Here is a 57671-nt window from a genome sequence, read left to right on the forward strand (position 1 = left end):
CGTTGTTCCGCGGCATCAACGTGCTCAACACGCGTGCCGAGGCGGGGAGGTAACCCGTGATCGGTGCACAACAGGTCATCGACACCGCGCTGGCCGAGGCGGCTCGGCTGGCGAAGGCCGACGAGACGATCGTGTTGGTCACCGACCGGCTCGATGCGTCGCTGCGCTGGGCAGGCAATTCGATGACCACCAACGGTGAGTCGACCAGCCGCAGCACCACGGTGATATCGATTGTGCGCCAAGGTAAAGAGGCGCGGGTGGGATCGGTACGGTCCAGCGAGGTGGATCCTGGCGTCATCGCCGGCCTGGTAGCCGCATCGCAGGAGGCGGCCGCGTCGGCGCCCGAAGCGCGCGACAGCGCCGAGCCGTTGGAGGCGACCGAGGCGCCGCAGGACTGGGACTCTCCAGTACCCGGCACCGGCACCGAAGTGTTCCTGCCGCTGGCGGACACCCTCGCCAGGCGGGGTTTTCGCGGCCGGGACCAGCTGTACGGCTACGCCAGGCACGTCATGGAGACGACTTTCGTGGCGACGTCGAACGGGTTGCGACGGCGCTACACCCAGCCGACGGGTTCGGTGGAGATCAACGCGAAACGCGACGGTGCGAGCGCATGGGTGGGGGTGAGCACACCCGACTTCATCGATGTGCCAACGGAATCGATGCTCGACGAGCTGTCGGTGCGACTGGACTGGGCGCAGCGGACGGTGGAGCTGCCCGCCGGACGGTACGAGACGATCCTGCCGCCGTCGACGGTGGCCGACCTGATGATCTACCTGACCTGGACGATGGACGGGCGCGGCGCCCAAGAGGGCCGCACCGCGCTGTCGGCGCCCGGCGGGGGAACGCGGGTGGGGGAGAAGCTCACCGACCTGCCGCTGACCCTGTACTCCGATCCGTACGCGAGCGGGCTGGAGTGCACCCCGTTCGTGGCGACCACGACGTCCTCGGAGCGGATCTCGGTGTTCGACAACGGTATGGACATCGGCCGGGTGGACTGGATCCGCGACGGCGTGATCAACGCGTTGGCGTACCCCCGCGCGGCCGCTGCGGAGTTCGGCGCCCCGGTGGCGGTGCCTGCCGACAACCTGCTGATGACCGGTGGCACGGCGAGCCTGGCCGACATGATCGCCAACACCGAGCGCGGGCTGCTGCTGACCACGTTGTGGTACATCCGTGAGGTCGACCCGGCGGTGCTGCTGCTCACCGGGCTCACCCGCGACGGTGTCTACCTCGTCGAGGACGGTGAGGTGACCGCGGCCGTCAACAACTTCCGGTTCAACGAGAGCCCGCTGGATCTGCTGCGCCGCGCGTCGGAGGCCGGGACGACCGAGGTCACGTTGCCGCGGGAATGGGGCGACTGGGCGACCCGCGCGGCGATGCCGACGCTGCGGATCCCGGACTTTCACATGTCGTCGGTGAGCCAGGCGCAATAATCCTCAGATGGACACAGTGGAACTGGCCGACAGGCTGGCGGGGCTGGTGGCGATGTCATCGGCCGACCGCGGCCTGGACACGCTGATCCGGTTGACGTGCGCCGAGGCATCGGGGTTACCGCCGCTGCCGGTGGAGGCTGACCCTGGGGACGGGCCCGCCGAGCGTGACCCGGTGGTGGCGGCGTTCGCCGAGCAGTTCGTGGTCGATGTGTCGCAGATCAGTGACACGCAGCGTGCGCAACTTTGGTCAGCGTTGGGCGACAACGCGTTTCGCGCGGTGGTGGCGATCTTCATCGCCGACTTCGTCCCGCGGGTGTGGGCGGGATGTGAAGCGTTGCGGCTGGGCCGGCCCGGTGCACGCGAGGTCGTGGACTGGGATCACGACGGCGATCCGATCGATGCGCTGCTGAACGGGTTCGTGCCCGCGGTGGCCCGGGTACGGGGTCTTGACCCGGTGACTACGGAGGTCGTGCGGTTGCGCGGGGCCACGCAGCACAACTGCCGGCTGTGCAAGTCGCTGCGGGAGAGCACGGCGCTGGACGCGGGCGGGTCGGAGGAGATGTACCGCCAGATCGAGCGGTATGAATCGGCCGAGTGGCTCACGGAGGCGCAGAAGGCGGCGCTGCGATACGTCGACGCGCTGATCTGGTCGCCGGCGCGGATATCGGCGGAGGTGGCCGACGGTGTGCGGAAACATTTCTCCGAGGAGCAGGCGTTTGAACTGACGTTGGACGTCATGCGCAACGCCGCCAACAAGATCGCGGTGTCGCTGGGCGCCGATGCGCCGCGGGTGGCCGAGGGCACCGAGCGGTACCTGCTCGACGCCGACGGGCAGACGGTGTACGCCAGCTAGGGGCCGGGGGTCTTGGGGGTGCTACCGGCGATTGCCAACCTCTGAGCGAAAAATTCGCTCAATCGAGCCGCGGCGGTAGGTCGCGGGGTTCAAGCCCCGCCCGCCCCGTGGTCGTGGGCGGTGCGGACGTCGGAGAGGAGCTGTGTACGCACCGAGGTGTCGACATGATCGGATTCACCGGTTCGACGGCGACCGGTCGACGCATCCGGGAACTGTCGGCGGCAACGATGAAACGCGCACAGCTGGAACTAGGCGGCAAGAGTGCGCACATCGTTCTCGACGATGTCACGGAAAGTGGCGTTGCCGGAATAGGATTCGGACAAGTGCTGATGCATGCCGGGCAGGCATGCACCGTCACATCGCGACTTCTGTTGCCCGAGCACCTGCTCGACGCGTATGTCGATGGCGTCAAAGCCATGGCGCCAATGATCACGGTCGGGGACCCGCGTGATCCCAGCGCTGTCGTCGGCCCGCTTATCAGGGATCAGCAGCGTCAACGAGTTGAGTCCTTCGTTCTGGCCGGGGTGCAGGAAGGCGCGCGGCTGGTGGCCGGCGGCAAACGTCCCGAACATCTCGCACGCGGCTTCTACTATGAACCGACGGCATTTGTTGGCTGCCGCAGCGACATGCGCTTATGCCAGGAAGAGGTGTTCGGTCCTGTGCTGGCGGTGATGACCTACCGCTCCGAAGAGGAAGCCATCCGCATCGCGAACGATTCCATTTACGGTCTGGCAGGTCTGGTGATGACGCGCAACGCCGCAAGGGGTTTCAACGTCGCGAGGCAGGTCAGGACAGGCACCATCATGGTGCAGCCTCTCGCGCCCGGTGCCGATCTTGGCGCCAATCCCGGTGGCGGTCAGGGCCCCGGCTGGTCTCTACCGACGCGCGGCATGTTCAACGGCGGGGGACCCTTCGGCGGCTTCAAGCAAAGCGGCCTCGGCCGCGAGCAGGGGCGCTGGGGCTTCGAGGAATACACCGAGTTGAAGTCAATCACCATGATGTAGCCGCACCGTACGTTCGAGGACGTGCCGCGTCGTGGTGCGTCCGCACTCCGGTCCGGAAAGGTCGCGTTATGGAACTTCTCAAGGATGTCCGAGTTCTCGAGGTGTGACTGTTCTCCGCGGATGCGCTGGGTGGTCATCTGGCTGACCTCGGCGCAGAGGTGATCAAGGTAGAGCCGCCCGGCGGCGGTGGTTTCCGCGGTCCGGCGGTACAGGGCGGCGAGCTGCAGGACGCCCCAGTGGAACCGCGGTAAGAAGAGCGTGGCGATAAACCTCAAGACTACTGAGGGGCAAGAGGCATTCCGCCGGCTGGCCGCGACATCGGCAGTGGTGATCGACGGGCTTCGGTACGGAACTGCACACCGTCTTGGTTTCGGCTACGACGAGGTCGTCGCCGTCAACCCGTCGGTTGTCTACTGCGTTCTCAATGGCATGGGCAGTTATGGGCCGTATACCCGGTTGGCCACCCACGGGCTGTCCTTCGACTGTTTCGCGGGGTTGAGTCCGCCGATCATCGAGGCGGACGGAACTCCACGTCTTTCGGGAGCGGCGACAGGCACAACAGGTGTTTTGGCGGGGCCGCTGTACGCAGCGATGGGTGTACTCGCCGGGCTGCACGCTGCGGGGCGAGACGGCACGGCGCAGTACATCGAAGTAGCCCAAGTCGATGCCGCGATCAACCGGAACTTTCAACACCTCTCGGCGCTGGCCAATGGTCAACCGGACTACGGCGAGGGAATCCGCGCTTCGCTTAGATACCAGTACTACGAAACGCGCGATGGCAACTATGTGGTGTTCATCGCCCTCGAGGACAAGTTCTGGCGGAGGTTCTGCGAGTCACTCGACAGGATGGATCTGTATGAACCGGGGCGCCAGAAGCCGGGAGAGGATGTTGAGGCAGAGGCCTGGCTGCGCAACGAGTTGACCGCGATCTTCAAGGCCCGCACTCGCAGGGAATGGACCGATTTCTTTATCGCGACCGATATCGCTGGTGCGCCAGCGTTTTTGGGCGCCGATCTGTTGGACGACGACCACACGAAGGCTCGCCGACTTGTCTATGAGCAAGCACAGCCTGACGGGACCTCGAAGAGGATGGTGGGCACGTGCATAAAGACCAATCCCGATGACGGATTCGCACCGCCAGCAGCGCCACACGTCGGGCAGCATACGGAAGAGGTGCTCACCCGCCTGGCAGGCTACGACGCGGCCGGAATTTGAGCAGCTACGTGCGACGGGCACGATCTGAACATCTTCGCGCCCATCCGAAGTCAAGACTGCCGGGGTTTCTCCTAGTCGCGGTGACGCCGGCTAGGGACTCATGATCCCGTGGTGCTCGTGATTGCACTCCTCAATCGCTGAATTCGACTCCCCCGGGAGGGTGATTCACCGCCGTCACCTTGACCCACGTCCCAGCCGGGTAATAGACGACCTTCGCGGTTTCGGCTTCGCGGACTCCAAGGACACCGGCCACGATGGCGAACGAGTCGTTGTCGGTGAATGCCAGCTCATGCGTGCCTCCGCGAGTGGGCACTTCCACTGTGAATGACATAGACGGAGTGTTGCATCGATAGCCCGACCAAGCAGCGGTTGACGCATTCCGTTGCCGGGGCGACGGTGCACGACTGTTCGCCAGGTTCGCCAGCTGAGGCCGCCGCGGCAGTCAAGAGCGCGCGAATCTGCTCCCTCCGCCTCCCGCCCCAATGACCCGGGAAGGTGTCTGCGAACCAACGGCACCCGACCTGACTTTGCTAGCGCCCAACGTCACTGTCTCAGAGGCTCAAGGACCCTTGATGGCGGACATGAAGATCCTCATCTGCCGCTACACGGTCCCCGCGCGGGCCCTGGCGTGGCTCGGCGTGGTGCAGTGCAGTACATCTCGTGGGGTCAAATGTCGCTCGGTTTTTGGGCCAAAGGACCCTGGCCGGGTTGGTCGAGGCAATTGAGTATCGAGCTATCAGGAGTCGGACCATCCGGGTTCCGGTCGATTCGAGGAGGACATCATGACCACCGTCCGCGAGATCATGCACACCGGGGCTACCTGTGTGGACGAGCATGAGACGTTGACCGCCGCCGCCCAGAAGATGCGTGATCAGGGTATCGGTGCGTTGCCGATCTGCGGAGACGACGAGCGCCTGAAGGGCATGCTCACCGACCGCGACATCGTCGTCAGGGGCATCGCCGCCGGGCGCGATCCCAACACGACCACCGTCGGCGAGCTGGCCCAGGGCTATATCTACCGCGTCGACGCCGACGCCAGTGTCGAGGAGATGCTCAACGTCATGGAAGAGCACCAGGTCCGACGGCTGGCCGTGATGGACGATGACCGCTTGGTCGGCATCGTCAGCGAGGCCGACGTGGCGCGGCACCTGCCCGAACACATGGTCGCGCAGTACGCCAAGTCGATCTGTGCCCCGTTGGCCATCGCCAGCCAGTGACCCTTTGACACGTGACCAGCACCATGAGCGCTTCGTATGAGGACGATCCGGCGGCGGGCGAGAACGGCGTGGACGCAGAGAACCAGTTGCAGCCGCTGGACACGCTGATCGATCAGGACGTCGACGACATCCTCGATGTGGGGTATTCGCCCCCGGAGCGGATGTCGGGGTATGACCCACTTCGTCCCCCGGCGGGTATGAATCAGCTGCTCGCGCAGGAGGAACCGGATCCGGCATCACGGATCAACGTCCCGCTCGACGAAGCCGAGCGACGACGGGCCGAGGCCGCCGTGCTCGAAGTGGAGTTTCCGCGGCGAGGCGAAGTCGGAACCCAGCGCGCAGGCCGACTTGTAGCGCCGGACCTGGGGGTTGGCGAAGACACCGAGCCAGAACTGGTGGCCGAGGACGTCGGCATCAGTGGCGGCGCGGCCACCGCGGAAGAAGCCGCCGTGCACATCATCGAAGAGGAAACCGAGGACGGCGGACACGGTTGACAACCTCGCAATCGCGTCGGTGGCCGGGCTCGTGATGGCAGCCCCTGCACATTAGGGACGCATGACCCTGGGGGTCGCCAATCTTCGGTGATGATCACCATGTCGAGTCACGACCGCGAAGGACTCAAAGGAGTCCTGATGGAACCTTTGCGGATGCGCTGGCCGCGGGGGCCAATACGGTGGCTATTCAGCCGTAACCCGTTGGTGCGTTGGGTGGACCGCCTCGAGGCAGTCATTGTGCTGATCACCGCCTCGGCGGCTTTGATGGCCGTTCCGGTCGCGGGCGCGGTGGGCACCGCGGTCCACTCACCGCGCCTGCTGTGAGCAAAAAACTTCTCGTCATGCCAGCCGACATTAGAAGCCGGTCATAGCAGTCAGCAGAGCCTTAGGTCCCGAGTATTCACGGCAGCCTCCAAGGCGTTTCCTCGGCATTCCAAGGAGTTACGAGTTATGACCGCTGATGGCCCGGATCGGGACCTCCGACCCTATTAAGGCTCCGACATGTCGTGGTCTGATCGGCGACTACGCCCGCGGATCTCAGGTGGAAAGGAGGCGCACGATGGGTGCCACACGGACCCGGCGCAGGTCAGAGACGTTACTCAAAGATGCGACGGCCTCGCTGCCGATGGATAGCGGTGAGGCGATGCTCAGTGAATTGCTACCCGGCCATGGGCGGGCAGCGACACGGTTCGTCGTCGACGAAACCGAGGAGCCCGACGCGGCGGGGCTGCTCGCTTTGGACAGCTCGGAGTTGATCGCCGACGACATGATCGTGCCGGTCATACCAAAACGAGCCGACGAGTTCACGTGCTCGAAGTGCTTCCTCATTCACCACATCAGCCGGTCGGCTACCTCGGCTGACGGTCAGCCGACCTGCACCGACTGCGCGTAGCAGGGACCGGAAGCAGCCTGAAGGCCTCGTTGAAGGCCTTGGTCCCAGGCCGATATGGCCATTGGACCCTTCTGCAGGCACGCGTCGGCACGGCAGACTCGCGCCATGACAAGCATGGACGACCGTAACGACGCGCAGGGTCGACCGGGTCGCCGGCTGGCCTGGTTACGCGCTGACAACAGACCGTTTGAGGACCGTGTCGATGCCGGGCGTCAGCTGGGCACGCGCCTGGATTCCTTCCGTGGCCAGGACGTGGTCGTGCTGGGTCTGCCGCGAGGCGGAGTGCCGGTTGCCTTCGAAGTCGCACGGAGGCTACAGGCACCGCTGGATGTTCTGGTGGTGCGCAAACTCGGGGTGCCGTATCAGCCCGAACTTGCGTTCGGCGCCATCGGCGAGGACGGCGTGCGGGTGGTCAACAACGCTGTCGTAGAACAGACCCGGCTGAGCCAAGACGACATGGAGGCGGTGGAACGCGCGGAGCGGCGCGAGTTGGAGCGGCGCTCGGAGAGGTTCCGCGGTGACCACGGCCGGATCTCACTCGGCGGGCGAGTGGCCATCATCGTCGACGACGGCGTGGCCACCGGTGCGACGGCGAAGGCGGCCTGCCAGGTCGCCCGTGCCGAGGGCGCCAGTCGGGTGGTGTTGGCGGTTCCGATTGGCCCAGACGATGTCGCCGAGAGGTTCGCCGACTACGCCGACGAGATTGTCTGCCTGCAGACCCCCCCGTTCTTCTACGCAGTCGGGCAGGGGTACCGCAATTTCACCCAAACCTCCGACGATGAGGTGATCGCGCTGCTCGACCGAGCCCGCGCCGACTTCGCCGACGCGGCCGCGGCAAGTGTCGCCGGCAACCCACGACTCGGTGACGGGGAAGTCGAGGTCCGTGCCGGGGAGGTGACGGTGAACGGGCATCTGACGGTGCCCGAGCAGCCCATCGGGATCGTGGTCTTCGCCCACGGTAGTGGCAGCAGCCGCCACAGCCCCCGTAATCGTTACGTCGCCGAGGTGTTGAACCGCGCCGGGCTGGCGACCCTGCTGTTCGACCTGCTCACCCCGGCCGAGGAGGTGGACCGTGCCAACGTCTTCGACATCGACTTGCTGGCCGAGCGACTCGTCGGCGTCACTCAGTGGCTGACCGACCAGCCCGACACCGCGACGCTGCCGGTCGGCTACTTCGGAGCCAGCACCGGGGCGGGCGCAGCGTTGGTCGCCGCCGCCGATCCGCGGGTGCGGGTGGCCGCGGTGGTCTCCCGCGGCGGACGGCCCGACCTGGCAGGTCAGGCGCTGAGCAAGGTGCACGCGCCCACGCTGCTGATTGTGGGAGGACATGACAACCTGGTCCTCGAACTGAATCGTCGGGCCGAAGCAGCGATCCCGGCACCCTGCAGGCTCGAGGTGATTCCTGGGGCCACCCACCTGTTCGAAGAACCGGGTGCTCTCGACCAGGTGGCGGTGTTGGCCCGCGACTGGTTCATCGACCACTTGAGCCGAATGGCCGCGAGCGCCAATCCGTAGCAGAACGAAAAGCTGACGTGCACACCATATCTGGGGTCGAGGCGTGGTAGTCCAGCCGCGACGAGTGCATCAGGGAGGCGGTGCTCGGTGCCGCCGAAAGCTACCGGTGGACGTGAGCTAAGCGCCGCGGGCACCTGGTCAGCGGCCCCTAGTCGCGGGATTCGCCGCACCCCGTTGTTCTCCGTCCTGTGGCAAAGTATTATGTCCGACATTAATTTAGTTAACTGTTTAGGCTCGCGTACGGCTGGAGACGATTCATGAGCAGCCCCGCACAGATCATGGCCTCGCCGTCACTCGGCGACATGACGGTGGGCGAAGCGCTTGCGATGGCAGCCTCGGCTCGTCCGGACGCTCCCTACATCACCGCCGGCTCGGCAGAGCTCTCCTTCGCCGAACTCTGGCAGAGCAGTGGGCGGTTGGCGACCGGGCTCGTCGAACTCGGGTTGCGCAAGGGTGACCACGTCACCACTGCGGTGACCAACCGCATCGAATGGGTGGTGATCGCGTTCGCGCTCGCCCGGCTGGGCGTGGTCAATGTCCTTGCGAATCCCCGATATCGCGCAGGTGAGTTGGCCTACCTGGTGGCTCACTCTCGGTCTCGCTTCGTCATCTCCGACCGCGCCCTCGACACGGATTTCGACTCTGCTCTCACCCACGAGTTGATGGTGCTGGGTGGGTCTGGCAGCGCCTCCGGGGTGGACCGTCTCCAGGTCGAAAGTGCGCACGGCCGGCCGGATCCGCGGTGGAAAGCGCTGTTGGAAACGCCCGTCGACACGAGCGCCATTGCCAGCGTGGCCGGGACTCTCAATGCCGACGACGTGCTCTATATCCTCTACACCTCGGGCACCACCGGTCGGCCCAAGGGCAGCATGACCCGACACGGCGCCGCCCTGTTGAATGCCTTCAACAGCGGAGAGCGCATGGGTTTCGACAGCGGTGATCGACTTCTGTGCTATCTGACCATGACGCACTGCTTCGGCGCGGTGAACGCACTGCTGAACACGCTCACCCACCAGTGCCGTCTCGATATCCTGAACGAATTCGATCCGGGTGTGGTCCTGGATCTGATCGAAGAGCGGCAGATCACCGCGATCTACGGTGTGCCAACCCACTTCACCATGCTCTGTGACGCGGCCGCGCAGGGCCCCGCTCGAGATCTCCACACCCTGGTCAAAGGCTGCTGCGGTGGTGGCGAGATCACACCGGAACTACAGGCGGCGATCGCCGCCCACCTGGGCATCGAATCACTCACCCACGCCTATGGCATGAGCGAATCGACGGCGATCATCAGCCAGAGCCTGCACTCCTGGCCCCGCGAGCGCCGATTGGGCACTGCCGGTCTACCGCTGCCCGGTGTCGAAGTGCGCATCACGGATCCCGAGACCGGTATGGAATGCCCGACCGGATCCGCCGGAGAGATCGCCATACGCGGATTCAACGTCCACGCCGGCTACTTCATGCTCGACCCCGATCCCTCGCTACGAGAAGATGGTTGGTGGGAAACCGGTGACATCGGCGTGCGCGGACCCGACGGAGCGATCACGATCCGCGGCCGGTCCAAGGACATGTACAAGACCGGCGGTTTCAACGTCTACCCTGTCGAGGTCGAGACATGCTTGGCCCGGCATCCAGCGGTCGGTGACGTGGCCGTGGTCGGTGTGCCCGATCGGCGCAAGCAGGAGGTCGGGGCTGCCTTCGTCGTGCCCGTACCCGAAACGACGGTCGACCCCGAGGAGTTGCGGGCGTTGGCCCGTTCCGAGCTCGTTGGATACAAGGTTCCCGAATACGTCTTCCTCGTCGAGGAGCTACCGCGCAGTTCGGCCACGCTCAAGGTGCAAAAGCACGTGCTACGGGAGCGTGCCCGAAGCCTGCTCGAAACCGCCCACTCCGCGGCGTCGGCCCGCATCGGTTCGTCGTGACGGGCGCAGCCTTGCGAACCGCAGACACAAATCTTGTTGTCGAGCAACATGATCGGGTGACGGTACTGACACTCAACCGGCCCGATACCCACAATGCGATCTCGTTCGATCTGGCGTGCGCGATCGCGGACGCCGTCGAGGCCGCCGGCACAGAGGATCGGACGCGCGTTGTCGTCATCCGGGGGGCCGGCAAGTCCTTCTCGGCGGGTTATGACCTCGGAACCGGCTCCTACGGCTCGCGCTCTTCCGATGAGAACGCCAAGTATCTGCGCGAGCTGTCCAGGCAGTGGGAACGGGTGTACCGCTGCTCGATACCCGTGATCGCACAGGTGCACGGCTATTGTCTGGCCGGGGGAACCGATCTCGCGGGACACTGTGACATCACCGTGGTGGCCGACGACGCCACCATCGGAGTTCCCGCGGTGCGGTCCATGGGGGTGGCGCTTTCCCAGATGTGGCTCTACCACGTTGGGCCCCAGTGGACCAAGCGGCTACTTCTGACCGGCGACACCATCACCGGAAGGCTGGCCGCCCGTATCGGTTTCGCGCTTGCGTCGGTGCCCGCCGCGGACCTGGGCGAAGAGGTCATGCGGTTGGCGCACCGAATATCGCTCGTCGAACGAGAGATGCTCATCGGTAACAAGCGGGTCATCAACCACGGTATCGACCTGATGGGACGCGAGGCCCTTCACGACATGGCTGCTCAGCAAGACGCTCTGGCTCATGAAACCCCGCCGGCGCGCGCATTCGCCGCGCTGATCCGCCAAGAGGGACTGCAAGCCGCCCTGCGAGCTCGCGACGAGCCATTTGGACACTCGCGGCTGGATGTCCACTGTGAGTGAACCTTTCGACAATTTCCCGGGGACCTACGCGTGGGATGTCGACGAGCGATCCTTTCGCGCCGAGATCCGCGACTACCTGACCCAGGACCCTGCACCGATTTTCGACCGCTTCGACCTCAAGACCTCGCTGGCGGAGATGCTGGCCTGGCACCGGAGGCTGGCGGCCGCCGGGTTTCCTCTGCCGAATTGCCCGACCGAATTCGGCGGTCGGCCACGGTCGGTCGGCATGCAGCTGGTCCAGGCCGAGGAGATGGCGGCGGTCGGAGCCAACTTCGCGGTCAACATCGTGGGTATCTCCATGCTGACCCCGCTGCTGATGGCATTGGGCAGCGCCGAGCAGCAAGCGCGCTGGCTTCCGCCGGTGGCGCACGGAGAAGAGTTGTGGTGCCAGCTCTTCAGCGAACCCGAAGCGGGGTCCGATCTGTTCGGTATGCGAACGACGGCGATCATCGACGGTGCGGACCTGCGGGTCACCGGCCAGAAGATCTGGAGTAGCACCGCGGAGCATGCCGACTTCGGATTGATGCTCGCGCGCACCGAACCGGGGTCGACAGGCCGACGCGGGATCGGTTGTTTCGTGGTCGACATGAAATCGCCGGGGATCGACGTACGTCCGATCAAGCAGATGGGTGGCTCGACGGAGTTCGCCGAGGTGTTTTTCGACGATGTGACCGTGCCGGTGGCCAACCTGATCGGGACGCCTGGCGACGGCGCGGATGCGGCGCTGAAAGTGTTGGCGGCCGAGCGTAGCGGCTTGGCGATGGGAAGCTACGCCGTCTTCGCCGCGCAGTTCCAGGAACTGGTCCGGCTGTGCGCGTCGCGGGGCACAAGCGGGCATCGCCACGCCCTGGCCAAGCTGTGGGAGGCGTTGGCGGTGCAGCGACTCAACGCCATCCGACAGGCCGGTGCAGAAACCGAAGAGCCGACGCGGGTGATGGCTCTGGCCGCCGCCGGCAAGCTGCGCGGCGGCACGCTGTCGGTGATGATGCAGGATCTCCGCGCCGAACTGCTCGGCATGGAGATAGCGGCCGTCGATCCGAGCGACCAGGCCGCGGCACTGGTCAGCGAGCGGTTCGTCAGTTCGCTCGGACTGAGCCTGGGTGGGGGCACCCATCAGATGCAACGCAACGCGATCGCCGAGGGGCTGCTGAAAATGCCGCGTTCCTAACCTCCACGACGGGGACACACGATCGGAGGGTGACATGCGTTTGCAGCGCAGTGACGAACAGCACGACTTGCGAGACGCGGTGCGCGGTCTCTTCGCCGATTGCGCCGCAGAGCCTGAAGTGCGTCGCCTCATGGACACGGCCGAAGGCTGGGATTCCGTGGTCTGGTCGCAGATATCCGCGATGGGGCTGGTCAGCCTTGCGATACCAGAGACCTTCGGCGGCGACGGCGGCGGGTGGGACGACGTGGGCGTGGTACTGGAGGAAGCGGGACGATGCCTGCTGTGCGCGCCTTACTTCTCGACCGTCATGCTGGGGGTGAACACCCTATTGGCATCGAACGATACCGCAGCACAACGCGATTACCTCCCGGCGATTGCGAACGGCGATCTGACGGCGACCTTGGCGGTGGTCGAGGACGCGGGCCGATGGGGTGAAGACGCGGTGGAGCTTCGCGCGACCCGAACCCCGACTGGGTATCGCCTCGACGGTCACAAATCGTTCGTGATCGACGGTGCGACGGCAGGTCTCATTCTCGTCGCCGGACGAACGGCCCACGGCATCAGCGTATTTGCCGTCGAACGCGGTGCATCCGGGCTGAGTTGCGTTGGCCTGGACACGGTGGACCTCACTCGCAAACAGGCAAGGCTGGAGTTCGCGGGCACGCCGGCGCGGCTCGTCGGTGAAGAGACGGCGGGGTGGGCGCTCGTCGAGCACGTCGTCGATCGGGCGGCCATCGGGTTGGCCGCAGAGCAAGTCGGAGGGGCGCAACAAGCGCTGGATATGGCGGTGTCATATGCCAAGGTGCGACACCAGTTCGGTCGTCCGATTGGATCATTCCAGGCCATCAAGCACGCGTGCGCCGACATGTTGGTCGACGTCGAGTCGGCGCGCAGCGTCGCGTATTACGGGCTATTGGCGGCTACGGAGCCAGCTAGCGACCTGTCGCTGATCGCCGCCCTGGCCAAGGCGCACTGTTCGGACGCGTATGCGCGGGTGGCATCGCAGTCGATCTTGGTGCACGGTGCCATCGGCTACACCTGGGAGCACGCGGCGCAGTTGCACTTCAAGCGCGCGAAGACCGGCCAGCTGATGTTCGGTACCCCGACGGGCCATCGTGAAGCGGTCGCCGCCCGACTGTGCGCGACGGTGCATCACCTAGAACCCAAATGAACCGATATGAAAAGGTCGGTCTCATGTTAATATATCAAATGTCCATGTTTAGACACGCCACCGTCGACTGGAAGGGAGTGGCATGTCGAGGTCCTATGAGAACCGCAGGCGGCGACAGGGGGTCTACGCATTCCTCGTCGCTTACCTGGGTCTTTTGCTGACGGTCATCGCGTTGGAGGCCGTGCGCAGTCATCAATTGGGCTACGGCCTGTTCTGAAAGCCTGTTCTGAAAGGACGTTTCGATGAACAACGCATATCTGCCGCTGCGCGACATCTTCTGGTACGGCGTGATGGTCGGCGCCGATGTCCTCATCGTCATGTTCTGGTGGTTCGTGATGAGCCGCCTCGGCGATCGCTGAGCGGGCGAGGTTGACGATGATGGCTGAATCAGACAACTCTGCCCGATCAGGCTCCGCGCGCATAGACGACGAGCAAGGTTTCGCCGACCTCGATCCCTTGGTCAAGTTCGGTGTCATACTCGCCGCCATTCTGTTTTGCGGCGTCATCATCGAGGGCGCGATGTTGGTGCCCTATGCACTGATCCAAAACGGCTGGACACCAGGACGATAAGGAAAAGGTAATGGCGACATCGCTGCAGCCGGCGAATGACCAGCTGGCCGACGACCTCGATGCCCAGAGCGGGCAGCTTCGGCGGGCCGAGAAGTGGTTCTTCGCCGGTGTCATCATCACTGGCTCAGTGCTCGTGGGACCCCTGGGCCTACCGGTGCTGATCTACGGCATCTATCAACTACGAAAGATCTCCAAGCTCGGGCGGCACGCGGTCCGGCCCTGGCATGTCTCGGTGATCGGGGCATTCGCGATCATCGATGCGGCAGCGAATTTCGTTGGATGGTCATTCTGTACGTTCGCCGCTCGAACCGGGGTGGGATGGTCGTTCTTGCGGGACGGTTACGGGTTCGGCTTCGACGGTTTCTATCACGTCGATTACGGCTCCACGTTCATGATCAACGGGGTGGCAGGGCCCGGTGAACAAGCCTTCATCTTCATGGCGATGTTCGTGCTCTGGCCGATGCGGCTATGTGCGGCCTGGGCCTTCCTGAAGATGAAGCGCTGGGGATTCCGCTGGATGATCACCACCACCTGGATGCTCGTGTTGTTCTGGGTGGGTTGGACAACCAATGGCTTGATGTACTTCGACGAGCGCTTCGGTGCAATCGGTGATCCCGCGTTCGGCTACCTCGGCTGGTGGCTGTTCAACAGTGTCTACATCCTTGGTCCGGTGGTCATGGTTCCGTACCTCTACACCGTGAATAAGGAACTGTGGAGCGAGGAGTGATGGCTTCGGCGAACGTGACGGTCAATTAGCGGGCTTCGTCCTCGTGGTCCTCGAGGACCACGAGGACCTCGCCGCTGTTCACTTGGTCACCGGGGGTGATCCTCACGGCGACGACCGTGGCGGGCCCGGTCGCGGTGATGGTGTGTTCCATTTTCATCGCTTCCAAAACCACCAGGGAATCACCTTTGACCACACGCGCACCCACTTCCACGTTGACCCTCACAGCGATGCCGGGCATCGGCGCCACCAGGGAGCCGGCCTCGATTCGAGACTCCGGTTCGGCGAAGCGATTCCGCACGCCCAAGGCCCGCACCGATTCCGGACCTGTGACATAAATGCGATCGGCCGCGAACTCGACGGTCAGCCTGCGGCGCACGCCGTCCACCGTGATGTCGACCAGATTCGGCGAGCTCTGGTGAACTGTCAGATTCGGCCTCGTGTCGTCCAGAGTGATGTCATATCCGTTGTGGCGAACCAGAAGCCGCACCGAGTGGGCGGTATCGCCGTCCTGCAGAAGCACTTCCTGCGGAACGGCCGGGGTCGATCGGAAGCCGGCAGGCAAGCTTCGCAGCACCGGCGCAGTGTCGCGACCGTGCTCGACCACCGCCAGCGCGGCGGCGAGGAGATAGGCCGAGGATGCCCCGGCCGCCTCTCGGCGCGCCTCCTCCACGAGGTCAGCCGGTGGGTGGTCGGACAGAAACGATGTGGTGGTGTCGCCGCGGCGGTAGGCGGGATCACGCAGGATGCCGACGAGTAGGTCACGGTTGGACGTGACACCGTCCACGCACGCATGTTGGAGCGTTGTGGCGAGGGCTCCTGCGGCCTCCGCGCGGGAGTCGCGGTGCGCGATGACTTTGGCCAGCAGCGGGTCGTAGTGGATCGACACCTCCGACCCGGTGCCGACGCCGGTATCCACCCGGATACCGGGCGGGTCCGGGATGGCGAATCGAGCAAGGGTTCCCGAGGCCGGCAGGAAACCCGCCTCGACATCCTCGGCGTAGAGCCGCGCCTCGATCGCATGCCCGCGGACGTGAAAATCGGTCAACTCCTGGGGTAGTCGGCCACCCGCGGCGACGATGAGCTGAAGGCGAACGAGATCCAGACCGGTGGTGAGCTCGGTGACCGGATGTTCGACCTGCAGGCGGGTGTTCATCTCCAGGAAGTAGAACTCGCCATCGGTATCCAGGAGAAACTCGACGGTGCCCGCCCCGACATAGTCGATGGCCTTGGCGGCGGCGACAGCCGCGGCGCCCATGGCCTCGCGCAGCGGCGGGTCCACGGCGGGCGATGGAGCTTCTTCGATGATCTTCTGATACCGGCGCTGTATCGAGCACTCGCGTTCTCCGAGATGGAATACCTGGCCGTGCTCGTCGCCGAACACCTGGATCTCGATATGCCTGGCCCCGCGCAGATAGCGTTCCAGAAACACCGTGTCGTCACCGAACGCCGCGCGCGCTTCGCGACGGCACGCCGCGACATGCGCGTCGAGGGTGGCCTCGTCGTGCACCAGCCGCATCGCCTTTCCGCCGCCCCCGGCACTGGCCTTGACCAACAGCGGGTAACCGACTCGCCGGCCAGCCGCCGCGACGTCATCGGAGCCTGTGAGCTCGGCCGACGGCAGCAGCGGTACACCGGCGTTCGCCATCGTTCGCTTGGCCTCGGTCTTGGATCCCATGCGACGGATCGCCTCGGGGGAGGGACCGATGAACGTGATATCCGCGTCCGCGCACCGCTGTGCGAACGACGCGTTCTCGGCGAGGAAGCCATAGCCGGGATGGATGGCGTCGGCTCTGGCGTGCCGGGCGGCCTCGAGCACCCGCTCGATGTCGAGATAGCTCTCGGCGGCGCTATAGCCGGGCAGGCGCACTGCGACGTCGGCATCGCGGACATGGGATGAGTCCGCGTCGGCATCGGAGTACACCGCGGCGACCCCGATGCCAAGTTCACGGCATGTGCGGGTGATGCGGCGGGCGATTTCGCCCCGGTTGGCGATCAGGATGCGGTGGAACACGGAATCCTCTCGGCAGGCGACGGAGACAGTAAGTATAATGTCCAACAGTTAAATCTATCGCGGTATTGTTTCACATGCCATCGGCGTCGAAGTGGACAGGAGGGCCATGCAGCGGCTCATGACGTCGGTTGATCAGGGGTCAGCCAACTACGTCGACAACCGAAACGCGATGGAGCAGGCGCTGGCCGAATTGCGGACACACCTGGACGAGTCGTTGGTCGGGGGTGGCGAAAAATACGTCGCGCGACACCGCGAACGCGGGCGCCTGCTGCCCAGGGAGCGCATCGAACTGCTCGTGGACATCGGAAGCCCGATGATCGAGCTGTCACCGCTGGCCGCCGCAGGGACCGGATTTCCGACGGGCGGCAGCGTCGTGACCGCGATCGGTGTCGTCGAGGGAGTGGAGTGTGCGCTGATCGCCAGCGACCCCACTGTGCGGGGCGGCGCGATCAACCCGATATCGGTGACCAAGATTCTTCGGGCCATGGACATCGCCCGAGAGAACAGGTTGCCGTTACTGTTTCTGGTCGAGTCCGGGGGCGCGGACCTGCCCAGCCAGGGTGACTTTTATCTGCGGGGTGGCAACCAGTACCGCCATCTCACCCAGATGTCGGCGTTGGGTGTCCCCACTGTGGCGTTGGTCTTCGGCAACGCCACCGCTGGCGGTGCCTACGTTCCCGGCATGTGTGACTACACCATTCTGATCAAGAACCAGAGCAAGGTATTTCTCGGCGGGCCACCGCTGGTGAAAATGGCCACCGGGGAGGAGTCTGACGATGAGACGCTGGGCGGCGCGGAGATGCATGCTCGCGACTCCGGACTGTGCGACTACCTGGCCGACGACGAGATGGATTGTATTCGGCTTGCCAGACAGATTATTTCGCACCTTGGATGGCGCAAGCTCGGTCCGGAGCCCGGGCCTGTGGTGGAGCCACTGGCGGATCCGGACGATCTGCTCGGCATCGCGTCGGCAGATCCGAAGGTGCCCTTCGATGTCCGCGAAGTTCTCGCCCGAATCGTTGACGGTAGCGAGTTCGACGAATTCAAGCCCTATTACGGCCAGGCGCTGCTGACCGGGTGGGCGCGTATCCACGGCTATCTGGTGGGGATCCTGGCCAACAAGCAGGGCGTGCTGTTCTCTGAAGAGTCCGAGAAGGCATCGCAATTCATTCAATTGGCGAACCAGATGGATCAGCCGCTGATATTCATCCACAACTGCACCGGGTTCATGGTCGGCGCCGAGTACGAGAAGCGGGGCATCGTCAAGGACGGGGCGAAGATGATCAACGCGGTAGCCAACAGCACCGTGCCGCACATCGCGTTGATGGCCGGCGCGTCCTACGGTGCCGGCAACTACGGCATGTCCGGGCGGCCGTTCAATCCCCGGTTTGCCTTCTCCTGGCCGACGGCACGAGTTGCTGTGATGGGCGGAACGCAATTGGCAGGGGTGCTCTCGATCGTGGCGCGCCAATCCGCGCAGGCTCAGGGCAAGCCGTTCGACGAGGATGCCGACGCGAAGATGAGGCAAGCCATCGAGGCGCAGATCGAGGCCGAGTCCACGGCGCTCTTCAACACTGCCCGCATCTACGACGACGGGATCATCGACCCCAGGGATACCCGGCACGTGCTCGGCATGGCGTTGTCGGTGACCCATTCCGCCGAGGTGCGCGGGGTCAAAGGGGGCTACGGCGTGTTCCGCATGTAGGCCCGGAGGTCGGTGCTTGCCAATGCGTCACCGCAGTGGCGGTTCGTGCAGCTCCGTTTGCCGCACGAGCCAGTCCGTGGCGTCCCGCGCGAGAATGGTCAGCTCGTCCGGCGCGCAACGCAGGCACGGCGACACGACGGTTCCGAGCACGGCAATAACGTCGTCGCGGTAACGTGTCGGCACCGCACCGATATCGACAACCACGGTGGTGGCCCCCACCGCATCACGGCGACGCCTGATGTCCTGCAACGCCGCCGCGTCGGGGACCACCGTTCCATGGGCCCATGCGAGGAACATCATCGAATCGCCCTGTGTCAGTGGGTCTGCCGTCCCCAGTGTCGAGCCAGCGTCGATCGTCCAGGTAGGAATGCTCGGCTGCACGGGTGCAGGGGTCACCGGCATCACCCGACCGTCGTCGAGCGACCATCCCGTCCACGCGCCGAGGATCGCAGCGAGATCCTCGCGCCAGCCCTCGTCCGAGTGAATGCGCAGTATCAGCTCGAGCCGACCTCCCGACATCGCATCCAGGACGCCGATGTCCTCGGCGATCCGCAGGGGCGCCGCCGAGCCGCGCAACGTGAGCACCACCGGGATTCGAAGGTGTCGGGTGCAGGTGGCGACGGCGCCCGCCGCGGCCATCACGTACGTGTCGTCGCTGTTCGGGGGCCCGGGCCTGATTGACCCCACGACGAGGGCATCGATGTTGTGGTTCTGGGCGACCCCGGCCAGGCGCCGGATCTCGGCGGCGTCCGCGCCGGGTGCCGACACAGCGAGCCGCGGGGCGCTCACGCGCGCCTCCCGAGCTGCGGTAAGACCTCGTCCGCGAGCAGATCCAGACAGCGGCGCAGCGCGTTGCCGGTGACGCCGTCGAAGCGCACCCGCAGCGCCAGGGTGTCCGCCCCGGCGTCGATGAGCCGGCCGAGGCGGTCGACGACTTCCCCCGGGCTGCCGAAGATGGCCTGCCTTGTCATCTGCTCGGCGAGCGAGTCACGGTGTGCGCGCTGCGCAACGGGATCATCAAGCCAGAAATTGGAGTAATGCCGCCACATTTCGAGCAACCGGCCCCTGGCCCACCGCACCATCGCCGGATCGGTGTCCACCCAGCACTCCCGCATCGCACCGAACCTCGGCGGTGGTCCAGCGCGCCGCTTCAGGTTCTCCGCCCAGGTATCCCGCATCGTCGAGAGGTTGCGGCTTGTCACGGTGGGCATGAGCAGTACCGAGGCGCCGAATCGCGCCGCCCGCGCGATACCGTCGGGAACACCTGTGCCAACCCATAAGTCGACGGGCCCCGTCCGCTCCCGCAGCGCGGCGCTGTCCAGCTGCGCCACCCGCTCTTCGGTGAGCCTCACCCGATCCGCAGGGCGTACCCGCGCAGCTGCGAATTCCACAGCGCGGTAACCGATCCCGACCCCCAGCCGGAATCGGTTCGGCGCAAGCGATGCGAGCGCGGCGGTTCCTTCCGCGATGCGTGCCGCGGTGTGAAAGGGCACGACCATCACGCCGGAGGCGATCCGCAGGGAGCTGGTAGCGCTCAACAGGCCCGCGGCAGCCGGGAAGAGCGAGGGGCAATAGCCGTCGTAGGAGAGGTGATGCTCACCCATCCAAAGGGTGTCGAACCCGAGCTGTTCGACGACGCGGGCCTCCGCCACCGCCTCCTCGTAGACCTTCGGGCGTGGGATCGGACGCATGTAGGTCGATTGCATGCTCCAGAAACCCACGCCGACCTCGAGAGCCCGTGTCGGCGTGCTGGCGGGTTCACGGACGGTCAAGCAACACCCCCACGTCACGGCCTTGGCAAGTTTCAAGGCTCCGGTTATTGTCGGACAATACCGTGCCGCAGAGGAGTGGGTCGCGCATGCTACTGAGTTCGATCGTCCACGGAGCCGCCATCCGCCGCCCGGCCTACCCCGCCCTCGTCTGCGACGGCAACCGGTGGACATTCTGGGAACTCTCCGACCGGGTCAGCAAGCTGGCGGCCGGTCTGAGCATGCTCACCGAGCCGGGGGAGCGCGTGGCGATTCTGGCGGACAACTGTGTGGAGTACATCGACTGCCTGTACGGGGTATCGCAGGCCGGAAACACCCTTGCCCCGATCAACCAGCGGTTGGCCGTACCGGAGATCGAGTACGTGCTGTCCGACGCCGAACCGGCAGTGTTGATCGTTGGCAGCGAATACTACGAGCGGTTGGGCGAAATCCGTTCGGTCGTCCCGTCGATACGGCACGTCGTTGTCATTGGCGATGTCATTGGCGATGCACCACCTGGCGCATTGAGCTACCGATCACTGCTGAGTTCTACGGTGCTGGATCCATCGCGCGCGCACAGCGACGACAACGAGGTTGCCTGGCTGGTCTACACGTCGGGAACCACGGGTCGGCCGAAAGGCGCGATGCTGACCCATCGCAACATCATCAGCGCGATGCTGAACGCGATGATCGAGTGGAAGCCGGACCGAGACGACCGCCAACTGTTCTGCTTTCCGCTGTGTCATGTCGCGGCGTTCATCCCCCTCATGTACCACCTGCGGCAGGCCACGGTCGTGTTGATGCCCTCCTTTGACCCGGCCGTATTCCTGCGTCTCGTCGAGGAATACGAGATCACCCATACCGGCCTGGCACCGACGATGCTCAACTTCCTGTTGCAGCACCCCGACATCAACAGCGCTCGCCTCGACTCGGTCGAGCTTGTGGTCTACGGGTCGGCCCCGATGTCGCCCACGTTGTTGGAGAACGGAATCAAACGCTTCGGCGAAGTCTTCGTCCAGACTTACGGAATGACCGAACTCTCGGGCAACGTTCTGGTTTTGGGATTGGATCATCACCACCGCGCCATCACCGGAGAACCCGAATTGTTGGCCGCCGCGGGACAGATGGAATGCCTCGCGACGGTGCGGCTGGTCGACGACGACATGAAAGACGTGGCGGTCGGTGACGTCGGTGAGATCGTCGTCTCGGGCGACCAGGTGATGAAAGGTTACTGGCGCGCCGAGGAGGCCACCGCGGAAGTTCTCGTCGACGGCTGGCTGCGCACCGGCGACCTCGCCAGGATGGATGAGGAGGGCCTGGTGTACGTCGTGGACCGAAAGAAGGACATGATCATCACCGGCGGAGAGAACGTCTACCCGCGCGAGGTCGAAGACGTCATCGCCCGGTTGCCGGGGCTGAGCGAGGTCGCCGTCATCGGGCTTCCCGACGATCGCTGGGGCGAGGCGGTCACCGCGGTTGTCGTTCCGCGCGCCGGTCAGACGGTCAAAGCTGAGGACGTGCGTGCGGCCTGCCGGGACTCCCTGGCGGGTTTCAAGGTGCCCAAGCGGGTCGAGTTCACCGACGAGCTGCCACGTAATGCAGCAGGCAAGGTAGTCAAAACGCTTCTGCGCGACCGATTCCTGGAACCGGGGAACGCATGACTCCGGCCGCCGGTCGGCCGACTACGTGTCGGGGTTGAGCTCGGCGAGCACCTCGCCGGTGTGCTCGCCGAGGCCGGGTGCCGGCAACCTGATGTCCCGGCTGGGGTGGGACCGAAGACGCCACGGGGGTCCCACCATTTCGGTTGGCCCGGCGATCGGATGGTCGGCCTTGATGATCGACTCGCGGTATTCCAGCTGCGGATCGTTGACGACCTCGGTAAGGGTGTGAATCGCTGACGACGGCACGCCCAACTCGGCGAACCGTGCCAGCCATTCGGTCGCCGGTCGACGCCGGAGATGCTCGGCGACGGTGGCAACCACTCGCGGGCGGTTGCGTTGGCGTCCTGCGGTGGTGGCGAGTTCGGGATCGGCAGCCAACTGGTCGTCGCCAAGCGCCGAGCACAGACGTCGCCACATCATGTCGTTGCCCGCGGCCACGACGATCGGCCGGTCCTTGGTGGCGAAGCTCTGGTACGGGGTCAAGACCGAGTCGGTTGCGCCACAGGGGCGTGGTTCCTCGGCCCCGGCGAGAAACGCGGCGACCCTCGGGGCCATCAGGAACAGTGCCGAGTCCAACAACGAGATGTCGACGACATCGCCGTGCCCGGTGCGTCGCTGGTGGTACACCGCGCAGGCGATGGCGAAGGATGCGACGAGTCCGGCCACCGAGTCCGACAGAGCGGTACTGACCCGCTGTGGTGAGTCCGGTGACGCGCCCGTCACGCTCATCAGACCCGAACGTGCCTGGGCTATCAGGTCATAGCCGGACAGTGCGGAGTCCGGTCCGTCGAGGCCGAATCCGGAGATGAGGCAGTAGACCAGGTCTGGGTGGCGCTGTGTCACCTCATCGGGGGCCAGCCCGAGCCGGTCGAGCTTCGACGGATTGAAGCTGGTGATGAGGACATCGCTGGCGGCGAGCAATCGCTGCAACGCCTCGGCGCCCTCGGAGGTCTTCAAGTCGAGGCATACGCCGCGCTTGTTCCGGTTTGCCGACAGAAACCACGTGGAGGCGCCGTTCACGAACGGCGGGCCCCAGCGGCGGGTGTCGTCGCCGTGTGGGTCTTCGACCTTGACGACCGAGGCGCCCATGTCGGCGAGCAGCATCGTGGCCGTGGGCCCGGCGTAGGACCCGGTCAGATCGAGGACCCGCACGTCCGACAGCGGCAAATTCCTGTCGTCGGATTGGTCTTCGAGCCCCTTCTCCTGCCCGACGGACATTGCGCAGCCCCTCCCATGCCAAGGACGACTGTTCGACATTATCACATTGAGGTCAAGGGCCGACAGTTTGAGCGTGGGCCGGGAATCGACACGCCCGGTGTATTGTTGGAAACCACGAGGTCAATAGGGTTCAATAGGCATCAATCGCCGTTACTTAGGACACCGAAAGGGTGTGAATTGACGACCGCAGACATTGCATCTTCACCCTTCACACCGAAGGCTGTACAACGACCGCGGCAACAGGTCGAAGAGCAGATTCGCGCCGCGATCCGCAACGGTGTGGTCAAGACTGGACAGAAGCTGCCCACCGAGGTGGCGCTCTCTCGCGATTTCGGCGTTTCGCGCACCACCGTCCGGGAGGCGCTGCGCTCACTGGTGGCCGATGGCCTGATCGAAAAGGTGCCGGGTGCGGGCGGTGGCAGCTTCGTTCGCGCGCTCGACCACAACACCTTCGGCGAAGAACTCGGACAGGACATGCAGAACCTGATCCGGGTTGGATCGATTGCATTCCGTGAAGCCGCCGACGTCCGTCGGATGCTCGAAATTCCCTGCGTCCGACTGGCCGCGGAGAATCGGACAGCTGAGCAAGCCGCCGAGTTGCGCGACATCGTCGACCAGGAGAAGAAGTTGTCGCACGACGATCCGGCGGTGCCAGAGTTGGACGTGCGTTTTCATTCGGTGATCGCCGCGGCATCGGGAAACCGCGTCGCGGCGGCGTTCGTTCAGGCGCTGCATCAGGTCACCGAACCGGTCCACCATCTCGACCTCAACGCCCAGGTGGGCGAGCGGACCGTGCGTCAGCACATGGCGATCGTGCGAGCCATCGAGAAGCAGAATCCCGACGCTGCGGAGAAGGCCATGATCGATCACCTGAGCTACCTGGAAGGGCACCTGCTGCCGGACTGAACCGAACCTTGAGGTAAAAGACCGACAGTTGACAGTCGGCGTCTCCTTGGATTGACTGGAGGGGCTGACGCGTCGGCACTGTCGCGGTGCCCTGCGGTCGGCTGGGCGAGGAGGACTTCGGTGACGACTGGGCGTTTCGCGGGCGCCGTGTCGAAAGACCCCGGTGATCGACTCGCCGCGGGTGCGGCCTCCGCGGTCTGGTCCGCCGTGCGTGCGCTTGCCGCGGGCGGCATGGTGATCGTCGCCGACGACGTGGAGCGCGAGAACGAGGGCGATCTCGTGATGGCGGCCGAGTTCGCGACCGTCGACGACCTGGATTTTCTGGTCCGGTATTCGACCGGGATCATCTGTGTCCCAATGCTCGGCGATCGGCTCGATGCGTTGCGGTTGCCTCCGATGGTGCGCGACAACGAGGACACGCACGACACCGCGTTCACCGTGTCGGTGGATCATCGCAGCACCACAACGGGTGTCTCGGCGGTGGATCGGAGCCGGACGATCCGCGCGTTGGCCGATCCGCGGGCGGCGGCAACCGATTTCCGCCGTCCCGGCCATGTCTTTCCGTTGCGTTATCGCGAGGGCGGGGTGCTGAGCCGGCCAGGTCACACCGAGGCATCGATCGACCTGTTGCGGCTGGCCGGCTTGTCAGAGGTCGCGGTCATCGGCGAGATCGTCGGTGCCGCCGGGCAGATGGCGCACGGCCCCGAGCTGGCCGCCTTCGCGCGCGAGCACAACCTGCCGATGCTCACGGTCGCTGATCTGATCGAATACCGCAGGGCCACCGAGCGACTCGTTGCGCTGGCGGGCAGTTCCTGGTTACCGACCCGCTTCGGCGAGTTCCGGGCCCACGCATACCGTTCGCTCGTCGACGGCACCGAGCACCTTGCGCTGGTGATGGGCGATGTTCACGACCCCGCCAGGTCGGAGATCCTGGTGCGCATGCACAGCGAGTGCCTCACCGGAGACGTGGTCGGATCGTTGCGCTGCGACTGCGGCACCCAATTCGAGCGGGCGCTGACGGAGATCGCCACCGAGGGCTGCGGGGTGATGGTCTATCTGCGGGGTCACGAGGGGCGCGGGATCGGGCTGGGTTACAAGCTGCGCGCCTACACGCTTCAGGAAAGCGGCCGCGACACGGTCGACGCCAACACCGATCTCGGCCTCCCTGTCGATGCACGGACTTACGAGGTGGGGGCATCGATTCTCGCCGCGCTCGGTATCTCGCGGGTGCGGCTGATCACCAACAACCCGGCCAAATGTGTCGAGCTCGAGCAGCGCGGGATCGCCGTTGCCGAACGGGTGTCGCTGCCCTCGACCGTGACCGAAAGCAACCTCAGCTATCTACGCGCCAAGCGCGACCGGATGGGGCACAAGCTCGATCTGCCCGAGCCGCCCCACGATCGCCAGGTTCTTGTCGATCTTCTGAACTGACCGACCCGCTCCGAACCGAAAAACACTGCGTTCACCCGGCCCGAGGCGACGGTTTCGTCCATCTCGGAGCAACGCATTCGCCCCATTAGGTATTAAGTCCGACAGTTGACTCATTTAGTCAAATCGGTTAATGTCGGTCAACAGTTTTCCGGGAGGAGAGGCGGCGATGTCAACCAGCGACGGCCAGCACGACGTTGCGCGAGCCTTCGCCATGTGGCGCGCGATGTTGCCCGAGCATCCCGATCCGACGATTGATGAGTTCCGCGCCGGCTACGACGCGATGTTTCGAGACTTCCCGATCGATCCGGATGCTCTGATCACCGAACTCGACGCCGGTGGTGTCCGATCGCTGCAGGTTCAAGCCGGCGATTACGAACCCAGCCGCTACGTGGTCTATTTCCACGGCGGTGGGCTGATGTGTGGCAACCCGGAAGGTGTGCGCTCAACGGCTGCTCGTGTCGCGCGCGCCGCGCGGGCCACCGTCCTCGTCCCCGATTACCGGCTGGCACCCGAGCATCCGTATCCGGCCGCGCTCGATGACGCCACGGCGGCATGCCTTTCGCTGCCAAGCCGGCAGGACGGCGAGCCGGTCAGGATGGCCCTGCTCGGCGACTCGGCCGGTGGAGGGCTGGCGATCTCGTGCGCGATTCGGTTACACGACAACGGTCACGACCAACTCGCTGCACTCGCCGTGTGGTCTCCGTGGGTCGATATGACGGTGTCGGGTGCCACCATCGAGTCGAAGGCGACGGTCGATCCGATCGCCAGCGGCCAGTCGCTGACCATGTCGGCTACCGCCTATCTTCAGGGCCACGCGCCGACCGACCCGACGGTGTCACCGCTATTCGCCGACCTGTCGGGGCTGCCGCCGCTGATGATCGAAGTGGGAACCGAAGAGGTACTGCTCGACGACGCTCGTCGGTTGGCGGCCAAGGCGCAGGACGACGGTGTCGAAGTGACGCTCACCGTGGCCGACGGTTTGCCGCACGTCTATCAGTACTTCGCGTCGTTCCTGCCTGCGGCCCAGACCTCGATCGAACGCACCGGTGCATTCATCGACAAGCACGCCTAGACAGGACCGTTGTCGGAACCGAGAAGACCAACCGCGAAAACCAAGAAGATAGGAGGCGCGTCGGTGACCCGAAAGTGCGGGATGTTGTTCGAGATGCCAGTCCCTCGGGAGCCACGGCCCGGAGAGAAGCACACTGCGTTCGACTCGGAGGGCCAACCCTACGAGGTCGAGGCGGCCTTCACGCCCGAATTGACCGAGCGCGCCTTCCACGACGTCGTCGAGCAAGCCATTCACGCCGAGAAGTGTGGCTATGACAGCGTGTGGTTCGTCGAACACCACTTCTACGAAGAGGCCTCCCAGAGTTCGGCGCCCGATGTCATGCTGGCGCATATCGCCGCCAAGACCGAGCGCATTCGTCTCGGCCACGGCGTACGCCTGCTGCCTTACAACTACAACCCGCCAATCCGGGCAGCGGAATCGGCTGCCGTGCTTGACATCTTGTCCAACGGACGGCTCGACTTCGGCACCGGCCGTAGCCTGAGCCGCCTTGAGCTCGAAGGCTTCGGCATCAATCCCGCCGACACTCGGGAACAGTGGGAGCACAGCCTGGACATCATCCTCGACTGCTGGACCAAGGAGGTCGTCGAGCGCAGTGAGGGGGACATCGTCTTCCCGCCGCGGTCCGTGGTCCCCAAGCCGTTGCAACAACCGCACCCGCCGCTGTGGGCGGCGACCACCGGGGCCCCGGGCCACGAGCTGATGGGGCGCAAGGGCCTTGGCCTGCTGTCGTTCACCCTGATGCTCCCGCTGGAGGAGTTGGCTTCACGAATCGCGCTTTACCGGGAGGGAATCAAACAGGCCGATCCCGTCGGGCACTACGTCAATGATCAGGTGGCGGCGATGACGATGGTGTACTGCGCCGAGGACGCTGATGTCGCGCGGGAACGTGCCGGTACCGCGGTGATGAGCTATCTCGAATGGGCATTCGGGGCGTTCGTGGGCGCCGCCAAGTGGATGGATCCTCGCGAGGGTAGCTACAACTACCTGCAGGAGATGATGGGCATCGATTTCGACCAACTCACCTTCGATGTCGTCAACGACAACGACATGGTGATCGTCGGAACACCCGACGAGTGCGCCAAGAAGGCGGAGCGGTATTTCGAGGCGGGCGTCGACCAGATGCTGTGCCAGACGACGCTGCCGGGGATTCCGCACCAGGAAGTGATGGAGTCGATTGAATTGTTTGGCCGCGAGGTCATTCCGAAGATCACCTAACCTCGTCGCGTCCGGACGGAATGCCTGTGCAAGCGCCCACGGAGTGCGACCTCAGCACGCTCTCGGACGTCGCAGCGGTTCTCGCACCGGCGCTCAGCGGCGGGCGAAGACACGATGCCCAACTGGTCGCTGGTGAACGCGGACAGTTCGCGACGGATCTCAGCACCGTCTATGTATCTGCGGCGCAGACGGTTCCGGCGGGTATGACGGTCGTGCGGGCCATGACCCTGGGGATCGCATTGCAGAGTTCGCCGACCAAGGAGATGGTCTCGGCGCTCGACTGGTCGTTGTTGACCCCACGGGAGCGGCGCGCCCTGCGGATCGCGGAGGGGCGGGCAGCGATGGGATGGGCGATCGCGTCGTGGCCTGCGATGTCGCCGGACTACGCCACGCTGGCACCGGGTCACCGGGCAGAACCAGCAGACGGTATCGATGAATTGCTGCAGCGGGCATCGGCGTTGGCCCGCAGCAATCTCGTGCTCGACGTTCCGGAGCTGTTCGGCGTTCCACCCGGAAGTCGACCGCTGAGCCGGCACCGCGAACGCATCGCCGGAGACGGTAGGAGGCGCAACCGGGTGCCGTGGTCCAGTCGGCGAAACCTGCGCCACATGCGGCTCGCGATGCCTGTCGGCGGCACCGAAGGGGAATCTCCTCGTCTCGTCATCTTCGAGGAGGCGCCCGACAGCGAAGGGGAGTCCAGTGACGCCGACCGCCGCCTGGGCGTGCCCTACCCGGAGTGGGATTACCGACTGAACCGTTACCGACAGGACTTCGTGACGGTCGTCGAACGACGCATTTCGCCGCGGTATTCCCGAAACATCGACTTGGACCCCAGGATAAGGCGCTGGTTCATGGCCCCGCACGCTCTTGCACGGCGGAGCCGGATGGAGGACGGCGACCAGCTCGACGTCTCCGCCTATGTGGAGCAGTTCGGGTGGTCGAGAGCGGGAGGCCATGTCGATGACCGCATATACGAGGCAATGCTGCCCGCGCAGCGTGATGTCGCGACCGCCCTGCTACTCGATGCCACCTCGTCCTTGCAGGGCCGGGGTGGCGCGGGGTTCAGGCTCCAGCTAGCGTGCAGCGACGCGCTGTGCGCCGGGATGAGCAGCACCGCCGAGCGGTTCGCGGTATTCGCCTTCACCGGGGAAACCCGGCACCGGGTGGAGGTGACGCGGTTGCGTAACTTCGATGACCCCGCGTGGGCACTGCCTGCGGGGGCGGCGATCCGGCCGTCGGGCTACACGCGCCTGGGTGCGGCACTGCGGCATGTCACGAGGAGATTGGTGCAAGCTCCCGCCGAGCGCCGGGTGTTGCTCTCGATCGGGGACGCGGTGCCATCCGACGAGGGATATGAGGGCACCTACGCCGATGCGGACGTCAACCGCGCAGTGGACGAAGCGATCGCCGCCGGGGTCGTCTTCCGCCAGCTCGCCGTCGGGAAGACGACCGACGCGCAGCTCGAGCGCCGGTTCGGCTCTGGCCGTTTCCATCGAGTTTCGAAGTCCGAGGATCTCCCTTCGGTCCTCGCCCGGGTACACAAGGAGTTGACCTATCTATGACGAACGCCATGACACCGGTCGAATTTGATTCGCAGAGTGCATATTACGTGTCGACCGGCGGAGAATGTGAGGCGATGCGCGCGGCCTGCGACAGCGGCTTCGGCGTCATGCTGACCGGTCCGACCGGCTGCGGCAAGACCCGGTTGGTCCGGCACGTGACCGAAACACTCGGCAGATCTTTGATCACGGTGTCGTGCCACGACGAACTGTCCGCAAGCGATCTACTCGGCCGCTATCTGGTGGTGGGTGGGGATGTCCGGTGGGTGGACGGCCCGCTAACCACGGCCGTGCGCAGAGGCGATGTCTGCTACCTCGATGAGGTCGCCGAGGCACGCCGCGACACCTTGGCTGTCCTGCACTCACTTCTTGACGACCGCCGAGAGCTCTATCTGGATCGCACGGGTGAAACAATCCGGGCGAGTGACGGGTTCGCCCTCATGGCGTCCTACAACCCAGAGTCACGCAGTCTCCTCAAGGAGTTGAAACCGTCCTTTCGGCAACGCTTTGTCACGATCGAAGTCGACTATCTGGCACCGGATCTCGAGGCCAAGGTCGTCATGCACGAATCGGGGGTGTCCAGGGAGACCGCGGAGCGGTTGGTGCGTAGCGCGGTGGCGCTGCGCCGTGCCCGGCACGCCGGTATAGAGCCGCCGTCCACACGGCTACTGGTAGCCGCTGCACGGCTGGTCGTCGCCGGGCTCGCCCTGCCCGAGGCCGTTCGCCTGGGCATTGTGAACCCGCTGTCGGCCGAGGGCCCGGCGGCAACCGCGTTGCACGAGCTGCTCGCGATCGAAGGAATCGTCATCGAACGCGACGAACACCACGAAACCGCCACGCCGGCAAATCAGGGCTGATCGCCGCGGCAATCGAACGGACAGGCGATGCTCTTCCCGACCGGGGTCGGGGTCGCCGACCCCAATGCATGCGAAAAGCATTGTGCCCGTGCTGGCGTCATGGAATGAACCGCGCCTGTTGGGCGCTGAGTAGATGCGGCTTCTGCGGCTGCCGGCGACGTCCTCCCGGGTGCCGCCGGTCGTTGTCGAGCGAACCCTCGACAGGCTTACTCAAATAAGAGTCTGACAGTTGACGCCCAGGGCACAATTTGGCTATTGTCGGACATGTGCATCAGGGTCGGCCAGCCGGTGCGTCTGCTCAGATGGGGCTGACGCGAGTTGAGTGGTCCGCGCCGCAACCGAAACCAGTAGTGAGCGCGAGCGTTCGCCGTTCACGACGGTGTCACCACCACGAAGGAGAAACACCATGACCACTCAGGATGCGACGAACTCGCTATATCTGCAGACGCCTGGTGAGACGTTCGATTACCTCGACGACCTCCGCCGGAACTGTCCGGTCTCCTGGGACCCCATTCTGCGTGGTTACCTGGTGACGAAGTTCGACGATGTGTACAACGTCATGTTCGACAACGCTCGCTTCCGGCTCCAGGCCCGGCCCGAGGAGCAGTATCAAGAGCACCAGCCGAAGGGCCGGGTGCGGACCTTCAACCACCTGTTGAGCCTCAAGAACATTCAGCCCCGTCTCCAGTCGGTCGTGCAGGCCGAGATCGACCTCCTGATCGACGCCAAGGCGCCCACGGGGCACATGGAGGTGTACGACGACTTCGCCGAGAAGTTGCCCGCCCACATCATCGGCCTCTTCTTCGGTTTGGACCGGGCCGATTTCCCGCTGCTTCTGTCATACCGGCGGGCACGGCACGCGTTGTTCAACTCGCCCCCCGATGCCGAGGACATTGCGCGCACGGCCCGCGAGGAACAGCGGAAGATGGAGAGCCGGATGGCCGAGGTCATCGCCGATCATCGGGCCAACCCGGTAGACGACCTGCTTACCCAGCTGATCGAGATGACCGAAGACGGCGCTCCGCTGACCGACGAGCAGATCGTCACGATCGTCGCGCGTGACCTGCTGATGGCCGGAAGCGAGACCGTCACCAACAGCATCTGCAATGCGGTTTATCGGATGCTGACCATTCCCGGCCTCTACGACAAGTTGGTCGCTGATCCTTCCCTCGTCCCGGCGTTCGTCGAGGAGGCTCTGCGATTCGACCCGCCCGTGCAGATCTTCTGGCGTGCCACCGAAGAAGACGTCGAGATCTCCGGCTGCCCCATTGCGAAAGACACCCAGCTCTACACCTCGATTGCAAGTGCCAATCGCGATCCGGAGGTGTTCTCTGAACCCAAGGTCTTCGACCTCACCCGCCCCAAGGGTAAACACATCACCTTCAGCGTGGGCTTGCACAAATGCCCCGGACATTTCCTCGCCCGCTACGAGCTGGAGATGTCGATCGCTTCGCTGCTGAGCCGCCTGCCCAACCTGCGGATCGACCCTGACGCCGAGCAGCCGCAGTATGTTGGCGTCGCGCTGAGGAACTGGGGCCCAATCCATCTGCTCTTCGATGCGCCGAAGGGTGACTGAGCAGAACACAACCCTTCATCGCCGCATCAGCTGTGGCGTCGGCTCACGAAATGGACATTGATCAGATGGATCTCAACAAGGCGCATGCCTTCATCATCGGGGGGTCAACCGGTGTCGGTGCGGCGCTGACCCGCGCGCTCGTCGCCGAGGGCGCCAAGGTCACCGTGCTGGCCCTGGCGGGATCCGAGCTCGACGATATCGGCCGGGAGACCGGCGCGGCGACCATCGCGGCGGATCTGTCGAATCTCGACGAGCTGGATGGCATGGTCGCCCGCGCGGAGGCCCTGAACGGCCCGGTTGACATCATGGTGTGCATGGCCGCCGTGTGTCCGTCCGGGCCATTCCAGGACTACACCAGCGACCAGATCCGAAAGACGGTCACGGTCAACATGATCGCTCACATGGAGCTCGTTCGACAGGTGCTTCCGAGCATGATCGCGCGGCGCACGGGGACGATCACCACCACCGGTTCGTTCTCCAGCGAGATATCGATGATCCACCTGGGCTGCTATATACCGTCCAAGGCCGGCCTGAGCAGATTCGCGTTCGATCTCCAAAGCGAAGTCCGAGATTACGGCATCAGGGTGTTCACCTTTGTTCTTGGCTCGGTCAAGGGAACGCCGCTTGCGTCGAAGGCCGCCGAAGATCAAGTCGTCGGTTTCATCGAGGCGCGCGCCGGGGGTATCGGTGTGCTGACACCCGAGGCAGTCGCCAAGCGCATGGTCGAGGTCCTGCAGAGCAATCGCAAGCGGGGAGTGGTCGCGATTCCCGGACTGGCGCAGCCACTGCTCGAGTTCAAGGCACTGCCAGACCGTCTCCTGGATCCGCTCATGGGCAGACCTGCGCGAAAACGCAAGCGCAGCACCGCTTGACCATACGACACTGCAGGTGTGGCCGGCAGTGTCCGAAATGGATCAGCCCACGCACCCAGGCAGCCGCGGCCGAGCAGCGCCAAGACGAGAGGACATCGATGCCACTATCCGAGGTCACCGGCGAAGACCTGTCTGCGTTGCTGAGCAAGGCAGATCGCCGCACGCTCGCGGCAGTGGTGACTCACCTCTCCGGTGATCCCAACGCGATTCCGGATCTGGCCGACCGTGACCATATCGAGCGGAAGGCGGCCGAAGTGCTGCCGCCCTTTATCAACGGTGAGCGGCAGCCGCCGGTGCCGGATGACGAGTTGTTACAGGCGGCGATGGACCTAGCGGTGGGCGCTCCGGTGCCCGCGGAGTACCGGACGTACGTACGCGAGCAGACCGGGATCGGGCCCGTAGAGCCGCTGGAGCCGATCGACGCCCCGGCCGACTTCAAGATCCTCGTGGTGGGTGCCGGCGCCACCGGGATCGTCGTCGCGCGCCGAATCCAGGAACGCGGCATCAACAACTTCACCGTCATCGAGGCCAACCCGTCCCCTGGTGGAGCCTGGTGGACGAATACCTACCCTGGCTGCCGCGTGGACACCCCAAGCCTCCTGTATTCCTTTTCGTTCCACCAGGATCCCGGATGGCCCGAACACTTCAGCCCGCAACCGGCACTGTTGTCCTACCTTCGTGAGGTCGTCCAAGAGAGCGGCTTCGCGGACAAGATAATGGTCAACACCGAGGTGCGGACGTTGACCTGGGATGAAGATGCGGCGTTGTGGCGCGTTGGTTTCCGCCACCCGGACGGAACGACCGGCACCACCGAGGCCAACGTGGTCATCCTGGCACCAGGGTTGCTTCGGGTTCCCAAATATCCTGCGATCCCCGGCCAGGACACGTTCGCGGGCCTGTCATGGCACTCGGCGCGATGGAACCACAGCGTGGACCTCCGGGGTCTTCGCGTCGCGGTGATCGGCACAGGCGCCAGCGCACAACAGATCGTTCCGGCCATCGCACCGATCGCCGAGCGGGTGATCGTCTATCAGAGAAGCCCACAGTGGCTGCTCACCCACGAAAAGTACGGAAGAAAGCTCACCGGCCAGGAGCGCGAACTATACGACCGGATTCCGATGTACCGAGAGTGGAACAGGTTCTCGGAGTCCTGGCGATTCGGTGACGGCACCACTCCGTTTGTCACGGTGGACCCTGATTGGGACAAGCCCGGATCGATCAGTAAGGAGAACGATCGCCTGCGAACCCAGCTGCTGAAGTACATCGAGGAGCAGGTGGGTGATCTTCCCGATCTGATGAAGCTGGTGACGCCGGACTATCCGCCGTTCACCAAACGCATGCTCATCGACAACGGATGGTACCGGGCGCTGAGGCGAGAAAACGTTCGTCTCAACACCTCTCGTATCGAGGAGATAACTCCGACCGGGGTGAAGACCGTCGATGGTGCAGACGTTGTCGACGTCATCGTGTACGCGACGGGATTCCAGGCCGATCACTACCTGCTGCCGATGCAGGTGACGGGTGCGGGCGGGGTCGATGTCACCGCCCGCCTCGACGCCGATCCCAAGGCGTACCTCGGGCTGGCGCTCGAGGATTGCCCGAATTTGTTCCTCACCCCGGGACCCACCGCCTATCTGGGGCATGCCGGAAACGCGATGTTCTTCGCGGAATGTCACGCCCGCTACATCACCGAGTGTCTCCGGTTGATGGTCGAGAAGCAGGTTCGTTGGATGGCGCCACGGCGCGAGGCGATCGACACCTACACCGAGTCGGTGCGGACCGCGCTGGCGAACTCCGTTTGGAACCAGAAAGGCGTCGACAGTTGGTTCAAAGGCGATCGTCAGGAGATCGTGACCATCGCCGCCAATACCGTGATCGGATTCTGGTCGCAGTATCGAGGCGTCGACGAGGACGCCTACGTTTGGGGCCGATGAACGCAGGAGCCGAACCCATCGGTCCGCGGAGCCGGTTCGTAGCCGATTACTACGTGTATGTGACGTCCCAAGCGGCGGCGACGAATACGCTGATCTGCTCGAGCGTCCGCTGAGCCTCCGGAAGATACGGAAACAGGGTCCACGCATGCAGCGCTTCGTCGAGCATGTCGGCAGCGACCGGGACCCCGCTGGCCTGCAGCCGATCGATGAGCAGGAGCGCGTCGTCACGCAACATCTCGGAGTTGCTGGCGGTGACAAACATGGGCGGAAGACCGGAGAGATCACCGTGGATCGGCGATACCCGCGGATCGTCGCCGGAAAGGCCGGCGCAGACCCACTCGCGATATCGCTCGACGACTTCGCGCACCACGATAGGGTCGCTGTGGTCGTTCTCCCTGAAGGAGGCGCCGCCGAGGCTGAGATCGACCCAGGGCGAGACCACCGCCGCGCAGGCCGGCATCGGGCGGCCGGTGCGGCGCAGTTCGGTCAGCAGCGCAACGGTCAGCCCGCCGCCGGCGCTCTCGCCGCACACCACGAGTCTTTGCGGCGCCACGCCCGAATCCAGCAGCCCAAGGTAGACGGCGACGGCATCTTCGAGCTGTGCGGGGCAGGGACATTCGGGAGCGCGACGGTATTCCACCAGCAAGGCGCGGGCGTTGAGCGCACGAGCGTAACGGCTCGCCACCTCCCGGTGGCTGCGGCGACTGCCGATCACGTACCCCCCACCGTGCAAGTAGAGACAGACGTAACCCTCGCGTGCGCCAGGCACGGAAATCCAGTCGCAGGCCACGCCGCCGACCACCGCTGGTGTGACGGTGACCTCGGATGGCAGTACGAAGGTCGAGTCCATGGCATCGAAATTGGTGCGCTGCGTTGACACCGGTTCGTCCGGATGCACCATGGGTTTGGCGGTGAGCTTGGCGGTCAGTTCACGCATCCGTTGGCTGGCCATCACGCGCTCGCAAAGCTCGGCGCCACCAGAGCGCGCAGCGAAACGCAGTCTCGGGCGATGCGTTCCAGTGGATACTCACACATATAGCCGTACCCTCCATGCAGCTCGATGGCGCTGTAAGCGACGGCAGTGGCCACCCGGGCGGCATCGAACGTGACGGCCACGACATCGGTTTCGGATGAGTCCGTGTCGCGGGCCGACGCGTGGACGGCGTGTCGTGCATGGGACAGGCGGGCGTGCATCGTCGATGTGGCCTGGCGCAGCACTGGGATATCGATGAGGTGGCGACCGAAGGCCCGTCGTGATGACAGATAGAGCACACTCTGGTCATGGGCGTACTGGGCACTTCCGATCGCCGCTGCGGCGACGGCGTACCGGAAAGGGCCATCGAGGGTGGTCGGTACCGCTCCGGTTCGAAGCCCGCGCAGTCCGACGGTGAACCGAGGTTGCCCGACGGTGCCGTCGGGTGCCGCGACGAGTAGCGCGACACTCGGACAGGCCCGCGCGACCTGTTCGATGACCGTCAGCAGCGACACCGCATCGAGGTCGGTGGTGGTGAGCCCGACCAGGCCGAGTTCGCGCATCGCGTCGACAAGCTCGTCCGGGATTTCGTCGGCGGCATCGATGTCTGCCGACCGCGGCGCCACTTGACGGTCGGAAAACGACCGCACCACATCCAGCAGCAGGTCGCTCATGTCCAGAACTTCGACACGTCGGGTGGTTGCTTCTCCCGGAAGGACCGCGACATCTCCTCGGCCTCTTGAGTTTTCAGGTACTGGGTGAGCAAGAGGTCGTGAGCCATCCGGGCCTGTCCGACGACACCGGTGTGCCGAGCCGAGAACGCGGCTTTGAGCCCTGCGATTGCCTGTGGGCCGCGGCCGAGCAACTCCTCGACCACCTCATTGACCCGATCGGCGAGTTCGGCGTGCGGTGTGACCTCATTGACCAGTCCCATGGCCAGCGCCTGCTCCGCGGTGTACTTGCGGTTCAGATACCACATCTCCTTGGCCCGCTTACGGCCGATGGCCTCTTCGAGATAGGCGGTGCCGTAACCGGCATCGAAGCTGCCTACCATCGGGCCCACTTGGCGGAACTGTGCGCGATCGGAGGCGATGGACAGGTCGCACACCGTGTGCAGAACGTTCCCGCCGCCGACGGCGTATCCGTTGACCGCGGCGATCACCGGTTTGGGCACCGAATCGATGAGCTCGTAGACGTCCACGATCGGCATGACGTTGCCGTAGTCGTAGCTGTCGAACGGGTCGTGTTCCCCGCCGATACAGAAGAACTTGTCACCGGCGCCGGTCAGCACGGCGACCCTCAGCGAACGCTGGGACCTGAAGTAGCGCAACACCTCAGCGAGTTCGAGCGCGGTGATGTCACGGAACTTGTTGCCGGCCTCGGGCCGGTTGATGGTGACCCGAAGGACGGCACCGTCGAACTCGACGATGAGGTCCTGGTATGTCGTAGGGTGCGAAGTCACCGTGGGTCCTCCAGATCGGAGATCCCCGAACCGGTCTTGCGTCCCAGTCGCCCCGCCGCCACCAACTCGCGCAGCATTGCCGGTGCTGCGAACCGCGGGTCGGCGGTCTCGGCATGAATGACGTCGCTGGCATGCAGATGGGTGTCCAAGCCGATACGGTCGAGCAGTTGCAGGGGACCCATCGGATAGCCGAGTCCCAGCTTCACCGCGGTAGCCATGTCCGCACAGCTGGCCAGCCCGTCGTCGTACTCCTGAATGGCCTGGTTGAGATAGGGAATGAGCAGGTGGTTGACCAGGAAGCCGGGACGGTCCTTGACGACCACGGGATGGCGGCCGATTTGTTCGGCGAATGCGACCAGCGTCTGCACCGTGGACTGGTCGGCTTGGATCGGCCGGATCACCTCGACGAGACGCATCAGCTGGGCGGGGTTGAAGAAGTGCAGACCGCCGAAGCGCTCGGGGTGTGATACGTAGGTGGCCAGCCGGGCCACCGAGAGGCCCGATGTGTTGGAGGCGATCACGCAATCGGCACGCACGTGGGCGGATATGCGGGTCAAGACGTCAGCCTTGATGTTCTCGTCTTCGGTGACGGCCTCGATGATCAGGTCGGCATCGGCCAGAGCAGCGGGATCCAGGATGCCCGTGATGCGTTCGGTAACCTGTTCCAGCAGAGCCGGATCCGTAGCTCCGCGGGCGGCCCCTGCCGCGTGAAACTCGCGTATCGCGCGGTGGCCGGCATCGAGCCGCTCCTGCGACTGTTCCAGAACCAAAACCGACAGGCCAGCCCTGGCGCACAGATCCACGATGCCGGCGCCCATCGAGCCGAATCCCAATACTCCAACTGTGCGCACCTGCCCCTCCTTAGGCACCGAACGCCAACTTCTGCTCGTAGGTATAGAAACCCCGGCCCGTCTTGCGACCGAGATCACCGGCGGCGATCATCTGGGTGACCAGGGGAGGGGGCGCGAATCGCGGATTGTGGAGCTGGGTGAACAGGCTCATGGACACCGCATAGTGGATGTCGAGACCGACCGTGTCGAGCAGTTTGAACGGGCCCATCGGATATCCAAGGGCGAGAGTGACCGCGGCATCAATGGTTTCCACGTCCGCACGGCCCGCCTCCAGCGCTCTGATGCAATCGTTCTCGAACGGCACCAGGAACCGGTTGACTATGAACCCGGGCACGTCCTTGGCCATGACGATTGATTTTCCGAGGGACTCGATGTAATCGGCGGAGCGGCGCACCGCGTCCTCGGCCGAACGGCGCCCCGGTACGACTTCGACAAGTTTCATCAGCGGCGCGGGATTGCAGTAGTGAGTGCCCACCACCCGCTCGGGATGATTCGATCCCGCCGCTATCGCCGTCACCGACAAGGTCGAGGTGTTGGTGTGAAAAAGAGTGTCGGGTCGGCAGATCGCATCCAATTCGCCGAAGAGGGCCTGCTTCACCTCGAGGTCTTCGAAGACCGCCTCGATGACCACGTCAGCGTCCCGTGCCGACTTCAACGAAGTCGACGCGCTGAGCCGACCGACGGCGGCGGCATGATCCGATTCAGTGATCTTGCCCAGAGAAAGACTGCGCGCGAGGAACTTCGCGACCTGATCCTTGCCCAACTCGATACGTTCGTCATCGACATCGATGATGTGAACGTTGTGGCCACCGAGCAACGACGTGATCGCAATGCCTGAACCCATTGTGCCGGATCCGATCACGGACACGTTGAGTGAGATGGATGCTTGGTTCATGTTCTCCGACCTCGTGAATAGGTGTCGCGTGCGATCAACAACCGTTGGATTTCGTTGGTTCCGTCGTAGATTCGGGTCACCAGGGCGTCGCGCAACAACCGTTGAATGGCGCTCTCACGCCGGTCTCCGTCGGGGCCCATGAGCTCAAGGATGCGGTCTGCGACCTCCACCGCCAACTCGGTGCACAGCAGTTTGGCCGCTGACACCTCGGCCACCTCGGTTCCCTTGCCGGCATCGATGACGCGCGCGGTCTGGATCAACAGCAGGCGGGCCGACAGCACCTTGGCACGCAGGAGCGCGAGTTCGGACTGAATGAACTGTCCCGCATCGTTCTTCGGGTGCAGAAGGTCGCGCTCAGCGGCGTACGCGATGCCGGCACGCAGCGCGGCGGCGGCGAGCCCTACGCCTTGCGCCGCCGCGCTGAGCCGTGTCTTGACCACCGAGGACATCGCGATGGCGAAGCCCTTGCCGACATCGCCGAGTACGGCCGAGCGTGGTACCACACAGTCTTGGAAGGACAGTTCGACCGTCGAGGAACCATGCATACCCATCTTGGCGAACGGTGCGCCTGCCACCACGCCGCCGTCAGCGGGATCGACGAGGAACGCGACGACGCCGTCACGGCCCGCGCTGCGGTCGATGGTCGCGAACGTGACGATGACACCGGCGACGTCGCCGGAGGTGATGAAGGTCTTCGTGCCGTTGAGCACGAAGCCCTCTTCGACCGGTTGTGCGGTTGTGCTCAACGCGCTTACGTCCGAACCACCCGAGGGTTCCGAGATCGCGATGGAACCGTAGATGTCACCAACGCACAACCGCGGCACGTGCTTCGCACGTTGTTCGGGGGTGCCCCATCTGATGATCGGCCAGGCCGCGTGCATCTGGGTCATGTACACCAAGGACGTCGAACCGCAGGCCGCGGCGATTTCCTCCATGACAACGGCGTATGCCGCGCTCGATGCGCCTAACCCGCCATCGGACACCGGGATCGGCAGCGCGCCAAGCCCGGCGTCGACGAGTGCCCGATACTGCTTGTGGGGGAATTCGCCGGTGAGATCGGTCGCCGCGGCGTACGGTGCGACGTCGGTTGCGATGACTTCGCGAGCCTTGTCCCGAAGTGCCAGCTCCTCAGGTAGCAGGGCCAAATCGGCGGCCTTTTCGTCAAGCGCCTCGGCCGGTATCAGGTTCACCGGTCGGCCATCTTCGCCAGCATTGCTGTGATACCGGCCTGCCCGTTGACCGACGCGATCGCGATGGCGGCCAGCGCGGCTTCCTGCCCGAGCGCGAGGCTTGAGGGCACCTGCGCGCTCGCCGCCGCGAGAACGGTGCGCGTCGCAGCGGGCGTTGCCCGGCACAGCTTTTCGACGAGCTCGTCGACGGCGGCGGCCACGGAGTCGGGCGCGATCACCGGACAGGCCAAGATGCCGGCTTCGGCGGCTTCGCGGGCGCTCAGGCGGGCACCCGTCAACATCAGACGCAGTGCCAGGTGACGGCCCAAGGCATCGGTGAGGCGCTGAGTGCCACCGTAGCCGGGTATCAGGCCCAACGTCGCCTCGGGCAGACCGAACTGCGAGCGCTCCGTCGCGACAAGCAGATGGCAGGCCAGGGCCAACTCGAAACCACCACCGATGGCAAACCCGTCCACCACGGCCACCACCGGCTTCGGCGCCAGCTCGATGCGGCGGAACAGGTTCTGACCCCGGTTGAGCAGGTTGAGTGCGGCCTCGCTGTCCAACCCCGCGAGTTCCTTCAAGTCCGCCCCCGCGCAGAACGCCCGGGGACCCGCACCGTGGATAACGACCGCCCGAACCGCCTCGTCATCGAGGACAAGATCGAGTTCGTCGCTCAGCGCGTCGAGCAACTCGGTGTTGAGCGCGTTGAGGACCGCGGGTCGGTTGAGCGTCAGGTGCACCGCGTTGTCGGTACGGCGGCTGATCAGCACGCCATCGTGTTCCGCGTCGTTCGTCATTCTCGCGTTCTCGCGCTTCGGTTCAGACGGGCTCGAGCGCTGCTCTCGAACACTTCGCCCCGATTATGTGCGCGCCGCACCCCGGTCGGGCTGATTTTGTCGGACAAACTGACAACGGAGTTCCGGATGCCGCTGCTGGTCGATCGGCGAACGCCGAGACCTCCAGTTCCAGTGCCGGGTTCGATTGCCATCCCTGTCCGATACGAGTCTGCGTGCAGTAATTGATGGACAATTTATAGATGAAAAAAAGCAGACAATCAACCCTGGCGGTATGCCATCTGGCATGCTCCCGATATGGCTGATCAGATCTTGGCGGGTCGCAAGGCCGCGGTAACCGGGGCAAGCAGGGGAATCGGCCGGGCGATCGCGCTGGCTCTGGCGGCGGCAGGAGCCGATGTCGGACTGGTTGCGCGGTCGCTTTCAGATCTCGAGAAGGTGGCCGACGAAGTCCGCGCCCTCGGCCGTACCGCGGTCGTGGCCCACATGGATGTCACCGACGCCGACAGTGTGAACGGCGCCGTCGACGACGTTCACCGACGGCTGGGCGGTCTCGACGTGATGGTGAACAATTCTGGCGTGGTGAGTGCCGGCCATGCTTTGGACACAACGCTGGCCGAATGGGACCGCGTGCTCGACACGAATCTGCGCGGCACCTTCGTCTGCTGTCAGGCCGCGGGGCGTCACCTGACGGCGCAGGGAGCCGGCAAGGTCATCAACGTGGCGAGTCACTTCGGCTTGATGGCGGTACCGGGCTTTTCGGCCTACTGCGCGTCGAAGGCCGCGATCCTGCATCTCACCAGGGTGCTGGCGATTGAGTGGGCGCGTCACGGCGTTCAGGTCAACGCCATCGCGCCGGGCTATGTGGAGACCGACCTAAGTGCAGATGTGCGCGAGAATCCAGAGCTGAAAGACCGTGTTCTGCAACGTATCCCGGCGCGCCGCATGGCTGATGCAGCAGAGATAGGACCACTTGCCGTGCTACTTGCGTCCAGCCAGTCCGACTACATGACCGGTTCCGTGTTGGTCATCGACGGCGGTCAGTCGATTTAGGCGCCCATCCTTTCCGCCCTTTCCACGGCGGAGGGAATCCACGCCGCCGGGCGCTTGTCGCGAAAGGCTGCCATGCCTTCGCTGGCTTCGTCTGAGGCGAATCGGGCCATCGAAAGCCGCGTCATCTCGGCGAACGCTTCGGTGGAAGCCATCGAGGACATCTGCCGGATCAGTCGTTTGGTCTCTCGGATCGCGACCGGTCCACCGGCGAGCAGTTCACACAGCAGGGCGTCGACCTTCTGGTCCAACGCGTCAGCGGCCACGGCATAGTTGACGAGCCCGACCCGTGCCGCCTCGGCGCCGGTGATCCGGCGGCCGGAGAGCATGAGGTCGGAGGCGTCGGCCCGAGTGAGTTTGGGCAGGCAGACCAGGGAGATGATCGCGGGGACGACACCGATTCGCACCTCGGTGAACCCCAGCAGGGCCCGCTCGTCGATCACGGAGATGTCGCACGCCGCAGCAAGACCCACGCCGCCGGCCACGCAGTGCCCCGCGATGCGTCCGACCACCGGCTTCGGTGCGTCCAGGATGGTGTTCAGGACCGGGACCACATCGCTCTTTGAGCGGTCGGCGTCTGCGCTCAGATCGGCACCGGCGCAGAAAGTATTGCCGTCGTTGGTGATAACGATCGCGCGTACGTCGGTGTCGGTGATCGCCTGCTCGAGGCCGTCTCCCAGCCCCTGTACCAGCGTCGGGCTCAGGGCGTTCTTGTTGGCGGACTCATCCATCGTCAGCCTGGCGACACCGCCCGCTGCCTCGTACCGAACCCCAGCCACCGGTCTCCTTTTGATCTCGAGCGTTCGGATGAAAACTCGAAGTCGGATGTTTTGATCAAGCGTCAATTGTCTGACTCTAGTACAGTTAGGAGCTCAGGCAAGTGGAGGTGGTTCGGAGGTAATGTGCGGACAAACGATGTGCAAGCGCCGGCGTTCGCCGCGACGGTCGTAAAGCGTCCTCGGCACCAGGTCGAAGAGCAGATTCGGCACGCGATCAGGTCGGGTGCGCTGGTCACGGGCCAGAAGCTGCCCACCGAGATCGAGCTGGCGGCCAACTTCGGCGTCTCCAGGACCACGATCCGTGAAGCGTTGCGAACGCTGGTGGCCGACGGCTTGCTGGAGAAGATGCCGGGAGCCGGCGGGGGATCGTTCGTGCGAAACCTCGACCACCACGCTTTCGGCGCGGATCTCGGCGAGGACATCGAGAACCTGCTGCGGGTGGGATCGGTCGAATACCGCGAGGTGGCGGAGGTCCGTCGCATGCTCGAGGTGCCCGCCGCCAGGTTGGCCACCCGCAATCGCTCGCAGGCCGACCTGGATGCGCTCAACGAGGTGCTCGAAGACGAGAAGGCGCTTTCGTTCGACGACCCCACCGTTCCCGAACTCGATGTTCGTTTTCACTCCACCATCAGCAAGGCATCCGGTAACCGGGTCGTCGCCGCCTTCGTGGCCGCCCTGCACCAGGTGACCGAGCCCGTTCATCACCTCAAACTCAGCGCCGAGGTCGGTAAGCGGACATTCCGCCAGCACGTCGCGATCGTGCGCGCCATCGAGAAGGGCGACGCCGACGCGGCGGAGCGGGCGATGAGTGAGCATCTGTCGTATCTGGAGCAGCACTCGACCAACGAGGGTTGACGTCTGAAGGTGGAAAACGAACAAGCCGGAAGCTCTCTGCGGTCGCGCAAGGCCGTGGTCAGTGGTGGCGCCGGTGGAATAGGGCTCGCGCTCGCCGAGCGCCTCGCCGCCGAGGGGGCCGGCACGGTCGCAGTGGATATCGACCCGGCCGGCGGCGGCGATCTTGCGCGACGCGGTGTCGATCTCGTCGTCGCCGATGTGGCGAACCCGGCCGACTGGAAGCGGGTGACGGAGGTCGTCAACAGTCGGCTCGGGGGACTGGATCTGCTCGTCCTCAACGCCGGGGTGCCCGTTTTCGACCCCGATGTGATCGGCGCGCCCTACGAGCGGGTGCGGCGGGCCTACGACGTCAACGTGGAGGGGGTGATCCACGGACTACGGGCCGGGGTTCCGCTGATGGAGGCCACCGGTGGGGGTGATGTGGTCATCGTCGCAAGCCTTGCCGGGGTGATGGCATATCCGGACGACCCCTACTACGCGATGACCAAACACGCCGTCGTCGGCCTGGGGCTCAGTGCGGCCCGCAGCCTGCAGGCCCGAGGGGTGCGGGTGACGATCTTCTGTCCCGGGGTCGTCGACACGAAACTGGTTCCCGCACACGTGCGCGTCGCCGTCAGCGAGGCTGGTCTGGAGCCGCTGAGCCCTGCGGAGGCGGCCGGGCATCTGCTTGCCGCCCTCGATCACGGTGGGACCGGACGCATCTGGCTCAGTCAGGCGCAACTGGGGCTGGTGGAGTACGTGCCGGCCCGTGTCCCGCTGCCCAGGCCCGCCCGAACCGGCCGCGCGTAAAAGTCCGACACTTGCCACTCTGATTAATAGCAGACTAGCCTGTCAGCGGAGTGTCCGGTTCGACACCGGATAGCCGAACGAAGGCGCGAAGGCGGGAGCAGTTGGTCGTGGGCAGGAACGCAAGGCCGCAGTCGAGGCCGAAAGTCGGGATCTGGCTTTCGGTTGTGGAACCCGATCAGCTGATCGACTTCGCGCAGGAGGCCGAGTCGGCGGGGTGTGACTCGGTATGGGTGCCTGAGCACCTGGTCTGGCCGGATTCCATCAAGTCGCAGTACCCCTATCGCGACGACGGCGCCCCGCCGGTACCCAGCGACGTGAACCTTTACGATCCGTGGGTTCTGCTCGGGGCGGTCGCCTCTAAGACCACGACTATCAAGCTCGGAACCTGTGTATACGTGCTGCCCCTTCGCGATCCGTTGGTGACTGCGCGGGCGGTGGCGACGCTGGACATTCTCAGTGGCGGACGGGTGATCCTGGGCGCCGGACTGGGCTGGATGGCCGAAGAGTTCGAGGCGGCAGGCATCGACTTTCGGACCAGGGGAGCACGCTGCGACGAAATCGTCCCGGTGCTGCGCTCGCTGTGGTCGAACGAGATCACCTCGGCGGATGGCAAATACGTGCGGCTGCCGCCGGTGCACTTCAACCCGAAGCCGCCCAGTGGTGCAGCGTTGCCCATTGTGTTCGGGGGCGAGTCCGAGCATGCGCTGCGTCGGGCCGCCCGGATCGGCAACGGCTGGTTGGGTACCTGGCACACGCCGGAGTCGACGCGGGCCGTGGTGTCCCGGCTCGAAGGCTATCTCGCTGAATATGGCCGCGACAGCGGGGATTTCGAGATCACCGTCATGGTCAGCCCCCGCGGGGTGACCGACCAAACCGTGCTCGACCTTTACCAGGCCGGCGCCGACCGCATCTGCGTTGGCTCACCACGGGCACCGTTGCGCGTATGGCCGCAGGTGTTGCAGCGGCTCGCCGACGTCCTGCAGTCGCCGGCTCTTCGATAGCCTCCGTCACGCCGGTAGGCCGTCGAGCCGAGCGAGCGTCCTGAGCATTATCTCGTCGGCCCCGCCTCCGATCGAGAGCAGCCGGGCATCGCGGAAGTATCGGGCCGTCCAGTTCTCCTCCATATAGCCTTGGCCACCGTGGAATTGGAGACACCAGTCCGCGATCTCCCGCTGAAGTCGTGCCGCCTTCAACTTGCAGATCGCTGTCTGGCGTTGAGTGTCCTCGCCTCGGACAAAGGCCTCTGCACAGGCGTGGGTATACGCGCGAAGGAGGTCGAGCTCGGCGGACAACTCGGCCAGCCGGTACTGAATGTATTGGTTGTGTCCAAGAGACTTACCGAAAGCGCGGCGGTCGCACACGAATCGGCGAGTGCGGGCCAGCGCCTCGAGCATCCCGCCCACCGCCATGTAAGCACCGATCATGCGTTCATGCTGGAACTGCCTCATCTGCTGCGAGAATCCGCGGCCGATCTCCCCGATGGTGTTGGCCACCGGAACCCGAACATCGACGAACGAGAGCTCTGCAGTGTCGGACGCCTTGTTGCCGACCTTGCGCAGCGAGCGGCTGACCTGTAACCCCGGCGTCGACGTCGGCACGATTATCTGCGACATGCCGCGCGAGCCACCTTCGTCCGATGTCCTGGCAAGCAGGCAAAGCCAGTCAGCCTGCACACCGTTCGTGATGTACAGCTTGCTTCCGTTGATGATCCAGTTGTCCCCATCCCGGACGGCGCGCGTCCGCAAGCCCGCCACATCTGAGCCGGCCTCCGGCTCGGTGACGGCGATGGCGGCTACGGCCCGACCCTCGAGCGCCGGGCGCAGGAACCGCTCTTTGAGCGCGTGGCTGCCGTGTTGATGCAAAGAGGGTGTGGCCATGTCGGTTTGGACCGCGACAGCGGTGAATACGCCCATCGAGGGAATCCGGCCGAGTTCTTCGCCGAGGACCAGCGTGTAGAGGTGGTCGGCGCCCTGCCCGCCGTAGGCAACGTCGTATTCCAAGCCCAGCAATCCCGCGTCAGCCAGTTGGGGAAACAGTTCGTGGGCCGGGAAGATCCCGCGCTCCTCCCACTCATCAACGTAGGGCAGGACGTAGCGCTCGATGACGCCACGCACGGTGGTGCGAAAGATTTCGTGGTCTTCGGTGAAGGTCATCTCGGTTCCGTCTGGAGGTCGCCGGTTTCGGCCGCGTTGGGTCTTTTAGACCGACTTTTTCATAATGTATAACGTCTGACACTATACACTCGGCCGCGCTGGCATCGGCCACGATCAGGAGGAGGGCGGTGTGCTTGCAGACGCGTCCGACCGTGCGCTGCGGATCGGCAACTGTTCGGGGTTCCTCGGTGACCGTCGGTCGGCGATGCGGGAAATGCTCGAGGGCGGTCCACTCGATGTGCTGACCGGCGACTACCTGGCCGAACTCACGATGTGGGTGCTGGCCCGCGTGCGTACCAAAGGCTCTGGGAAAGGATTTGCGGACACCTTCGTCGAGCAGGTGACCGATTGCCGCGATCTGATCGCCGCATCCGGTGTGCGCATCGTCGCCAACGCAGGCGGGCTGGCGCCGGAGGCCTGCGCCGAGGCGCTGAAGCCCCTGGGGTTTTCGGTGGCCTACGTCGACGGGGACGACGTCCGCGGCCGCACCGCGATCCCCGAACGCGCCGTGACGGCCAACGCCTACCTCGGCGGTTGGGGGATCGCCGCGGCCTTGGGGGCCGGCGCTCAGATCGTGGTGACCGGACGAGTCACGGATGCCGCGATGGTGATCGGTTCGGCCGCGTGGTGGCACGGATGGTCGGCCGGCGATTTCGACGAGCTTGCCGGGGCGCTGGTCGCGGGCCACCTCCTGGAGTGCGGAACCCAGGTCACCGGCGGAAACTACTGCTTCTTCCAGGAGCTTTCCGCGGTGATGGATGGTCGGCCGCTTGGATTCCCGATAGCCGAGATCGCGTCGGACGGCTCGTCGGTGATAACCAAGCATCCGGGCACCGGCGGCGCGGTGACGGTCGGAACGGTGACGGCGCAGCTGCTCTACGAGATCCAAGGACGCCATTACGCCAATCCGGACGTCACCGTCGACCTGCGTTCGATCCGGCTCGCCGACGCGGGCCCCGACCGGGTCCGCATCGATCCCGTGCGGGGGCTGGCCCCGCCCCCGACGACGAAGGTGGCGGTCAACATCGTCGGCGGCTACCGCAACAGCGTCACCCTGCTCGTACCGGCTCCCGACGTCGAGGCGAAAACCGGACTGCTTCGCAGGCAGCTCGAGCCGGCGCTTCGCCACATCGACGACGTGACATGGCGCCTCGATCGAACCGATCAACCCGACCCCGGCTCCGCGGCGTGTGCGGTCGCCTCGCTGACAATCACCGCCCGGGATTCCGATGCGACGAAGGTGGGCCGGGCCTTTTCCTCTGCGGCCGTCGAACTCGGACTCGCGACCTTCCCCGGGGTGGCTTTCACCTCACCGCCGGAAGGTGCCCGCCCGTACGGCGTGTACCAGCCGGTTTATTTGCCCAACTCCGAAATCCGCCACGTCGCCCATCTGCCGGATGGAACGGTGTGCGCGGTCGAACCTCCGACCGAGACGGCTGATCCCGTGTGCGATGACGAGCCGCCGCCGGTGGCCGCTGCCTTCGACGGCCCCACCCGCCGCGTCCCCCTTGGTTCGGTGATCGGTGCGCGCTCGGGAGACAAGGGCGCAGATGCCAACATCGGCGTTTGGTGCCGCTCGGAGGAGCACTGGCGCTGGCTGCGATCGGTGCTCACCACGGAACGGTTGCGGAAGTTGCTGCCCGAGGCCGCTGCGTTGCCCGTCTCGCGCACCGAGTTTCCCAATCTGTGGGCCCTCAACTTCGTCGTTCACGGCCTGTTGGGGCGGGGGGCCGCCGAAAATACCAGGCAGGACCGGCAGGCCAAGACCCTGGCGGAATGGCTGAGGGCGCGCTGGGCCGACGTACCGGTTTCACTGCTGGATCGGTAGGTCCGGATAGGAACAGCTGGCGACAGTGAACGCGAGACCGACACCGCACCTGGCCAACCTTCGGGATCTCGGTGGCCTGCGCAGCGCCGGTGGGCGACGGCTGCGCGGCGGCCTACTCCTGCGGTCGGATGCCCCGCACCCCGGTGACCTGATCCCGAGTTCGGTGGCGTGGCCGCCTTCGCTGGTTCTCGATCTCCGATCGGCGACGAGCCGTCACGTCGGTCACCCGCTGGAGGCCGACGGCACCCGGGTCGTATGGTTTCCGATGGCCGCCGATGCCGACCCGTCGGCGGCGTTGCTGCGCGGCGCCGCCTTCGACATCGCCGTTCTCTACCAACGGATTCTGAGCGAACTCGGCACACACATCGCCACCATCTTCGAACTGATTCTCGGCGCCGACGGTCCCACCCTCGTGCACTGCGTCGCGGGTAAGGACCGCACCGGCGTGCTCGTCGCCGTTCTTCTCGCTGCCGCGGAGGTGGCACGAGCGGAGATTGTGACCGACTATCACGCGACTAGCCCGAACATGGCCGCCGTGATGGAACGCATGGTCGAAACGGTTGCCCCGGCGAAGCGCTCGAAGTTCCGCCGTCGGCTGGCCGAGGCGCCGCCGGGGCTGTTCAGCACGCCGTCCGAAGGAATCGCGGCGGTCCTCGACGAACTCGATTCCCATCGCGGCGGACCTATCGGGTGGCTTCGTGAGCGAGGAGTCGATCAACGGCAGATAGACAGCTTTCGCGCCCGCATCCTGATCGCAGGTGCCTGACGAGTTCCAATAAGTGGTGGGGCGGGCGGGACTTGAACCCGCGACCTACGGATTATGAGTCCGCAGCTCTGACCAACTGAGCTACCGCCCCGGGGCTGTGCGGCACCTTATGGTGGCACACGCCTGTTCAGTTGAACGCGCAGGCCAACGTGCGGACGAAGACCTTTATTTCCGGCGTAGTGCGGGAGCTACCCTTCGCACGCAAATCCGTCGCCGTCGCGGTCGAGCTCGTAGATGTCATCGCCGACGACATACACAGGGCCGGACACATATTCGGGTCCGTTACCGCTGCCGCCCGCGCAGTCGACGTCGCTGGCGATCGGGACGCAGGCACCCGAATAATTGGGGTCGCAGTCGGAGCCTTGCTGCAGCGGCACGGGTGCGGCGTTGGCCGCCGAAGCCGAGACGAACGCCAGCCCGAACCCAATTGCCGCCGCTGCCAGTTTCCTCACGGTCGCGAATGTTAGCCCAGGTAAGCGCCGGATACCCCGCAACGGCCTCCAGTTCCAGTTAACCGACCGATCCGCCGTTTGTGCTCATTACGCCGCACTCGGCGAACGACCCCGCTAATCTGGTGCTACTTCCTCAGGGGGTTGAAACATGAACCTCGACATGACGACAAATCGGATTCTGGGCGGGTGTGCGAGCGCGGCGGTCCTCCTCGGCGCGGTTATCACCGGGGCCCTCACCACAGCAGCGACCGGCAGCGCCAACCAAGAGATGGACCCGCACATGCCCAACACCACCCAGGGTTACTGCCCAGGCGGTGGTTTCGGCGGCGCGACGGGATGGGGCTATTGCGACGGGATCAAGTACCCGGACGGCAGCTACTGGCACCAGCTGCGCGCCCCGGCCCCGTTCGTCGGCAGCACCATCACGTTGACGTGTGTGATCGACGACGGCTCCCCGGTGCCACCGCCGGCACCGCCCGGCGGATGCGGCGGCGCCGTCTAACCCGGCCAGCGCGAACTTATCCGCAGGCCAACTCCAGCCGCTCGAGGCGCCGCACCAGCAGGCTCGGCAGCCAGCGGCCCACGTCGATCGCCTCGATCGCCGAGGTCTGCTCGATGAGCTGACTCATCACGATCGTCGCTTCCATGCGCGCCAGCGCCGCGCCGACGCAGAAATGCAATCCCTTGCCAAAGCTGATGTGGCCCTTGGGGTTAGGTCGGTCCAGTCGGAACTCGTCCGGGTTGTCGAAGTGTGCCGGGTCGCGATTTGCCGCTCCCCACAACAACAGCAGCCGTGACCCCGCCGCAAGGTCCACGCCTGCTAGCGTCGTGTCGTTCACCACGTGGCGGTAATGGCCGCGGAACGGCGGTTCGTAGCGCAGCACCTCCTCGAGAAACGCCCCGAGCAGATCCGGTTCGTCGCGCACCCGCTCCTGGATATCGGGGCGGGTCGCCAAAACCCAAGCCGCGGAACCGATCAGCGACGCTGTGGATTCGCCACCGGCGCTGAACAGGATGATCATCATCCCTTGCGCCGTGGGTTCGTCCAGTTCGCCCGACACGCACGCCGCGGCGAGGTCGCCGAGCAGGTTGTCCTGCGGGTCGGCACCAGCCCGCCGGAACTGGTCGGTGATGTATCCCGCGAGTTCGCCGACGGCGACGCCGGCCTCGGCGAGCTGCTCCTTGCTCACCAGCCCCTCCACCACCTGGGTGGCCGCATATCCCCACCGCACCAGCTTGTCGACGTCGCTGTCCGGGACGCCGATGATCCGCCCGACGATCATCATCGGCAGGCGGTTGGCCATCGCACCCATCCACTCGATGCGCCCGTCGTGAACGCCATCAGCCCACAACTGATCCGCGGTCTCGTCGACGAACGGCTCGAACGCGCGAATCCGCTTGGCTGCCAACTGCGGAAGCAACGCCTTTCGGTGCACGGCATGAGCGGGTTCGTCGGCGGTGGCCAGCACGTGGCTCTTGCCGCCCAGCCCCTCCATCTCGAAGGCACCCACGACACCGCCGGGTTGGTACGTCATCGTCGCGGTCAGGTTCGAGGAGAAATCCTCGGGCCGAGCGATCGCGTCGTTGACCGCGTCCCAACTGCACACCGCGTAGAACCCCGACTCGCCGATCCGATGCACCGGCGCGGCGTCCACCATCTTCCGGTACAGCGGATAGGGGTTCTGGATGTACTCGTCGTCGAACAGCGCGATACCCAGCTCAGATCCCACGCCTACCAAGGTGAGCGGCCACCACGTCGCCGTCAATAGCCCGCGGCGAACTTGAAAACCCCTGGTCGGACACCCCGGGCGGCACCGTCTCAGCACACCACTCCCACCAGCACCAACCCTGAGATGTAAGGTCAGTTTTGTCTCAGCTCTGAGAAAATTCTGACGACTGTAGAAGGAGCTGCCGGTGGCCCGAGACGATTGGCTCATCGGCGGCGAACGTCGTGGCGCCGCCGCGGAGCGGATCTACGCGGCGGCCACCGACCTCATCGTGCGCGAAGGCCTCGATGCCTTCGACATCGACACGCTGGCCGCGCGGGTGCACTGTTCGCGCGCCACCATTTACCGCTACGCCGGGGGCAAGGCGCAGATCCGTGACGCCGTGCTGCTGCGCCTGGCGGCAAGAATCGTCGACTCCGTCCGCGCCGCCGTTCAGGATCTCAGCGGCACAGAGCGCGTCGTGCAGGCGATCACCGTCGCCATCGAGCACATCCGGTCCGACCCCATCCGGCAGATGATGGCGGGGCTCAGCGCCGGCCGCGATCTAACCGAGCTGCCGTCATCGCCGGTGTTGGCCCGGCTGGCCGCCGATCTCACCGACATCACCGATGCCGATCCGTACGCGGCTCAGTGGATCGTTCGCGTCGTGATGTCGTTGGCCGTCTGGCCAATTGGCGACAACGACGTCGAGCGTCAGGTGGTCGAACGTTTCGTCGCGCCCGCGTTCACCCGATAACGAAACCCCTGAAATCCCCTGTCAGGCAATGAGTGCCGCGTTGCACGGCGCCCCGGCGGTGGCCGCAGACCCGCCGCAGGCCAATGTGGCCAGATCCGGCACGTACGTCTGTTCCGGCGGCCACGTCGACGGCGGCGGTGGGATCAGCGGGAAGATGCTGTTGCCGGTCACCCCGGTCAGCCGCGCGACGATCTGCGCCGGAATGTTGGTCGCGACGTACAGCAGGTTGCCCAGCAGTTGCACCGGCACGATCGCCAGGCCTGCCAATGCGCTGACCAGGAACATGTCCTGGTCGGCGATGGCCTGAAGTTGACCGATCGTGTCGTAGGTGAAGTTGTAGACGAAGTACGGGATCGAGGTGAAGATCGTCCGCACGCCCAGCGCGATGTCGGTGATGATGTCGGGATATCCGTTCATCGCGATCGCGTCCAGCAGCGCCTGGTGCAGATCGACGGGGTCGACGTCGCTCGAGCCCAGGGTCGTCAGGGACACGCCGTCGAAATGGTCCGGCGTTGTGGCGCCGAAGAGGGTCAGCACCGTGGGTGTCGTGTCGACGATCTCGTACTGCAGGTTCATGAACCCGTCCTGGAAAGCCGAACCCCTGGCGATCACGAACGTCTCGGTCTCCGAAGGTGATTGGAAGCCGTGGCCGAAGCCTTGCTGGGGCTGGTGGCCGTGGTCGGTGACCACGAGGATCGTCCAGCTCTCGCAGAGACCGGGGTTGCACTTCTCGCGCTCGGCGATCTCGTCCATGATGCGACCGAGGTTCTCGTCGACGTTTCGGATGGCCTCGGCGTATTGCTCCGACGCGCCGCCGTACATGTGTCCGTTCTCGTCGACACCGACGAAGTAGCTGAACATGAACGTCGGGGTGCCGTTCGGGACGTTCTGGATCGCTTCGACCGTTGCCTGGCCGACGGCGTCGTCGGTGAGCAACCAGTTCGTGTCACCCGGAATGTGGGGGACGAACACGGTGGTGTCGACGGGAATTGAACCGGCGTTGGCGATGTCGGCGATGACATTCCAGTTCGCGATCACGGTGGTGTCGATGTTCGGGTCATGCGACTCGAGCAGGTTGAACACCGTCGGCCAATTGTCGTAGGGCTGGGGAGTGAAGACGTTGTTGACCACACCCGACTTCTCGCCCCACACGCCGGTGAGAATCGCCGACCACGACGGCTGCGAGATCGTGGTGTGCCCGACGATGCTGGCCGGGGCGGTGGTGCCCTGATCCATCAGCTCGAAGAACTTGTCGTTCTCGGGATCGGCGAGGATCTTGCTCAGGTTGGTGCCGTCCACGCCGATCACCAGCACATAGGGCGTGTCGCCGTTGGCTTGCGCGGACGGACCCGAGATCTGGGTGACGGTGTACTGTGCCGCGGGCGGTGCGGTGCGCAGGCCCCACGCCCCCTCGAACTCGCCTCGCGCCGCCGCGAGCATCGCCCACAGCGCCGGCATCTGAATGGGTACTCCCGTGCCCAGGCCCATCAGCGGCCGCAGCACCGCTTCCACCGCCTCCGTGACGAGGCTGACCAGGGTGGGCTGCGGCGGCGCGGCGGCCGGGATCGCTGCTTCGGGCGCGGCCAGCGCCGCGAATGTGCTTGTCGCCGTGGAGGTAAGCACCGTGGTTGTGGTGGAGCCCGCGGACTCCTTCACCGGGTTTTCGGCCACCGCGCCGGTGTCTTGCGGCTGCGACTCCGGCTTCTGCGGGCCGGTAAATCGCTCGGCGGCCGCGTTCACAAATGACTCGATGGCGGCAGTGAAATCCTGTGTACCGGAGCGGGATTCGTGGTTGCCTGCCGCGGGGGGTTCGGTCGACTCGAGGTCGGACGAGGCGTCGACGGCCACGTCGTCCTCGGATGAGCCGCCCTCTTCGGCGTCGTCGCCGGTGTCCTCGGCCTCTTCGACCGCGTCGCCGATGTCTCCGGCCTCCTGCTCGGCTTCCCCGGACCCGTCGTCGGCCTCCTCGGTGGCGTCGTCGGTTGGGTCTGAAGCCTCCGATTCGGTATCGGTCGCATCAGCGTCGCCGGCCCCGTCGGCTGCGTCCGCGCCGGCGGTCGAGGTGTCACTCGGCGACGACGACTCGCTGGTCGAGGACGAATTGCCGGTTGACGACGAATCCGACGGTTCGGCGAAAGCGACGGCGGGGGTGCTGGCGAGCGCCACCCCGACCCCCAGCGTCACCGCTAGTGCCCCGACGCGACCGATATAGCTGGCGTAACCCATAGCGATTCCTTCCCCCTACCCACGCTCAGGCGACCCGCTGGAGTGGAAAAATTTACGTTTCCAGCAAATTACCGCGTTTGTGTCGCGGTGTACGCGGGTTCGCCGATCGGGTGCCCACCGGTTCGCGGGGAGCGCCCTACTCGACCGGGCGGAGTACGACCACCCCGGGGACGGTTTGTAGGTACTCCATCAGCGGCTGGTCGACGACCTCGTTATATGCGCTCAGCGAGGACGCGTTGCGAAACACCGGCCCGTCCGGTGTCTCGACGAAGACGCCGATGTGGGTGACGTCGAGGCCACCGTCCTGCGCGAACGCCCCGAGGTAGTCGCCGGTGCGCAGTCGGCTCAGCACGCTGTCGTCGACGTGGCGGCTCGGAATGTAGGTGACCGTGCGCGCCACCACGGGCAACCCGGGCAGGTACACCCCGCCGGAGTCCCTCTGGTTCAGGTTCTTGCGCACCTGAACCGCGTCGGGGCTCAGGTCCGCGGTGACGTCGGTCGCCAGCGCGGGCGCCACCGCGGCCCAGTCGGTGAAGAAGTGCTTCCTGTTCTCGTATGCGACGACACCGTCGCGGTAGCGCACGTTGATGAGCGCGTCGACGAACGTCTCGCGGTTGTCTGCCCGTTTGAGCGCTTCGACGTAGTCGGCATAGGTGAAACAGTCCACGTTCGCCAGCTCGACCACGAGCTGCTCGGGCTCACTGGCAGACCCGATCAAAGTGTCTGCGCCGTAAGGCGTTCCGAGGAACAGCCGGGAGAGCGTCTCGGACCGCGCCGACGGGTCGGCGGGGGAAACATCGCGGGTGGCGGCCAGCATCCGCTCGAGGACCTGCTCACTTTGCGGCGAGATCTGCGCGATCGGAGTCTCATGGGACGCAAGGTATTCCACGACGGGAATCGGCGCTGTCGCGGAGTAACCGATCGGCAACAACACGTCGCCCGCCGTCGTCTTGTAGTAGACCTGCCAGCGGTGGTAGGCGTCGAACGCGGCGGGATCGGCGGCGAGCACCGCCGCGTAGTCGCTGACCGCGCGCACGTACCGGTCGGAGTTGTTGTAGCGGTATAGGGCGTGGTCGCGGTCGTGCGCGAAGCCGTTCGCGGCCAGGTAGCGGCCGGCCGCCATGATGCTGTCGCGGGGGGACAGGATGTCGCCGCCGTTCCCGTAGGCGGCGAACGTGGTCGGCAGGAACTGCATGGGGCCTTGTGCACCCGCTGTGCTCACCCCGGCGACCCGGCCGAATCCGGTTTCGATCAAGTTGATCGCGGCCAGGAAATTCCAGCCGACACCGGATGCCGCTTCCGCCTCGGCGTAGTAGGTCCGCAGTTCGTCGGCCGGCGTCGGCGCCACGATGCGCCACGCGGGCAACGTGTCTTTCGCGGTTCCCTCGCTCAGCGCGGTCAGCTGGCGGCGCGCGTCGACGTTGAGGTCATAGATCTGGAGCAGCTCGGGTGGTATGCGCTGGCGCACGACCGGATCCCACTCGGGATGCCGCCCGATGGCGCGGTAGGCGGCTTGCTGGCGGTGCGCGGCCGCGGTCCGCAGCGGGTTGGACGACGACGGGTCGCGCAGCACACGGTCGTCGTCGACGAGATCGTCGGCGATCCGGGCGGGATCGGAGGCCAGTTCGCGTGGGGCGACGTCGGGTGCGGGCGGTGGTGCAGCGGTCGGCGCGGCGGATGGGGCGTCGGTCGTGGGCGCGGACTCCGTGTCCGGTGCCGAGCAGCCGACGGCGACGACGGCGGTGACGAGGAGGAGCGCTGCGATGCGCCAAACCGCGTCGCTCGTGACCCCAGCGAATAGCCGCTGCATAACACCGGTCAGCGTAGCGCGGGGATTTCGCCAACCAACCGAATGCGAGGTCAGGGCACAGCAGGGCTGACACACTGCATCCATGGCGTGGGATTTCAGCACCGAACCGGAATTTCAGGAGAAGCTCGACTGGGTCAAGCAGTTCTGCGAGGAGAAGGTCGAGCCGCTCGATCACGTATTTCCGTATGCGGTGCGCTCACCGGATCCCGCGGTCAAGGCTTATGTGCGCGAGCTGCAGCAAGAGGTCAAAGACCAAGGCCTGTGGGCGATTTTTCTGGACAAGGAGCTCGGCGGGCCCGGCTACGGCCAGCTCAAGCTCGGCCTGCTCAACGAGGTGATCGGACGTTACCCCGGAGCGCCGCACATGTTCGGGGCCTCCGCACCCGACACCGGGAACATGGAGATGCTCGCCGCCTACGGCACCGAGGAGCAGAAGGAACGCTGGCTCAAGCCGCTGCTCAACCAGGACATCTTCTCGGCCTACTCGATGACCGAGCCTCAGGGCGGCAGCGACCCCAACCTGTTCAGGACGCATGCCGTCCGCGACGGCGACGAGTGGGTGATCAACGGCGAGAAGTGGTTCACCTCGGCGGGTCGCGTCGCCGACATCCTGTTCGTGATGTGCACCAACGGCATGTTCGTCGTGCCGCGCCAGACGCCGGGCGTCGAGATCATGCCCGAGCCGCGCAACCACAACCACATCATCTACCGCGACGTGCGCGTGCCTCTCGACCATCTCCTCGGGCCGGAAAACGGTGCGAAGGTGCTGGCGCAGCGGCGGCTGGGCGGTGGCCGCATTCACCACGCCATGCGCACCATCGCGCAATGCAACCTGGCGTTCGACATGATGTGCGAGCGGGCGCTGAGCCGCGAGTCGCACGGCAAGGTCATCGCCGAGCACCAGATGGTGCAGGAGAAGATCGCCGAGTCCTACGCGATGATCAAGATGCTGCGCCTGTTCGTGCTCGAGACGGCGTGGAAGATCGACCAGACCTCCACCCAGGAGGCCCGCACCGATATCGCCGCGGTCAAGTTCACGATGGCGCGCGTGCTGCGGGAGGTGTCGTTCAACGCGCTGCACATTCTCGGTTCGCTGGGCACCACGGACCTCACGCCGATCCAGGCGATGTACGCCGGTGCGCCGACGATGGGCATCGCCGACGGGGTCGACGAGGTGCACAAAGCCACCGTCGCACGTCGGGTGCTGCGCGACTACGAGCCGCACGAGGGCAACTTCCCGACCGAGTTCCTGCCCTACAAGCGCGAGGCCGCGCGCAACAAGCTGCAACCCGTGCTCGACGCCCGCCCCGAGCTGGCGGCCGCCGCCGAGGCCTACCAGAAATACCTCAGCCGTCGCCGCTGACCTGCTGTCGCCGGGCGCGCACGGTCGTTCACGCGTGCGCTCGACGTCGCTGCGCCTAGGGTGAAGCCATGCGGATCGCCATCGGTGTGCTCGGTGTGATCGTCGCGTTGTTCGGGTTGCTGTTCGCCCTGCAGGGCTTCGGCTTCGTGGGCGGCAGCCCGATGAGCAACACCACGACTTGGTCCATTCTGGGTCCGCTCATCGC

57 protein-coding genes, 1 tRNA gene and 1 pseudogene (2 of these 59 cut by a window edge) are annotated in these 57671 nt (G+C 65.2%); 39 read left to right on the forward strand and 20 right to left on the reverse strand.

The window, feature by feature from the left end; genetic code table 11:
• The 6 genes from G6N28_RS20890 to G6N28_RS20910 form a co-directional block, all read left to right on the forward strand.
• On the forward strand, window positions 1-53 hold the end of the coding sequence (locus G6N28_RS20890; protein WP_163903609.1) for a TldD/PmbA family protein. The gene continues 1465 nt to the left of window position 1, outside the view; only the last 53 of its 1518 coding nucleotides appear in the window; its start codon lies off the left edge, out of view; its stop codon occupies window positions 51-53.
• Window positions 54-56: 3 nt separating this feature from the next.
• Window positions 57-1433: a metallopeptidase TldD-related protein gene (locus G6N28_RS20895; RefSeq protein ID WP_163903611.1), complete on the forward strand. Its 1377-nt coding sequence runs from the start codon at window positions 57-59 to the stop codon at window positions 1431-1433.
• 7 nt (window positions 1434-1440) lie between these two features.
• Window positions 1441-2286 carry a carboxymuconolactone decarboxylase family protein gene (locus tag G6N28_RS20900; RefSeq protein ID WP_179962126.1) on the forward strand — a complete coding sequence of 282 codons (846 nt, stop codon included), beginning with the start codon at window positions 1441-1443 and terminating at the stop codon, window positions 2284-2286.
• Window positions 2287-2399: 113 nt separating this feature from the next.
• Window positions 2400-3290, forward strand: coding sequence for an aldehyde dehydrogenase family protein (locus G6N28_RS20905; protein ID WP_264073045.1), 891 nt, complete (start codon window positions 2400-2402; stop codon window positions 3288-3290).
• A gap of 158 nt (window positions 3291-3448) precedes the next feature.
• Complete coding sequence (locus tag G6N28_RS27340; RefSeq protein WP_264073046.1) at window positions 3449-3541, forward strand: hypothetical protein; 93 nt, start codon at window positions 3449-3451, stop codon at window positions 3539-3541.
• Window positions 3542-3548: 7 nt separating this feature from the next.
• A complete protein-coding gene (locus tag G6N28_RS20910; protein WP_264073047.1) occupies window positions 3549-4505 on the forward strand; it encodes a CaiB/BaiF CoA transferase family protein in 957 nt (318 codons plus the stop codon).
• Between the two features lie 130 nt (window positions 4506-4635).
• Here the strand turns inward: G6N28_RS20910 and G6N28_RS20915 are convergent, their stop codons facing one another.
• Window positions 4636-4836, reverse strand: coding sequence for a hypothetical protein (locus tag G6N28_RS20915; RefSeq protein WP_163903613.1), 201 nt, complete (start codon window positions 4834-4836; stop codon window positions 4636-4638).
• 451 nt (window positions 4837-5287) lie between these two features.
• Between G6N28_RS20915 and G6N28_RS20920 the strand changes: the two genes are divergently transcribed.
• From G6N28_RS20920 to G6N28_RS20970, 12 genes are all read left to right on the forward strand, one after another.
• Complete coding sequence (locus tag G6N28_RS20920) at window positions 5288-5722, forward strand: CBS domain-containing protein (RefSeq protein WP_163903615.1); 435 nt, start codon at window positions 5288-5290, stop codon at window positions 5720-5722.
• Between the two features lie 23 nt (window positions 5723-5745).
• Window positions 5746-6216, forward strand: coding sequence for a DUF5709 domain-containing protein (locus tag G6N28_RS20925; RefSeq protein ID WP_163906491.1), 471 nt, complete (start codon window positions 5746-5748; stop codon window positions 6214-6216).
• Between the two features lie 138 nt (window positions 6217-6354).
• Entirely contained in the window at window positions 6355-6540 is a 186-nt protein-coding gene (locus G6N28_RS20930) for a hypothetical protein (protein WP_163903617.1), read from the forward strand.
• A gap of 235 nt (window positions 6541-6775) precedes the next feature.
• Window positions 6776-7108, forward strand: a complete 333-nt coding sequence (locus G6N28_RS20935) for a DUF4193 family protein (RefSeq protein WP_163903619.1) — start codon at window positions 6776-6778, stop codon at window positions 7106-7108.
• Window positions 7109-7213: 105 nt separating this feature from the next.
• Window positions 7214-8623, forward strand: a complete 1410-nt coding sequence (locus G6N28_RS20940) for a phosphoribosyltransferase family protein (protein ID WP_235674644.1) — start codon at window positions 7214-7216, stop codon at window positions 8621-8623.
• A 257-nt stretch (window positions 8624-8880) separates the two neighbouring features.
• Window positions 8881-10542 carry a class I adenylate-forming enzyme family protein gene (locus tag G6N28_RS20945; protein WP_163903621.1) on the forward strand — a complete coding sequence of 554 codons (1662 nt, stop codon included), beginning with the start codon at window positions 8881-8883 and terminating at the stop codon, window positions 10540-10542.
• Between the two features lie 56 nt (window positions 10543-10598).
• Window positions 10599-11384, forward strand: coding sequence for an enoyl-CoA hydratase-related protein (locus tag G6N28_RS20950; protein ID WP_163903623.1), 786 nt, complete (start codon window positions 10599-10601; stop codon window positions 11382-11384).
• Window positions 11377-12552, forward strand: coding sequence for an acyl-CoA dehydrogenase family protein (locus G6N28_RS20955; RefSeq protein WP_163903625.1), 1176 nt, complete (start codon window positions 11377-11379; stop codon window positions 12550-12552). The genes G6N28_RS20950 and G6N28_RS20955 overlap by 8 nt, the downstream gene beginning before the upstream one ends.
• A 34-nt stretch (window positions 12553-12586) precedes the next feature.
• Window positions 12587-13723 carry an acyl-CoA dehydrogenase family protein gene (locus G6N28_RS20960; RefSeq protein ID WP_163903627.1) on the forward strand — a complete coding sequence of 379 codons (1137 nt, stop codon included), beginning with the start codon at window positions 12587-12589 and terminating at the stop codon, window positions 13721-13723.
• Between the two features lie 82 nt (window positions 13724-13805).
• The gene (locus tag G6N28_RS27345; protein WP_264073048.1) at window positions 13806-13940 is read left to right on the forward strand and encodes a hypothetical protein; all 135 of its coding nucleotides are present in this window, start codon (window positions 13806-13808) and stop codon (window positions 13938-13940) included.
• Between the two features lie 161 nt (window positions 13941-14101).
• A complete protein-coding gene (locus G6N28_RS20965; protein ID WP_163903629.1) occupies window positions 14102-14293 on the forward strand; it encodes a hypothetical protein in 192 nt (63 codons plus the stop codon).
• 10 nt (window positions 14294-14303) lie between these two features.
• Window positions 14304-15020 (forward strand): hypothetical protein, encoded by a 717-nt coding sequence (locus tag G6N28_RS20970; RefSeq protein ID WP_163903631.1) that lies wholly within the window; start codon window positions 14304-14306, stop codon window positions 15018-15020.
• Window positions 15021-15045: 25 nt separating this feature from the next.
• Here G6N28_RS20970 and G6N28_RS20975 read toward each other — a convergent pair whose 3' ends face one another.
• Window positions 15046-17076, reverse strand: a complete 2031-nt coding sequence (locus tag G6N28_RS20975; RefSeq protein ID WP_235674645.1) for an ATP-binding protein — start codon at window positions 17074-17076, stop codon at window positions 15046-15048.
• Between the two features lie 61 nt (window positions 17077-17137).
• Between G6N28_RS20975 and G6N28_RS20980 the strand changes: the two genes are divergently transcribed.
• A complete protein-coding gene (locus G6N28_RS20980) occupies window positions 17138-18736 on the forward strand; it encodes an acyl-CoA carboxylase subunit beta (protein ID WP_163903635.1) in 1599 nt (532 codons plus the stop codon).
• Window positions 18737-18763: 27 nt separating this feature from the next.
• Here the strand turns inward: G6N28_RS20980 and G6N28_RS20985 are convergent, their stop codons facing one another.
• Window positions 18764-19525 (reverse strand): LLM class flavin-dependent oxidoreductase, encoded by a 762-nt coding sequence (locus G6N28_RS20985; RefSeq protein WP_163903637.1) that lies wholly within the window; start codon window positions 19523-19525, stop codon window positions 18764-18766.
• Window positions 19522-20508 (reverse strand): LLM class flavin-dependent oxidoreductase, encoded by a 987-nt coding sequence (locus G6N28_RS20990; protein WP_163903639.1) that lies wholly within the window; start codon window positions 20506-20508, stop codon window positions 19522-19524. Before G6N28_RS20990 ends, G6N28_RS20985 begins: the two co-directional genes overlap by 4 nt.
• Before the next feature lie 86 nt (window positions 20509-20594).
• Here G6N28_RS20990 and G6N28_RS20995 point away from each other — a divergent pair, with 86 nt between their 5' ends.
• Window positions 20595-22145: an acyl-CoA synthetase gene (locus G6N28_RS20995; protein WP_163903641.1), complete on the forward strand. Its 1551-nt coding sequence runs from the start codon at window positions 20595-20597 to the stop codon at window positions 22143-22145.
• Between the two features lie 21 nt (window positions 22146-22166).
• On the opposite strand, the gene G6N28_RS21000 is transcribed toward G6N28_RS20995, so the two are convergent.
• A complete protein-coding gene (locus G6N28_RS21000) occupies window positions 22167-23363 on the reverse strand; it encodes a CaiB/BaiF CoA transferase family protein (protein ID WP_163903643.1) in 1197 nt (398 codons plus the stop codon).
• 177 nt (window positions 23364-23540) lie between these two features.
• Here G6N28_RS21000 and G6N28_RS21005 point away from each other — a divergent pair, with 177 nt between their 5' ends.
• The 9 genes from G6N28_RS21005 (at window position 23541) to G6N28_RS21045 (ending at window position 34785) form a co-directional block, all read left to right on the forward strand.
• Window positions 23541-24269, forward strand: a complete 729-nt coding sequence (locus tag G6N28_RS21005; protein ID WP_235674646.1) for a FadR/GntR family transcriptional regulator — start codon at window positions 23541-23543, stop codon at window positions 24267-24269.
• Window positions 24270-24416: 147 nt separating this feature from the next.
• The gene (locus tag G6N28_RS21010) at window positions 24417-25700 is read left to right on the forward strand and encodes a bifunctional 3,4-dihydroxy-2-butanone-4-phosphate synthase/GTP cyclohydrolase II (RefSeq protein WP_264073060.1); all 1284 of its coding nucleotides are present in this window, start codon (window positions 24417-24419) and stop codon (window positions 25698-25700) included.
• A 166-nt stretch (window positions 25701-25866) separates the two neighbouring features.
• On the forward strand, window positions 25867-26772 hold the full coding sequence (locus G6N28_RS21015) for an alpha/beta hydrolase (RefSeq protein ID WP_163903647.1): 906 nt from the start codon (window positions 25867-25869) through the stop codon (window positions 26770-26772).
• 93 nt (window positions 26773-26865) lie between these two features.
• Window positions 26866-27987, forward strand: coding sequence for an LLM class flavin-dependent oxidoreductase (locus tag G6N28_RS21020; protein WP_163903649.1), 1122 nt, complete (start codon window positions 26866-26868; stop codon window positions 27985-27987).
• A gap of 203 nt (window positions 27988-28190) precedes the next feature.
• Window positions 28191-29549, forward strand: a complete 1359-nt coding sequence (locus tag G6N28_RS21025) for a nitric oxide reductase activation protein NorD (protein WP_220097464.1) — start codon at window positions 28191-28193, stop codon at window positions 29547-29549.
• Entirely contained in the window at window positions 29546-30403 is an 858-nt protein-coding gene (locus tag G6N28_RS21030) for a CbbQ/NirQ/NorQ/GpvN family protein (protein WP_407664988.1), read from the forward strand. The genes G6N28_RS21025 and G6N28_RS21030 overlap by 4 nt, the downstream gene beginning before the upstream one ends.
• A 322-nt stretch (window positions 30404-30725) precedes the next feature.
• Window positions 30726-31979 (forward strand): cytochrome P450, encoded by a 1254-nt coding sequence (locus G6N28_RS21035; protein WP_163903653.1) that lies wholly within the window; start codon window positions 30726-30728, stop codon window positions 31977-31979.
• A 50-nt stretch (window positions 31980-32029) separates the two neighbouring features.
• Window positions 32030-32851 (forward strand): SDR family NAD(P)-dependent oxidoreductase, encoded by an 822-nt coding sequence (locus G6N28_RS21040; RefSeq protein WP_163903656.1) that lies wholly within the window; start codon window positions 32030-32032, stop codon window positions 32849-32851.
• Between the two features lie 98 nt (window positions 32852-32949).
• Window positions 32950-34785, forward strand: a complete 1836-nt coding sequence (locus tag G6N28_RS21045) for a flavin-containing monooxygenase (protein ID WP_163903658.1) — start codon at window positions 32950-32952, stop codon at window positions 34783-34785.
• 49 nt (window positions 34786-34834) lie between these two features.
• Here the strand turns inward: G6N28_RS21045 and G6N28_RS21050 are convergent, their stop codons facing one another.
• From G6N28_RS21050 to G6N28_RS21080, 7 genes are read right to left on the reverse strand one after another with little or no spacing between them, the layout of a single operon-like run.
• Window positions 34835-35737, reverse strand: a complete 903-nt coding sequence (locus G6N28_RS21050) for an alpha/beta hydrolase (protein ID WP_163903660.1) — start codon at window positions 35735-35737, stop codon at window positions 34835-34837.
• A complete protein-coding gene (locus tag G6N28_RS21055; protein ID WP_163903662.1) occupies window positions 35737-36432 on the reverse strand; it encodes an acyl-CoA dehydrogenase family protein in 696 nt (231 codons plus the stop codon). The genes G6N28_RS21050 and G6N28_RS21055 overlap by 1 nt, the downstream gene beginning before the upstream one ends.
• Window positions 36429-37220 carry an enoyl-CoA hydratase-related protein gene (locus tag G6N28_RS21060; protein WP_163903664.1) on the reverse strand — a complete coding sequence of 264 codons (792 nt, stop codon included), beginning with the start codon at window positions 37218-37220 and terminating at the stop codon, window positions 36429-36431. Before G6N28_RS21060 ends, G6N28_RS21055 begins: the two co-directional genes overlap by 4 nt.
• Window positions 37217-38071, reverse strand: a complete 855-nt coding sequence (locus tag G6N28_RS21065) for a 3-hydroxyacyl-CoA dehydrogenase family protein (protein WP_235674647.1) — start codon at window positions 38069-38071, stop codon at window positions 37217-37219. Before G6N28_RS21065 ends, G6N28_RS21060 begins: the two co-directional genes overlap by 4 nt.
• Before the next feature lie 10 nt (window positions 38072-38081).
• Complete coding sequence (locus G6N28_RS21070; protein WP_235674648.1) at window positions 38082-38939, reverse strand: 3-hydroxyacyl-CoA dehydrogenase family protein; 858 nt, start codon at window positions 38937-38939, stop codon at window positions 38082-38084.
• Between the two features lie 23 nt (window positions 38940-38962).
• A complete protein-coding gene (locus G6N28_RS21075) occupies window positions 38963-40156 on the reverse strand; it encodes an acyl-CoA dehydrogenase family protein (protein WP_235674649.1) in 1194 nt (397 codons plus the stop codon).
• Window positions 40153-40935, reverse strand: coding sequence for an enoyl-CoA hydratase/isomerase family protein (locus G6N28_RS21080; RefSeq protein ID WP_163903668.1), 783 nt, complete (start codon window positions 40933-40935; stop codon window positions 40153-40155). Before G6N28_RS21080 ends, G6N28_RS21075 begins: the two co-directional genes overlap by 4 nt.
• A 294-nt stretch (window positions 40936-41229) precedes the next feature.
• On the opposite strand from G6N28_RS21080, the gene G6N28_RS21085 reads away from it, so the two are divergent.
• Window positions 41230-41985, forward strand: coding sequence for an SDR family NAD(P)-dependent oxidoreductase (locus tag G6N28_RS21085; protein WP_163903670.1), 756 nt, complete (start codon window positions 41230-41232; stop codon window positions 41983-41985).
• Here the strand turns inward: G6N28_RS21085 and G6N28_RS21090 are convergent.
• A complete protein-coding gene (locus G6N28_RS21090; protein ID WP_163903672.1) occupies window positions 41982-42761 on the reverse strand; it encodes an enoyl-CoA hydratase-related protein in 780 nt (259 codons plus the stop codon). The two genes, G6N28_RS21085 and G6N28_RS21090, sit on opposite strands and share 4 nt — an antisense overlap.
• 123 nt (window positions 42762-42884) lie before the next feature.
• On the opposite strand from G6N28_RS21090, the gene G6N28_RS21095 reads away from it, so the two are divergent.
• The 3 genes from G6N28_RS21095 to G6N28_RS21105 all read left to right on the forward strand — a co-directional run bounded on the left by G6N28_RS21095 (window position 42885) and on the right by G6N28_RS21105 (window position 45406).
• Window positions 42885-43616: a FadR/GntR family transcriptional regulator gene (locus G6N28_RS21095; protein WP_163903674.1), complete on the forward strand. Its 732-nt coding sequence runs from the start codon at window positions 42885-42887 to the stop codon at window positions 43614-43616.
• Between the two features lie 9 nt (window positions 43617-43625).
• A complete protein-coding gene (locus tag G6N28_RS21100; protein ID WP_163903676.1) occupies window positions 43626-44405 on the forward strand; it encodes an SDR family oxidoreductase in 780 nt (259 codons plus the stop codon).
• A gap of 164 nt (window positions 44406-44569) precedes the next feature.
• Entirely contained in the window at window positions 44570-45406 is an 837-nt protein-coding gene (locus tag G6N28_RS21105) for a TIGR03619 family F420-dependent LLM class oxidoreductase (RefSeq protein ID WP_163903678.1), read from the forward strand.
• Between the two features lie 6 nt (window positions 45407-45412).
• Here G6N28_RS21105 and G6N28_RS21110 read toward each other — a convergent pair whose 3' ends face one another.
• The gene (locus tag G6N28_RS21110; RefSeq protein WP_163903680.1) at window positions 45413-46558 is read right to left on the reverse strand and encodes an acyl-CoA dehydrogenase family protein; all 1146 of its coding nucleotides are present in this window, start codon (window positions 46556-46558) and stop codon (window positions 45413-45415) included.
• A 130-nt stretch (window positions 46559-46688) separates the two neighbouring features.
• Between G6N28_RS21110 and G6N28_RS21115 the strand changes: the two genes are divergently transcribed.
• On the forward strand, window positions 46689-48386 hold the full coding sequence (locus tag G6N28_RS21115) for an acyclic terpene utilization AtuA family protein (RefSeq protein WP_197745797.1): 1698 nt from the start codon (window positions 46689-46691) through the stop codon (window positions 48384-48386).
• A gap of 25 nt (window positions 48387-48411) precedes the next feature.
• Window positions 48412-49152, forward strand: a complete 741-nt coding sequence (locus G6N28_RS21120; RefSeq protein ID WP_163903682.1) for a tyrosine-protein phosphatase — start codon at window positions 48412-48414, stop codon at window positions 49150-49152.
• A 14-nt stretch (window positions 49153-49166) separates the two neighbouring features.
• On the opposite strand, the gene G6N28_RS21125 is transcribed toward G6N28_RS21120, so the two are convergent.
• Together G6N28_RS21125 and G6N28_RS21130 are read right to left on the reverse strand one after the other, a co-directional pair.
• Window positions 49167-49243, reverse strand: a tRNA-Ile gene (locus G6N28_RS21125).
• Window positions 49244-49340: 97 nt separating this feature from the next.
• On the reverse strand, window positions 49341-49604 hold the full coding sequence (locus G6N28_RS21130) for a hypothetical protein (protein ID WP_407664989.1): 264 nt from the start codon (window positions 49602-49604) through the stop codon (window positions 49341-49343).
• Between the two features lie 160 nt (window positions 49605-49764).
• Between G6N28_RS21130 and G6N28_RS21135 the strand changes: the two genes are divergently transcribed.
• Complete coding sequence (locus G6N28_RS21135) at window positions 49765-50106, forward strand: hypothetical protein (RefSeq protein ID WP_407665021.1); 342 nt, start codon at window positions 49765-49767, stop codon at window positions 50104-50106.
• A gap of 16 nt (window positions 50107-50122) precedes the next feature.
• On the opposite strand, the gene G6N28_RS21140 is transcribed toward G6N28_RS21135, so the two are convergent.
• Window positions 50123-51334, reverse strand: coding sequence for a cytochrome P450 (locus tag G6N28_RS21140; RefSeq protein WP_235674650.1), 1212 nt, complete (start codon window positions 51332-51334; stop codon window positions 50123-50125).
• A gap of 184 nt (window positions 51335-51518) precedes the next feature.
• Between G6N28_RS21140 and G6N28_RS21145 the strand changes: the two genes are divergently transcribed.
• Window positions 51519-52067, forward strand: a complete 549-nt coding sequence (locus G6N28_RS21145) for a TetR/AcrR family transcriptional regulator (RefSeq protein WP_163903684.1) — start codon at window positions 51519-51521, stop codon at window positions 52065-52067.
• A 21-nt stretch (window positions 52068-52088) separates the two neighbouring features.
• Here G6N28_RS21145 and G6N28_RS21150 read toward each other — a convergent pair whose 3' ends face one another.
• The 3 genes and pseudogenes from G6N28_RS21150 to G6N28_RS27195 form a co-directional block, all read right to left on the reverse strand.
• Entirely contained in the window at window positions 52089-54293 is a 2205-nt protein-coding gene (locus G6N28_RS21150) for an alkaline phosphatase family protein (protein ID WP_163903686.1), read from the reverse strand.
• Window positions 54294-54429: 136 nt separating this feature from the next.
• Complete coding sequence (locus G6N28_RS27190; protein ID WP_235674788.1) at window positions 54430-55110, reverse strand: DUF1460 domain-containing protein; 681 nt, start codon at window positions 55108-55110, stop codon at window positions 54430-54432.
• Between the two features lie 51 nt (window positions 55111-55161).
• A pseudogene (locus G6N28_RS27195) lies at window positions 55162-56103 on the reverse strand (transglycosylase SLT domain-containing protein); the annotation flags it as partial.
• Window positions 56104-56185: 82 nt separating this feature from the next.
• Here G6N28_RS27195 and G6N28_RS21160 point away from each other — a divergent pair.
• Both G6N28_RS21160 and G6N28_RS21165 read left to right on the forward strand, forming a co-directional pair.
• A complete protein-coding gene (locus G6N28_RS21160; RefSeq protein ID WP_163903690.1) occupies window positions 56186-57466 on the forward strand; it encodes an acyl-CoA dehydrogenase family protein in 1281 nt (426 codons plus the stop codon).
• Window positions 57467-57534: 68 nt separating this feature from the next.
• Window positions 57535-57671 carry the 5' portion of a hypothetical protein gene (locus tag G6N28_RS21165; protein WP_163903692.1) on the forward strand. The gene runs 49 nt beyond the window's last position, so only the first 137 of its 186 coding nucleotides appear in the window; the start codon lies at window positions 57535-57537; its stop codon lies beyond the right edge, outside the window.

Source organism: Mycolicibacterium pulveris, assembly GCF_010725725.1.
In the GTDB taxonomy this organism is placed as follows: Bacteria; Actinomycetota; Actinomycetes; order Mycobacteriales; family Mycobacteriaceae; genus Mycobacterium; species Mycobacterium pulveris.

What these genes read in the sequence shown, in the direction of transcription:
- G6N28_RS20900 (WP_179962126.1), top strand. Translation starts at nt 1,441, where the DNA reads ATGGACACAGTGGAACTGGCCGACAGGCTGGCGGGGCTGGTGGCGATG.
- G6N28_RS20915 (WP_163903613.1), bottom strand. Translation starts at nt 4,836, where the DNA reads ATGTCATTCACAGTGGAAGTGCCCACTCGCGGAGGCACGCATGAGCTG.
- G6N28_RS20920 (WP_163903615.1), top strand. Translation starts at nt 5,288, where the DNA reads ATGACCACCGTCCGCGAGATCATGCACACCGGGGCTACCTGTGTGGAC.
- G6N28_RS20925 (WP_163906491.1), top strand. Translation starts at nt 5,746, where the DNA reads ATGAGCGCTTCGTATGAGGACGATCCGGCGGCGGGCGAGAACGGCGTG.
- G6N28_RS20930 (WP_163903617.1), top strand. Translation starts at nt 6,355, where the DNA reads ATGGAACCTTTGCGGATGCGCTGGCCGCGGGGGCCAATACGGTGGCTA.
- G6N28_RS20935 (WP_163903619.1), top strand. Translation starts at nt 6,776, where the DNA reads ATGGGTGCCACACGGACCCGGCGCAGGTCAGAGACGTTACTCAAAGAT.
- G6N28_RS20940 (WP_235674644.1), top strand. Translation starts at nt 7,214, where the DNA reads ATGACAAGCATGGACGACCGTAACGACGCGCAGGGTCGACCGGGTCGC.
- G6N28_RS20945 (WP_163903621.1), top strand. Translation starts at nt 8,881, where the DNA reads ATGAGCAGCCCCGCACAGATCATGGCCTCGCCGTCACTCGGCGACATG.
- G6N28_RS20960 (WP_163903627.1), top strand. Translation starts at nt 12,587, where the DNA reads ATGCGTTTGCAGCGCAGTGACGAACAGCACGACTTGCGAGACGCGGTG.
- G6N28_RS27345 (WP_264073048.1), top strand. Translation starts at nt 13,806, where the DNA reads ATGTCGAGGTCCTATGAGAACCGCAGGCGGCGACAGGGGGTCTACGCA.
- G6N28_RS20965 (WP_163903629.1), top strand. Translation starts at nt 14,102, where the DNA reads ATGGCTGAATCAGACAACTCTGCCCGATCAGGCTCCGCGCGCATAGAC.
- G6N28_RS20970 (WP_163903631.1), top strand. Translation starts at nt 14,304, where the DNA reads ATGGCGACATCGCTGCAGCCGGCGAATGACCAGCTGGCCGACGACCTC.
- G6N28_RS20980 (WP_163903635.1), top strand. Translation starts at nt 17,138, where the DNA reads ATGCAGCGGCTCATGACGTCGGTTGATCAGGGGTCAGCCAACTACGTC.
- G6N28_RS20995 (WP_163903641.1), top strand. Translation starts at nt 20,595, where the DNA reads ATGCTACTGAGTTCGATCGTCCACGGAGCCGCCATCCGCCGCCCGGCC.
- G6N28_RS21000 (WP_163903643.1), bottom strand. Translation starts at nt 23,363, where the DNA reads ATGTCCGTCGGGCAGGAGAAGGGGCTCGAAGACCAATCCGACGACAGG.
- G6N28_RS21015 (WP_163903647.1), top strand. Translation starts at nt 25,867, where the DNA reads ATGTCAACCAGCGACGGCCAGCACGACGTTGCGCGAGCCTTCGCCATG.
- G6N28_RS21020 (WP_163903649.1), top strand. Translation starts at nt 26,866, where the DNA reads ATGCCAGTCCCTCGGGAGCCACGGCCCGGAGAGAAGCACACTGCGTTC.
- G6N28_RS21025 (WP_220097464.1), top strand. Translation starts at nt 28,191, where the DNA reads ATGACGGTCGTGCGGGCCATGACCCTGGGGATCGCATTGCAGAGTTCG.
- G6N28_RS21030 (WP_407664988.1), top strand. Translation starts at nt 29,546, where the DNA reads ATGACGAACGCCATGACACCGGTCGAATTTGATTCGCAGAGTGCATAT.
- G6N28_RS21040 (WP_163903656.1), top strand. Translation starts at nt 32,030, where the DNA reads ATGGACATTGATCAGATGGATCTCAACAAGGCGCATGCCTTCATCATC.
- G6N28_RS21045 (WP_163903658.1), top strand. Translation starts at nt 32,950, where the DNA reads ATGCCACTATCCGAGGTCACCGGCGAAGACCTGTCTGCGTTGCTGAGC.
- G6N28_RS21050 (WP_163903660.1), bottom strand. Translation starts at nt 35,737, where the DNA reads ATGGCCAGCCAACGGATGCGTGAACTGACCGCCAAGCTCACCGCCAAA.
- G6N28_RS21055 (WP_163903662.1), bottom strand. Translation starts at nt 36,432, where the DNA reads ATGAGCGACCTGCTGCTGGATGTGGTGCGGTCGTTTTCCGACCGTCAA.
- G6N28_RS21080 (WP_163903668.1), bottom strand. Translation starts at nt 40,935, where the DNA reads ATGACGAACGACGCGGAACACGATGGCGTGCTGATCAGCCGCCGTACC.
- G6N28_RS21085 (WP_163903670.1), top strand. Translation starts at nt 41,230, where the DNA reads ATGGCTGATCAGATCTTGGCGGGTCGCAAGGCCGCGGTAACCGGGGCA.
- G6N28_RS21110 (WP_163903680.1), bottom strand. Translation starts at nt 46,558, where the DNA reads ATGACCTTCACCGAAGACCACGAAATCTTTCGCACCACCGTGCGTGGC.
- G6N28_RS21135 (WP_407665021.1), top strand. Translation starts at nt 49,765, where the DNA reads ATGACGACAAATCGGATTCTGGGCGGGTGTGCGAGCGCGGCGGTCCTC.
- G6N28_RS21150 (WP_163903686.1), bottom strand. Translation starts at nt 54,293, where the DNA reads ATGGGTTACGCCAGCTATATCGGTCGCGTCGGGGCACTAGCGGTGACG.
- G6N28_RS27190 (WP_235674788.1), bottom strand. Translation starts at nt 55,110, where the DNA reads ATGCTGGCCGCCACCCGCGATGTTTCCCCCGCCGACCCGTCGGCGCGG.
- G6N28_RS21160 (WP_163903690.1), top strand. Translation starts at nt 56,186, where the DNA reads ATGGCGTGGGATTTCAGCACCGAACCGGAATTTCAGGAGAAGCTCGAC.